General features: G+C 60.8%; 52 protein-coding genes (2 of these 52 only partly in view). 27 read left to right on the plus strand and 25 right to left on the minus strand.

Features of this window, described 5'->3' with window-relative positions:
• Both CKW30_RS25650 and CKW30_RS25655 read right to left on the minus strand, forming a co-directional pair.
• Positions 1-427, minus strand: the beginning of a protein-coding gene (locus CKW30_RS25650) for a homoserine kinase (RefSeq protein WP_095182294.1). It extends 527 nt beyond the left edge of the window; only the first 427 of its 954 coding nucleotides appear in the window; it begins with the start codon at positions 425-427; its stop codon lies beyond the left edge, outside the window.
• Positions 428-485: 58 nt separating this feature from the next.
• On the minus strand, positions 486-773 hold the full coding sequence (locus CKW30_RS25655; RefSeq protein WP_095182295.1) for a DUF2782 domain-containing protein: 288 nt from the start codon (positions 771-773) through the stop codon (positions 486-488).
• Between the two features lie 74 nt (positions 774-847).
• Here CKW30_RS25655 and polA point away from each other — a divergent pair, with 74 nt between their 5' ends.
• Positions 848-3,652, plus strand: a complete 2,805-nt coding sequence (polA, locus tag CKW30_RS25660; protein WP_095182296.1) for a DNA polymerase I — start codon at positions 848-850, stop codon at positions 3,650-3,652.
• A 401-nt stretch (positions 3,653-4,053) separates the two neighbouring features.
• Here the strand turns inward: polA and yihA are convergent, their stop codons facing one another.
• Positions 4,054-4,698, minus strand: a complete 645-nt coding sequence (gene yihA / locus CKW30_RS25665; RefSeq protein WP_056791221.1) for a ribosome biogenesis GTP-binding protein YihA/YsxC — start codon at positions 4,696-4,698, stop codon at positions 4,054-4,056.
• Between the two features lie 191 nt (positions 4,699-4,889).
• Between yihA and CKW30_RS25670 the strand changes: the two genes are divergently transcribed.
• The 7 genes from CKW30_RS25670 (at position 4,890) to CKW30_RS25705 (ending at position 12,156) form a co-directional block, all read left to right on the plus strand.
• Entirely contained in the window at positions 4,890-5,195 is a 306-nt protein-coding gene (locus CKW30_RS25670) for a cytochrome c5 family protein (RefSeq protein WP_016772347.1), read from the plus strand.
• Between the two features lie 30 nt (positions 5,196-5,225).
• A complete protein-coding gene (locus tag CKW30_RS25675) occupies positions 5,226-5,837 on the plus strand; it encodes a cytochrome c (protein ID WP_056791217.1) in 612 nt (203 codons plus the stop codon).
• A gap of 199 nt (positions 5,838-6,036) precedes the next feature.
• Positions 6,037-6,678: a thiol:disulfide interchange protein DsbA/DsbL gene (locus tag CKW30_RS25685; RefSeq protein WP_016772349.1), complete on the plus strand. Its 642-nt coding sequence runs from the start codon at positions 6,037-6,039 to the stop codon at positions 6,676-6,678.
• A gap of 14 nt (positions 6,679-6,692) precedes the next feature.
• Complete coding sequence (locus CKW30_RS25690) at positions 6,693-7,571, plus strand: endonuclease/exonuclease/phosphatase family protein (protein ID WP_024014985.1); 879 nt, start codon at positions 6,693-6,695, stop codon at positions 7,569-7,571.
• Entirely contained in the window at positions 7,568-9,583 is a 2,016-nt protein-coding gene (locus tag CKW30_RS25695; protein WP_095182297.1) for a diguanylate cyclase, read from the plus strand. Before CKW30_RS25690 ends, CKW30_RS25695 begins: the two co-directional genes overlap by 4 nt.
• A 101-nt stretch (positions 9,584-9,684) precedes the next feature.
• On the plus strand, positions 9,685-10,467 hold the full coding sequence (locus CKW30_RS25700; protein ID WP_095182298.1) for an N-acetylmuramoyl-L-alanine amidase: 783 nt from the start codon (positions 9,685-9,687) through the stop codon (positions 10,465-10,467).
• A 75-nt stretch (positions 10,468-10,542) separates the two neighbouring features.
• The gene (locus CKW30_RS25705; RefSeq protein ID WP_095182299.1) at positions 10,543-12,156 is read left to right on the plus strand and encodes an EAL domain-containing protein; all 1,614 of its coding nucleotides are present in this window, start codon (positions 10,543-10,545) and stop codon (positions 12,154-12,156) included.
• On the opposite strand, the gene CKW30_RS25710 is transcribed toward CKW30_RS25705, so the two are convergent.
• Together CKW30_RS25710 and algB are read right to left on the minus strand one after the other, a co-directional pair.
• Entirely contained in the window at positions 12,153-13,943 is a 1,791-nt protein-coding gene (locus CKW30_RS25710) for an ATP-binding protein (RefSeq protein ID WP_095182300.1), read from the minus strand. The genes CKW30_RS25705 and CKW30_RS25710 overlap by 4 nt on opposite strands.
• 10 nt (positions 13,944-13,953) lie before the next feature.
• On the minus strand, positions 13,954-15,300 hold the full coding sequence (gene algB, locus CKW30_RS25715; protein WP_024014980.1) for a sigma-54-dependent response regulator transcription factor AlgB: 1,347 nt from the start codon (positions 15,298-15,300) through the stop codon (positions 13,954-13,956).
• Between the two features lie 428 nt (positions 15,301-15,728).
• On the opposite strand from algB, the gene CKW30_RS25720 reads away from it, so the two are divergent.
• The 5 genes from CKW30_RS25720 (at position 15,729) to CKW30_RS25745 (ending at position 20,213) form a co-directional block, all read left to right on the plus strand.
• Positions 15,729-16,013, plus strand: a complete 285-nt coding sequence (locus tag CKW30_RS25720; RefSeq protein ID WP_024014979.1) for a hypothetical protein — start codon at positions 15,729-15,731, stop codon at positions 16,011-16,013.
• A gap of 74 nt (positions 16,014-16,087) precedes the next feature.
• A complete protein-coding gene (locus CKW30_RS25725; RefSeq protein WP_003177151.1) occupies positions 16,088-16,252 on the plus strand; it encodes a DUF1328 domain-containing protein in 165 nt (54 codons plus the stop codon).
• Positions 16,253-16,254: 2 nt separating this feature from the next.
• On the plus strand, positions 16,255-16,719 hold the full coding sequence (locus CKW30_RS25730) for an inhibitor of vertebrate lysozyme family protein (RefSeq protein ID WP_016772356.1): 465 nt from the start codon (positions 16,255-16,257) through the stop codon (positions 16,717-16,719).
• Between the two features lie 716 nt (positions 16,720-17,435).
• Positions 17,436-18,767, plus strand: a complete 1,332-nt coding sequence (gltP, locus tag CKW30_RS25740; protein ID WP_039757150.1) for a glutamate/aspartate:proton symporter GltP — start codon at positions 17,436-17,438, stop codon at positions 18,765-18,767.
• Between the two features lie 216 nt (positions 18,768-18,983).
• Positions 18,984-20,213, plus strand: coding sequence for a nucleoside recognition domain-containing protein (locus CKW30_RS25745; RefSeq protein ID WP_095182301.1), 1,230 nt, complete (start codon positions 18,984-18,986; stop codon positions 20,211-20,213).
• Between the two features lie 115 nt (positions 20,214-20,328).
• Here CKW30_RS25745 and CKW30_RS25750 read toward each other — a convergent pair whose 3' ends face one another.
• From CKW30_RS25750 to CKW30_RS25800, 10 genes are all read right to left on the minus strand, one after another.
• On the minus strand, positions 20,329-20,955 hold the full coding sequence (locus CKW30_RS25750) for an ABC-type transport auxiliary lipoprotein family protein (RefSeq protein WP_095182302.1): 627 nt from the start codon (positions 20,953-20,955) through the stop codon (positions 20,329-20,331).
• On the minus strand, positions 20,952-21,890 hold the full coding sequence (locus CKW30_RS25755) for an MlaD family protein (RefSeq protein ID WP_016772359.1): 939 nt from the start codon (positions 21,888-21,890) through the stop codon (positions 20,952-20,954). Before CKW30_RS25755 ends, CKW30_RS25750 begins: the two co-directional genes overlap by 4 nt.
• Position 21,891: 1 nt before the next feature.
• Positions 21,892-22,695 (minus strand): ABC transporter ATP-binding protein, encoded by an 804-nt coding sequence (locus CKW30_RS25760; protein ID WP_071173945.1) that lies wholly within the window; start codon positions 22,693-22,695, stop codon positions 21,892-21,894.
• Positions 22,692-23,840, minus strand: coding sequence for an ABC transporter permease (locus CKW30_RS25765; RefSeq protein ID WP_076564805.1), 1,149 nt, complete (start codon positions 23,838-23,840; stop codon positions 22,692-22,694). Before CKW30_RS25765 ends, CKW30_RS25760 begins: the two co-directional genes overlap by 4 nt.
• Before the next feature lie 54 nt (positions 23,841-23,894).
• On the minus strand, positions 23,895-24,923 hold the full coding sequence (locus CKW30_RS25770) for a DUF5924 family protein (RefSeq protein WP_095182303.1): 1,029 nt from the start codon (positions 24,921-24,923) through the stop codon (positions 23,895-23,897).
• 211 nt (positions 24,924-25,134) lie between these two features.
• Complete coding sequence (locus tag CKW30_RS25775; protein WP_095182304.1) at positions 25,135-26,529, minus strand: pitrilysin family protein; 1,395 nt, start codon at positions 26,527-26,529, stop codon at positions 25,135-25,137.
• A 123-nt stretch (positions 26,530-26,652) separates the two neighbouring features.
• Positions 26,653-28,311 carry a Na/Pi cotransporter family protein gene (locus CKW30_RS25780; protein WP_076564797.1) on the minus strand — a complete coding sequence of 553 codons (1,659 nt, stop codon included), beginning with the start codon at positions 28,309-28,311 and terminating at the stop codon, positions 26,653-26,655.
• 432 nt (positions 28,312-28,743) lie between these two features.
• Entirely contained in the window at positions 28,744-29,511 is a 768-nt protein-coding gene (locus CKW30_RS25790) for a TerC family protein (RefSeq protein WP_056791183.1), read from the minus strand.
• Positions 29,512-29,596: 85 nt separating this feature from the next.
• The gene (locus CKW30_RS25795) at positions 29,597-30,904 is read right to left on the minus strand and encodes a CitMHS family transporter (protein WP_095182306.1); all 1,308 of its coding nucleotides are present in this window, start codon (positions 30,902-30,904) and stop codon (positions 29,597-29,599) included.
• Positions 30,905-31,307: 403 nt separating this feature from the next.
• Positions 31,308-31,634: a DOPA 4,5-dioxygenase family protein gene (locus CKW30_RS25800; protein WP_024014969.1), complete on the minus strand. Its 327-nt coding sequence runs from the start codon at positions 31,632-31,634 to the stop codon at positions 31,308-31,310.
• 81 nt (positions 31,635-31,715) lie between these two features.
• Here CKW30_RS25800 and CKW30_RS25805 point away from each other — a divergent pair, with 81 nt between their 5' ends.
• Complete coding sequence (locus CKW30_RS25805; RefSeq protein ID WP_095182307.1) at positions 31,716-32,381, plus strand: NAD(P)-dependent oxidoreductase; 666 nt, start codon at positions 31,716-31,718, stop codon at positions 32,379-32,381.
• 23 nt (positions 32,382-32,404) lie between these two features.
• Here the strand turns inward: CKW30_RS25805 and CKW30_RS25810 are convergent, their stop codons facing one another.
• Positions 32,405-33,355, minus strand: a complete 951-nt coding sequence (locus tag CKW30_RS25810) for a LysR family transcriptional regulator (RefSeq protein ID WP_095182308.1) — start codon at positions 33,353-33,355, stop codon at positions 32,405-32,407.
• 114 nt (positions 33,356-33,469) lie between these two features.
• Between CKW30_RS25810 and betC the strand changes: the two genes are divergently transcribed.
• The 3 genes from betC to CKW30_RS25825 all read left to right on the plus strand — a co-directional run bounded on the left by betC (position 33,470) and on the right by CKW30_RS25825 (position 37,746).
• On the plus strand, positions 33,470-34,984 hold the full coding sequence (gene betC / locus CKW30_RS25815; RefSeq protein WP_095182309.1) for a choline-sulfatase: 1,515 nt from the start codon (positions 33,470-33,472) through the stop codon (positions 34,982-34,984).
• Positions 34,985-35,000: 16 nt separating this feature from the next.
• Positions 35,001-35,921: a choline ABC transporter substrate-binding protein gene (gene choX / locus CKW30_RS25820; protein WP_056791166.1), complete on the plus strand. Its 921-nt coding sequence runs from the start codon at positions 35,001-35,003 to the stop codon at positions 35,919-35,921.
• A 256-nt stretch (positions 35,922-36,177) separates the two neighbouring features.
• Positions 36,178-37,746 (plus strand): SulP family inorganic anion transporter, encoded by a 1,569-nt coding sequence (locus CKW30_RS25825; RefSeq protein WP_095182310.1) that lies wholly within the window; start codon positions 36,178-36,180, stop codon positions 37,744-37,746.
• Positions 37,747-37,823: 77 nt separating this feature from the next.
• On the opposite strand, the gene aroE is transcribed toward CKW30_RS25825, so the two are convergent.
• Positions 37,824-38,645, minus strand: a complete 822-nt coding sequence (aroE, locus tag CKW30_RS25830; protein ID WP_095182311.1) for a shikimate dehydrogenase — start codon at positions 38,643-38,645, stop codon at positions 37,824-37,826.
• A 9-nt stretch (positions 38,646-38,654) separates the two neighbouring features.
• Positions 38,655-39,569: an oxygen-dependent coproporphyrinogen oxidase gene (gene hemF / locus CKW30_RS25835; protein ID WP_024014963.1), complete on the minus strand. Its 915-nt coding sequence runs from the start codon at positions 39,567-39,569 to the stop codon at positions 38,655-38,657.
• A gap of 150 nt (positions 39,570-39,719) precedes the next feature.
• Here hemF and CKW30_RS25840 point away from each other — a divergent pair, with 150 nt between their 5' ends.
• Positions 39,720-40,697 carry a quinone oxidoreductase gene (locus CKW30_RS25840; protein WP_095182312.1) on the plus strand — a complete coding sequence of 326 codons (978 nt, stop codon included), beginning with the start codon at positions 39,720-39,722 and terminating at the stop codon, positions 40,695-40,697.
• A gap of 179 nt (positions 40,698-40,876) precedes the next feature.
• Here the strand turns inward: CKW30_RS25840 and CKW30_RS25845 are convergent, their stop codons facing one another.
• The 4 genes from CKW30_RS25845 to CKW30_RS25860 all read right to left on the minus strand — a co-directional run bounded on the left by CKW30_RS25845 (position 40,877) and on the right by CKW30_RS25860 (position 44,627).
• The gene (locus tag CKW30_RS25845) at positions 40,877-41,545 is read right to left on the minus strand and encodes a hypothetical protein (protein ID WP_056791154.1); all 669 of its coding nucleotides are present in this window, start codon (positions 41,543-41,545) and stop codon (positions 40,877-40,879) included.
• Between the two features lie 261 nt (positions 41,546-41,806).
• Entirely contained in the window at positions 41,807-42,364 is a 558-nt protein-coding gene (locus CKW30_RS25850) for an L-threonylcarbamoyladenylate synthase (RefSeq protein WP_039757175.1), read from the minus strand.
• Positions 42,365-42,419: 55 nt separating this feature from the next.
• Complete coding sequence (gene dprA, locus CKW30_RS25855) at positions 42,420-43,517, minus strand: DNA-processing protein DprA (protein WP_095182313.1); 1,098 nt, start codon at positions 43,515-43,517, stop codon at positions 42,420-42,422.
• An 84-nt stretch (positions 43,518-43,601) separates the two neighbouring features.
• Complete coding sequence (locus CKW30_RS25860) at positions 43,602-44,627, minus strand: LysM peptidoglycan-binding domain-containing protein (RefSeq protein WP_056791148.1); 1,026 nt, start codon at positions 44,625-44,627, stop codon at positions 43,602-43,604.
• 159 nt (positions 44,628-44,786) lie between these two features.
• On the opposite strand from CKW30_RS25860, the gene def reads away from it, so the two are divergent.
• From def to CKW30_RS25885, 5 genes are all read left to right on the plus strand, one after another.
• Positions 44,787-45,293 (plus strand): peptide deformylase, encoded by a 507-nt coding sequence (gene def / locus CKW30_RS25865; RefSeq protein ID WP_095182315.1) that lies wholly within the window; start codon positions 44,787-44,789, stop codon positions 45,291-45,293.
• A 57-nt stretch (positions 45,294-45,350) separates the two neighbouring features.
• Entirely contained in the window at positions 45,351-46,310 is a 960-nt protein-coding gene (fmt, locus tag CKW30_RS25870; RefSeq protein ID WP_095182317.1) for a methionyl-tRNA formyltransferase, read from the plus strand.
• Positions 46,307-47,617 (plus strand): 16S rRNA (cytosine(967)-C(5))-methyltransferase RsmB, encoded by a 1,311-nt coding sequence (rsmB, locus tag CKW30_RS25875; RefSeq protein WP_095182319.1) that lies wholly within the window; start codon positions 46,307-46,309, stop codon positions 47,615-47,617. Before fmt ends, rsmB begins: the two co-directional genes overlap by 4 nt.
• Positions 47,618-47,638: 21 nt before the next feature.
• Positions 47,639-49,015 (plus strand): Trk system potassium transporter TrkA, encoded by a 1,377-nt coding sequence (gene trkA / locus CKW30_RS25880; RefSeq protein ID WP_095182321.1) that lies wholly within the window; start codon positions 47,639-47,641, stop codon positions 49,013-49,015.
• Between the two features lie 149 nt (positions 49,016-49,164).
• Positions 49,165-49,479, plus strand: coding sequence for a tetratricopeptide repeat protein (locus tag CKW30_RS25885; RefSeq protein WP_095182323.1), 315 nt, complete (start codon positions 49,165-49,167; stop codon positions 49,477-49,479).
• Positions 49,480-49,536: 57 nt separating this feature from the next.
• Here CKW30_RS25885 and CKW30_RS25890 read toward each other — a convergent pair whose 3' ends face one another.
• Together CKW30_RS25890 and CKW30_RS25895 are read right to left on the minus strand one after the other, a co-directional pair.
• Positions 49,537-50,424 carry a lysophospholipid acyltransferase gene (locus CKW30_RS25890; protein WP_039757181.1) on the minus strand — a complete coding sequence of 296 codons (888 nt, stop codon included), beginning with the start codon at positions 50,422-50,424 and terminating at the stop codon, positions 49,537-49,539.
• A 41-nt stretch (positions 50,425-50,465) separates the two neighbouring features.
• A complete protein-coding gene (locus CKW30_RS25895; protein WP_095182325.1) occupies positions 50,466-51,023 on the minus strand; it encodes a DNA-3-methyladenine glycosylase I in 558 nt (185 codons plus the stop codon).
• Positions 51,024-51,104: 81 nt separating this feature from the next.
• Between CKW30_RS25895 and glyQ the strand changes: the two genes are divergently transcribed.
• The 4 genes from glyQ to CKW30_RS25915 all read left to right on the plus strand — a co-directional run bounded on the left by glyQ (position 51,105) and on the right by CKW30_RS25915 (position 55,517).
• Complete coding sequence (glyQ, locus tag CKW30_RS25900; protein WP_003187265.1) at positions 51,105-52,058, plus strand: glycine--tRNA ligase subunit alpha; 954 nt, start codon at positions 51,105-51,107, stop codon at positions 52,056-52,058.
• Entirely contained in the window at positions 52,055-54,109 is a 2,055-nt protein-coding gene (gene glyS, locus CKW30_RS25905) for a glycine--tRNA ligase subunit beta (protein WP_095182327.1), read from the plus strand. Before glyQ ends, glyS begins: the two co-directional genes overlap by 4 nt.
• 4 nt (positions 54,110-54,113) lie before the next feature.
• Positions 54,114-54,653 carry a D-glycero-beta-D-manno-heptose 1,7-bisphosphate 7-phosphatase gene (gene gmhB, locus CKW30_RS25910; protein WP_177434238.1) on the plus strand — a complete coding sequence of 180 codons (540 nt, stop codon included), beginning with the start codon at positions 54,114-54,116 and terminating at the stop codon, positions 54,651-54,653.
• A gap of 84 nt (positions 54,654-54,737) precedes the next feature.
• Positions 54,738-55,517, plus strand: coding sequence for a 1-acyl-sn-glycerol-3-phosphate acyltransferase (locus CKW30_RS25915; RefSeq protein ID WP_041476517.1), 780 nt, complete (start codon positions 54,738-54,740; stop codon positions 55,515-55,517).
• A 170-nt stretch (positions 55,518-55,687) separates the two neighbouring features.
• Here CKW30_RS25915 and CKW30_RS25920 read toward each other — a convergent pair whose 3' ends face one another.
• A protein-coding gene (locus CKW30_RS25920) for a HAMP domain-containing sensor histidine kinase (RefSeq protein ID WP_095182331.1) crosses the window boundary here: on the minus strand, positions 55,688-56,777 show its 3' portion. 446 nt of this gene lie beyond the right edge of the window; 1,090 of the gene's 1,536 nt are visible here — the last part of the coding sequence; its start codon lies beyond the right edge, outside the window; the stop codon is at positions 55,688-55,690.

Consider the following 56,777-nt stretch of genomic DNA (forward strand, 5'->3'; position numbering starts at 1 on the left):
GATCGGTCTTGCGCTTGATCATGCGCTCGCCCTGGGTTGCCAGATGCAGATGCGCCTGCAACTCGCCGACCTGCGCGCAATGCTGGGCGTTGGCGACCTTGATGTGCTTGCCCGACAGACGCGGTTGCAGCAGCGCCGGTTTGCCTTTGAGCTCACGCAGGGCCAAGCCGTCGGTGGTGCGCAGGGCGTAAGGCACGGGCAGTTCGGCTTCGTGCAGCACGTCGAGCAGGTCGATGAAGAACGGCATCTCCTGCACCGGGCCGCGTTCGACCAGGGTCAGGACAAACTCGCCCTGCTCCAGGCTGATGAAGAAATTGGTGTTTTCGCTGCCGGCGGCGATCCCCTGGAAATCAAGCAGGCGGCCGAGCCCGTAAGGGGCGAGAAAGGTTTCCAGCTCGGGCCGAGCCAGGGGAGTGAACACAGACATGTCTTGACTGCCAGTACGGGCGCCGCAACGGCGGCGCCACAAGTGAATTAAAAATCTACTACCACTCGAATATCTTCCATTCAGGGATCAGCATATCCGGCTGGTCCGAGCGGATGAAGTTGGCATCCGTTCCGTCGGCGCGCACCAGAAAGTACGGCGGCGCGCCCTTCGGCGTGACCTTGATCGCATACAGGAAACCGTTCTGACGGTACTCCTGAATAGTCTTGTCGCCCTCCGTGCGGATGGTGACCTCGGGGTCGCCGCCCGGCGCATCATCCGCCGCAATCGCGGCCAGTGGTGAGACAGCGATCAACCCGACCAGCAGCAAGCGATTTAACGTACGCATGATAACCTTGTCCCTTTGTCGTCAACGGTCCCGCTATTCTAGCGCCGGACCCGCCGAAAAGGTTGATCCTGCTCATGAGCCAAGCCCCCCTCGTCCTGGTGGACGGTTCGTCTTACCTGTACCGCGCCTTTCATGCACTGCCACCACTGACCACGTCCAAAGGCCTGCCGACCGGTGCGGTCAAAGGCGTGCTGAACATGCTCAAGAGTCTGCGCAAGCAGTACCCGGACAGCCCCTTCGCCGTGGTGTTCGACGCCAAGGGCGGGACATTTCGCGATGAGATGTACGCCGAATACAAGGCCAACCGGCCGAGCATGCCCGATGACATGCGCGTGCAGATCGAGCCGCTGCACCAGAGCGTGATCGCCCTCGGCTTCCCGCTGCTGTGCGTCGACGGCGTCGAGGCCGACGACGTGATCGGCACCCTGGCGCGCAGCAGCGCGGCGGCGGACCGCCCGGTGATCATCTCCACGGGCGACAAGGACATGGCGCAACTGGTCGATGGCCACATTACCTTGGTCAACACCATGTCCGGTAGCTCGATGGATGTGGAGGGCGTTAAGGAGAAATTTGGCGTCGCACCGGAGCAGATCATCGATTATCTGGCACTGATGGGCGATTCCTCCGACAACATTCCGGGCGTGCCGGGCATAGGCCCGAAGACGGCGTCCGGCCTGTTGGTCGGCGTCAACGGCGGTCTGACCGAGCTGTACGCCAACCTCGACATCGTGCCGAACCTGCCGATCCGTGGCGCAAAAACCCTGCCGGCCAAGCTCGAAGAGCACAAGGAAATGGCTTTCCTGTCCTATCAATTGGCGACTATCAAGGTCGACGTGCCGCTGGATATCGGCCTCGATGATCTGCAGATGGGCCAGGAAGATCCGGCCAAACTCTACGAGCTGTACACCCTGCTGGAATTCAAGAGCTGGCTCAATGATCTGGATCGCGATGCCAAGCGTCTGGAACTGAGCGCGGCGGCCGAACCTGCGCCCGCCCATGATCTGTTCAGCGCCCCGCAAGCCGAGGCACCTGCTGCCCCTGCCGAAGCCGCCTACGAAACCATCCTCGATCAGGCTCGCTTCGACGTCTGGCTGGAAAAACTGCGCAACGCCAAGCTGATCGCCTTCGACACCGAAACCACCGGCATCGACGCGCAGCGAGCGCAACTGGTCGGTCTGTCGTTCGCCGTACAGGCCAACGAAGCTGCGTACATCCCGCTGACCCACTCCTACATCGGCGTGCCGGAGCAGCTGGATCGCGACACCGTGCTGCGCGCACTCAAGCCGATTCTGGAAGACCCGAGCAAACTCAAGGTTGGCCAGCACGCCAAGTTCGACATGAACATTCTGGCCAACTGCGCCATTGGCGGCGATCAGAGTGAAGGCATCAGCGTGCGCGGCATCGCCTTCGACACTATGCTCGAGTCCTACGTACTCAATTCCACCGCGACCCGTCACGACATGGACAGCCTCGCGCAGAAGTACCTTGACCACACCACGGTGAGCTTCCAGGACATCGCCGGCAAAGGTGCCAAGCAACTGACCTTCGACCAGATCGCTCTGGAACAGGCCGGGCCGTATGCCGCCGAAGACGCCGACATCACTCTGCGCCTGCACCAGATCCTGTTCGACAAGCTCAGCGCGATTCCGAGCCTGGCCAGCGTCTTGACCGACATCGAAATCCCACTGGTACCGGTACTGGCGCGCATCGAACGCCAGGGCGCGTTCGTCGATGCCGAACTGCTCGGCATTCAGAGCATTGAGCTGGGCAACAAAATGGTCGCGCTGGAGCGTGAAGCCTTCGAAATTGCCGGGGAGGAATTCAACCTCGGCTCGCCGAAGCAGCTGGGCGTGATTCTCTATGAGAAGCTCGGCCTGCCGGTGCTGAAGAAAACCGCCAAGGGCCAGCCGTCCACCGCTGAAGAAGTGCTGGCGAAACTCGCCGAAGACGATCACCGCTTGCCGAAGGTGCTGATGGAGCACCGTTCGATGAGCAAGCTGAAAAGCACCTACACCGATCGCCTGCCCGAACAGATCAACCCGCGCACAGGGCGCATCCACACCTCGTATCATCAGGCCGTGGCTTCGACCGGACGCCTGTCCTCCAGTGATCCGAACCTGCAGAACATCCCGGTGCGCACCGCCGAAGGCCGGCGCATTCGTCAGGCATTCGTCGCGCCGAAGGGCTACAAACTACTCGCGGCGGACTACTCGCAGATCGAATTGCGGATCATGGCGCACCTGTCCCGCGATGAAGGCCTGATGAACGCCTTTCGCAACAATCTCGACGTGCACACTGCAACCGCTGCCGAAGTATTCAAGGTCGAGCTTGATCAAGTGACCTCGGACCAGCGCCGCAGCGCCAAGGCGATCAACTTCGGTCTGATCTACGGCATGGGCGCGCAGAAGCTCGGCAAGGACATCGGCGTCGACACCAAGACCGCCAAGGCTTACATCGACACCTACTTCGCCCGTTATCCAGGCGTGCGCGAATACATGGAGCGCACTCGTGCGCAGGCGGCGGATCAGGGTTACGTCGAAACTTTCTTCGGTCGTCGCCTGTACTTGCCGGAGATCAACTCAAACAAGCCGCAGGAACGCGCCGCTGCAGAACGCACAGCGATCAACGCGCCGATGCAGGGCACGGCAGCGGATATCATCAAGAAAGCCATGGTCGCAGTGGACAACTGGCTGGCGACGTCGGGGCTGGATGCGCGGGTCATCCTGCAGGTGCACGATGAACTGGTGCTGGAGGTTCGCGAGGATCTGGTCGAGCAGGTCAGTGCCGAAATTCGTACGCACATGAGCGAAGCGGCGAAACTGGATGTGCCGCTGCTGGTGGAAGTTGGCGTGGGCAACAACTGGGATGAGGCGCACTGAGTTTCTAGAGGTGCCGCGACGCGACGTCGCGGCAAGCCCCGTAAACCGGCTTAGAACGATAAATGCTTGAGGCTATTCCAAAGCTTTTTGAAAAAAATCTGAACTAATCTGTCGACCGAACACTCAGAGGTACTGAATGGCTGGTGAAGCCCTTCGATGCTCCTATGTTGTGTTAAGTGTTGGCAGATATCTGAACCCCGCCCTAGCGGTTCGGAACTTGAACCCCGGAACTTCTCCCTCCCCAATGAAGTCCGGGGCTTTTTTTGCCCCAAAACTGGCTGTGATGCCGTCATGCTGCGTTAAAAGCACCGCTAAAAATGCTCATTTAGGTACCCTAAACTCCGCTTTTTAGCGGTGCTTTCGCCTTGCCTGACAGCACCACAGTCAGTTTTGAAATTGTCTTACTCGGCTGCCGCCTCGGTGTTTTTGTCTGCCAGTTCCATCCAGTCGGCCAATACGGTGTAGGCCTCTTCCAGGCCCATGCGTTTTGGTGCGGAGAACAGTTGGATGGTGATCGAGTCGCCCCAGCCTTTGCGGATTTCCGACTGTACTTTCAGCAGGGTGTTCTTGGCTGCGCCGTAGGTGAGTTTGTCGGCTTTGGTCAGCAGGATGTGCATCGGCATGCCAGCGGCGACGGCCCAGTCGAGCATCAGCAGGTCGAAGTCGGTCATCGGATGGCGGATGTCCATCATCAGAATCAGACCTTTCAGACTCTCCCGACCACCGAGGTAAGCCTCAAGGTGGCGCTGCCAGTGTTGCTTGAGCGGGATCGGTACTTTTGCATAACCGTAGCCCGGCAGGTCGACCAGACGGCGATCATCGTCTAGCTTGAAGAAGTTCAACAGCTGTGTGCGACCCGGAGTTTTCGAGGTGCGCGCCAGGCTGGCGTGAGTCAGGGTGTTCAGCGCGCTGGATTTGCCGGCGTTGGAACGACCGGCAAACGCCACTTCGAAGCCTTCGTCGTCAGGGCATTGATCGACTTTGGCGGCACTGAGCATGAACGTGGACTGTTGGCACAGGCCGAGGATGGGATTCTTGAGTTGCATGGGATTTCCGATGTGGGCGGCGCCGGGATTGGGCGCGGAACGCGGTGTCGCTTCCGTTTCAGTGACGCCAGTATATAATGCCGCAGATTTTGTGTGTGCTTTGTCCCAGCGAAGGATGAAGTTCACGAGAGCGACAGACTTTGATTGCGCATTAGAACGCAGAACGCTCTCAACCCTGAAAAGGTCGTTTTATGACGAAATGGCTGCTGGCTGCCGGAGTCTTGATGCCGCTTTACAGCGCACAGGCTACACAGGATCCGGAAGCCGTGTACAACCGTGTTTGTGGTGCCTGTCATTCCGGCCAACTACCCATGGCGCCCGCAAGAGGCGATCAGGAAGCTTGGACGCCGAGGTTGGCGAAAGGTATGGGGACGCTGGTGCAACACGTGACCCAGGGTTTCAAGGCGATGCCGCCGCGTGGTTTGTGCATGGACTGCAGTGCCGAGGATTACCAGGCCATCATCCTGTGGATGAGCGAGAGTAAGCCCGGTCCATAACTTAACCCTTAGCCGTAGTTGGATTAGCTGATGAACAAATTGATCGTGAGTCTGCTGTTGACCGTGGGAATTTCAGGTATCGCCCATGCTGCCGGCGATGCCGCAGCAGGCCAGGCCAAAGCTGCCGTTTGCGGGGCCTGCCATGGCCCGGACGGCAACAGCATGGCGCCAAACTTTCCGAAACTGGCAGGTCAGGGTGAACGCTACCTCGACAAGCAATTGCATGACATCAAGTCGGGCAAGCGCGTGGTGCTGGAAATGACCGGCCTGTTGACCAACCTGAATGATCAGGATCTGGCCGACATCGCTGCGTACTTCGCCAGCCAGAAAGGCAGTGTCGGCGCCGCCGATCCGAAGATCGTCGCTCGCGGTGAAGCGCTGTTCCGTGGCGGCAACCTGGAAAAAGGCCTGCCAGCCTGCACCGGCTGCCATTCGCCGAACGGTGCCGGCAATGCTGCAGCAGGCTTCCCGCACCTGGGTGGCCAGCATGCGCAATACATCGCCAAGCAACTGACCGATTTCCGCAAGGAAGACGGCGGTCGCGCCAACGACGGCGACGCGATGACCATGCGCACCATCGCGCGCAAGCTGAGCGACGAAGACATCGCCGCTGTTTCCAGCTACATCCAGGGCCTGCACTGAGACGCTGAATCGAGGGCTGAGCGAGGCGCGCAGCGCCGGCCACGTTAACGCTCGATTAATCCTTCGCAGCAAGTATAAAAAGGGTGGCTTTGGCCGCCCTTTTTTGTGGCCGCTGCCGTTACACTACAGCACTCATGCCCGCCAGGATCTGTGTCGCAACAGGTCGAGCGAGGCGACCCAAATTGTTCAGGAGTAAAGCATGCGTAATCTGATCATCAGCGCCGCCCTCGTCGCTGCCAGCCTGTTCGGCGTCACCGCCCAGGCCGCTGAAGCCCCTGCCGCCCCTTATGTCGAACTGGCCAATCCGGTGCCGGTTGCAAAGCCTGGCAAAATCGAAGTGGTCGAGCTGTTCTGGTACGGCTGCCCGCATTGCTACGCTTTTGAGCCAGTGATCAATCCATGGGTTGAAAAACTGCCGTCCGACGTCAACTTCGTGCGCATTCCCGCCATGTTCGGCGGCCCATGGGACGCTCACGGCCAGATGTTCCTGACTCTGGAAGCCATGGGTGTCGAGCATCAGGTACACAACGCCGTGTTCAACGCGATCCAGAAAGAACACAAGAAGCTCACCGACAAGAACGACATGGCTGACTTCCTCGCCACTCAAGGCGTGGACAAGGACAAGTTCCTCGCCACTTTCGACTCGTTCGCTATCAAAGGCCAGATCGTCAAGGCCCGTGAGCTGGCGAAGAAGTACGAAATTACTGGCGTGCCAACCATGATCGTCAATGGTAAATACCGCTTCGACATCGGCTCTGCCGGTGGTGCCGAGCAAGCATTGAAGCTGGCTGACGATCTGGTCGCCAAAGAGCGAGCGGCGAACAAGGCTGCTGCCAACTAAGCGCGGCATTCGCCATGCGCCGCTGGAAGTCCGAACGCATCGTTGGCCTGCATGATCCGCAGGTCAACGAGCATCACCTGGCGTCTACGGGCCTGCCCGCAGACCAGCGTCTGCGCTTGCTCAGTTTCAACATTCAGGTCGGCATCAGCACCGAGCGCTATCGGCATTACCTGACCCGCAGCTGGCAGCATCTGCTGCCGCACACCGGGCGTTCCGGCAATCTGCAAAAGATCGGTGACCTGCTCGGCGACTTCGATCTGGTCGCGCTGCAGGAAGCCGATGGCGGCAGCCTGCGTTCGGGCTACGTCAATCAGGTCGAACATCTGGCCCACCTCGGCGCCTTTCCCTACTGGTATCAACAACTCAATCGCAACCTCGGTCGACTGGCCCAGCACAGCAATGGCGTGCTCAGTCGCCTGAAGCCGTGGGCGATCGAGGATCATCCGCTGCCCGGCCCGAAAGGTCGCGGCGCGATCCTGCTGCGCTTCGGCGAAGGTCCGGAAGCGTTGGTGGTGGTAATGATGCACCTGGCCCTCGGCGCGCGGACCCGCAGCCTGCAACTGGCCTACATTCGTGATTTGATCAGCGGCTACAAGCATCAGGTGCTGATGGGCGACATGAATACCCATGCCAGCGACCTGCTCGAACACTCGCCATTACGCGATCTCGGCCTGCTGGCCCCGCAGGTGGAAGCGACCTTCCCCAGCTGGCGCCCACAGCGTTGCCTTGATCATATTCTGCTCAGCCCGACCCTGACCCTGGAAAAGGTCGAGGTACTGGCCCAGCCCATTTCCGATCACCTGCCGGTCGCGGTGGAAATTCGTCTGCCGGGTTCGCTCACGGCCGACGCATTGCCCGCGTTGAGCCCTGCCCCTCGCGGAACCTGTGAATGAGCGACGACGCCCAGCGCTGGAAAGAGAAGTACCTCAAGAGCATCGAACAGCAGGACAAGCTCGAACGCCGCTGGGCCGCGCGACTCGACCTGCTGCGGCGCGGTCTGGTGCGCAGCACGCTGGCGGCCGAAGGCACCGACAAGGCTGTCGATCAGTGCATGAAAGAAATGCGCGAAGTGGTGCGCACCGATGACATGGACGCCGGCCTCGCCGCCCTGCTGCCGCGTCTGGAAAAAGCCGTGCTCGACTCCGAGCAGCGCCGTGAGACCCGCATTGATCAGGTCAGCACCGCGCTGACCGCGCTGGTCACCCAGTTGCAGGCTTTGCCATTGCCGCGCGAAGTCGCGCAACCGCTGAAGAAATTCGCCAAACAACTGGACAGCCGCGTCGGTCAGGCGCGGGAAATGCCACTGCTGCTGAGCGAGCTCAGTGGCTTGCAGGGCAAGGCCTTGAGTCAGTTGGAGACGCCTGCCGAGCCGGGTCGGCCGGGGTTGTTGCAGCGTTTGTTTGGTAGTCGCGACAGTGAAGAAACCGTTGCACCGGCGGCCGACATACCAGCAACACCAGTGCCGCAGCTGGTCGAAGCTCAGCAGCCTGAACCGGAGCCTGCGCAATCGGCACCGGTGGCCAACGCGGAGCCAGCGATCGCAGCGCCCGAGACCATCATCGAAACGTCCGCCCAGACGCCGCCTGATGAGCCGCAAGTCGTTGCGTTCGCTGCGCCTGTGGTCGTCGTTGAAGCCGAGCCAGCGCAAGTTGAACCCGCCGCGGACGCCGAGATGACCGTCGCTGCGCCAGCAACCGAGGCGTTCAACCCCGATGAATTGATCCACCCCGGCGATCCCTCGCCGCTGCTCCTCGACAGCCTGCCCTTGCCCGAGCCAATCGCTCAAGCATTGGCCGCTATCGACCCGGAGCAGTCGGAACACGACATCCTCTTCGCTCTGCCGGATTCCCCGGAGCCGTCCTACAGCTCCGTGGCCAGACACATCGAAGACACGCTGATCGGCCTGCTCGACGACCTGACCCTGCCCGAGCGCCACCGGCCGCAAGCCGAAGCCATGCGCGAACGGCTCAAACACGGACTGAACTGGTACGAGCTGCTACCGATCCTCGACGATCTCGCAACCTTGATGCTGGCGATTACCGATAGCGGTCAGCACGAATTCGAAGCCTATCTGCAACAGCTCAACGAACGCCTTGAAGCGTTCCAGAGCAACCTGCAAGCGGCCAGCGAAGGGCATGCCGACAACAGCTCGGCGGCGCGGGCCATGGACACGCAGATTCGCGAGCAGGTCGACGGCTTGCAGAGCAGCGTCCAGCAAGCAGCCGACCTCGATGACCTCAAGCATGTGCTGGAGAATCATCTGGAAGGCCTGCTGGGAACGATGGATCAGCACCAGAAGCAGCGCGACGCCCGCGAGCAGGAAGTCGCCGCCAGGTTGAAGAGCCTGTCGGAGCGCGTGGCGCATATGGAGCAGGAAGCCATGGGCTTCCGTGAACATCTTGAAGAGCAGCGGCAGAAAGCCCTGATCGATCCGTTGACCGGCCTGCCTAACCGCGCGGCGTGGAGTGAACGCCTGGAGCATGAAATCCAGCAATGGCAGCAGCACGGCAACACCCTTAGCCTGGCCATGCTCGACCTCGATCATTTCAAGCGCATCAACGACAGCTACGGCCACCTGGCCGGCGACAAAGTCCTGAAGATCATCGCCACAGTGCTGCGCAAGCGCCTGCGCGGCTCGGATTTCATCGCCCGTTTCGGCGGTGAAGAGTTTGTGCTGTTGCTGCCGGCGACGCCGCCAGCGGTTGGCGCAAAACTGCTGGAAACCCTGCGCGCGGCGATCGAAGCCTGCCCGTTTCATTTCAAGGGCGAGCGAGTGACCATTACGATTTCCATGGGACTGGCATCGTTCAAGGTCGGAGAACACAGCGATCTAGTGTTGAAAAGAGCCGATCAGGCGCTGTATCGGGCAAAAAACGCCGGACGCAACCGAGTGGAGCTCGGCTAAGGCAATTGTTCCATTTTGTTTAATTCCGCCCGCTGGCGGACGCTGGCCAAACCGGTACGTTACACTGTTGCATTACTGTCTTCTGCGTATTGTCCTCTGCCATGAAATTCTTTGCCCTTGTTGCCTCGCTGTTCGTCCTCGCTGGTTGCGCCAGCGGCCCGCGTTACGACACCAGCCATCCTTCGGCCAATTACGACAGCCGCATCCAGTTTGTCGTGGTGCATTACACCTCGGCGTCACTGGAGCGTTCGCTGCAATTGCTGACCCATGGCGACGTCAGCAGCCATTACCTGATCGGCGATGACAAGAACGCCACAATCTACAAGCTGATGGACGAAAACCAACGGGCCTGGCACGCCGGCGAGAGTCAATGGCAAGGCCGCACCTGGTTGAACTCCAGCTCCATCGGCATCGAAATCGTCAATCCCGGCTACAAGGACACCCCGACCGGGCGCCTGTGGTATCCGTACAGCGAAGCGCAGATCGAATCGTTGATCACCCTGCTCAAGGACATCAGCAAGCGCAACGGCATCAGCCCGCGGCACATCATCGGTCACAGCGACATCGCGCCGCTGCGCAAGCTTGATCCGGGGCCATTGTTTCCGTGGAAACGTCTCGCTGATGAAGGCTTGGGACTGTGGCCGAACGAGCAAGCGGTAGCGCGTCAGCAAGCCGTGTTCAACAGCAGTCCGCTGCCGGAACCAGGCTGGTTCCAGGCGCAACTTGCGCGCCTGGGTTACGACACGCCGCAGACCGGCGAGCTGGACGTCGCCACGCGCCACGTCCTCGCCGCGTTCCAGATGCATTACCGCCCTGCTCGCTTCGACGGGACGCCGGATGCGCAAACCGCGGCACTTCTTCTGGTCCTCAATCAGACAAAATAATGACGCCCGCCCGACGGTCAGGGCGAAATCGCAATCAGCAGCTATAACTCATGGTAATTCTTCGGAAAATCCTTGATGGCTGCGACCCGAGAGACGCTGCGTAGCTGGTTTTATCGCCCTGCTTTTTTGGCGATGATCGCGGCTGTCCTCAGCGCCAGTCTGTTGATCGCCGGCGGTATGTTCGCGGCGATACGCCAGATGGAAATGCGCGAGAGCCAGGAAATGAACGCCCAGGGCGAGCGTTTCCTCGCTCGCCTCGAACAATTGTTCGGCCAGTTGCGCGAAAGTCTCGACGACCTTGAAGCCCAGCCCTTGCGCGGCTGCGACGAAGAAATGATCGCGACCCTGCAGCAAGTCACCTTCAACTACCGCTTCGTCTATGAAGCGGCATATATGGACGCTTCGCGATTCTGCTCCAACCGTCCGCGCCAGGAAGGTCTGTCGTTGGTGCGCGCGCCGGACATTCAGGGCCCGACCTACAGCTATTGGCTGAACACCACCACCGAACCCGATGAAAACCGCGCGGCGCTGATGCTTGGCCGCGGCAACTTCCGTGTCGCTACCTCGCGCGGACATTTGACCGACATGGTCGATCTGTCGCCCGGCAGCAGCCTGCTGGTGGTACTCGATCACGGCACTCGCGCGATTCCGGTGCTCGGCACCGCACAGACCTGGCCACCGACCGAACCCTGGCCACCGAAGAGCCGTGATGCGCTGCAAGTCACGCAAACGCGGCTGATCTATCGCATGCCCACCGACAACCCGGAATATCAATTGGTGCTGATCACGCCGCGCACGGGCATGCACGTCCCGGCTGTGTGGTGGTGGCTGTTGCCGGTGTGCCTGATCGCCGGCGCCGTTGTCGGCTTTCTGACCTTGCTGCTGGTGCGTCAGCGCCAGTCACTGGATGCCGAGCTGCACGGAGCGATCCGCCGGGGTGAGTTGCAGGTGCTATATCAGCCGATCTTCGACCTCGACAGCCGTCACTGCGTCGGCGCCGAAGCGCTGCTGCGCTGGCGGCGCCCGGACGGCACCCTGACCAGCCCCGACCTGTTCATTCCCATGGCGGAGAACACCGGGCAGATCCGGCAGATGACCGACTTCGTGTTGCAGCGTCTGCTCGAACAACTGGGCCAGTTACTGCGCGCCAATCCGCAGCTGTATATCTCGGTGAACCTCGCGGCCTGCGACGTCATGGTGCCGCGCATCGGCCAGGTCATGGCGCGGCTGCTTGCCCTGCACCGTGTCGCCGCGCGGCAGATAGCCTTCGAAGTCACCGAGCGCGGCCTGATCGATGTAGTGGTGGCGCGGGAGAACCTGCAAGCCTTGCGCGACGTTGGCCATCAGGTGCTGATCGATGATTTCGGCACCGGCTATTGCAGCCTTGCCTATCTGCAGACCTTGCCGGTGGACTGCCTGAAGATCGACAAGGCGTTCATCGATGCGCTGGGCCATGACGCGGCGAGCAGCGGCGTCGCTCCGCACATCATTCACATGGCGCAGGCGCTGGATCTGAAAGTGATTGCCGAAGGCATCGAGCTGGAATCCCAGGCAGCGCTGCTCAGCAGTGAGGGGGTCAAGTTCGGTCAGGGCTGGCTGTTCGCCCACGCCTTGAGCGCCGTGCAATTCATCGAACTGATCACCCGAGGTCGACGCCTGGCCGGGCGGCGTATGGACGACGAGGCTTAAACGGCCAGCGCCATGTAGAACTGGGTGCCCTGCCCAGGCCGCGAGTAGACGCCCATGCGCCCGCCGTGCAACTGGACGATTTCCTTGCACAGCGCCAGGCCGAGCCCGGCGCCGCCCTTCTTGCGCCCGACCTGCACGAACGGCTCGAAAATCCGCCCCTGCTGGCCGTAGGCAATGCCTTCGCCATTGTCTTCGACGCTGATGATCACCCGCTCGCCATGGCGGCGCGCCTGCAGACGGATCTGCCCGTCGCGGGCGGTATGGCGCAAGGCGTTGTCGATCAGATTGTCGAGGACGCGATCGAGTTGCGCCTGATCAGCCTGCAACCTCGGCAGCGGGCCTTGAATCTCGACGTTCAGCGCAACACCTTTGGCCGCAGCCACGTCGGCAAAGCGCAGTTGCGCCTGCTCCAGCAGGTCCTCAATGGAACATGGCGCCAGGGTGAGTTTCTGTAGACCGTTCTGGTAGCGCGAGAAATTCAGCAAGTCGTTGATCAATTGCATCAGCCGCTGCATTTCTTCGTTGACCGTATCCAGCAGGTCAGCTTCGCGCGATTCAGCCGGGAATTTCGCCCTCTCGCGAAACAGTCCGAAGGCCATGTGCATGCCTGTGACCGGCGTGCGCAGTTCATGGGAAGCGCGCAAAACAAACTCACTGCGCACGCGCTCGAACGCGCGTTGCTCGGTGACGTCGTGCAGCACCATCACCGCACCGAGAATATGCCCTTGGGTATGACTGACCGGCGTCAGGCTGTAAGTCAGCAGGCGCGATTCGCCATCGACTTCGATGCTCAGATCTTCCGGCGCCCGCTCCAGCGTGCCGCCGCGCAGGACCAATTGCAGTTGTGCATCCAGTTCCGGGCGGCCGAGCGCGGTGCCCAAGCCTTGGCCCAGTCGATCGTCTTCCCAGCCCAACTGGCGCTGAGCAACAGGGTTGAGGTGCTCAAGCTGGCCCTGGCGGTCAATCATCAACAAACCGTCGTCGATGCTGTCGAGCACCGCTTGCAAGCGCTGCTGGCCGGCCAACAGTTCGTCGACATTCATCGCCTGGTGTTCGCGCAACGCCTCGGCCATCAGGCCGAAGCGCCGCGACAGCAGATTGACTTCCATGGCCGTGGAAATCGGCAGAGTCACGTCATAGTTACCCTGGCCGATGTTGTCCGCAGCCTTGGCCAGCGCTTCGATCGGTGCGCCGAAGCGCCGAGCAATGCCCTGCGCCGTGACAAAACCGATGATCAGCACTGCCAGCCCGACCAGGCCAAGCAGCCCGGCTATCAGCAGGGCGCGTTCGCGAGCGGCATGCTGCACCTCATTGATACTGTCCAGCGCGTGCTTGTGCTCAGCAATTAACCCATTACGCAGAATATTGAAGCGCTCGCGGAAATCCGCGCTGGTGCTGGCGTTCTTTGCCGCTTCGGCAGTCACGTCGAATGAGGCGAGGAAACTCAGGTAATCGGCCTTGGCCTGGCGGAAACCGTAAGGCTGGTCATCGCCCTCCTGCTGTTGGGCGATGCCTTGGTCGAGCAACTCGAAGTAGTGCTGCTTGGACGCTTCGAACGCGACGGGGTCGGGTTTTTCGGCGAGCATGATGATCAATTGATCACCGAGGGTCTGGCGCAGCTTGAGCCCCAGATCCAGGGTGACAAAGTTGCTGCGCACCAGCGCTTCCTGCGACCCGGCCATCTGCATCACGCTGACCAGCCCGAGCAAGAGTCCGAGCAAGGCCACCGTGATCAACGCAGAAATGCTCAGGAACAGGCGCGTGCGCAGCTTGATCGCCAGTTTCATCGCGCAGTGCTCACAGGTTGTACTGCTTGCGTTTGCGATACAGGGTCGAGGCGTCGATGCCGAGGGTTTTCGCCGCTTGATCCAGGGTGCCGGCGGTGGCCAGAACCGCGCCGATGTGCGCTTTCTCCAGCTCGTCCAGGCTCAGTGCCGCGCCGACCCGTGGCGCGTTGTTGGCCGGTTGTTCGGCCATGCCCAGGTGGCTGATTTCCACGCGTTCCTGCGGGCAGATGATGCTAGCTCGCTCGACCACGTTGCGCAGTTCGCGAATGTTGCCCGGCCAGCGATAACCGAGCAGCGCTTCGCGCGCCTCATCGCTAAAGCCGCGCGCTGGGCGTGCGTACTCTTTGACGAAGCGTGCGAGGAAGCGATCGGCAAGGGTCAGGATGTCTTCGGCGCGCTCGCGCAATGGCGGCAGATGCAGGGTGATGACGTTGAGGCGATAGAGCAGGTCTTCGCGGAAACGGCCGTCACGGACCATGTCTTCGAGGTTGAGGTTGGTGGCGGCGAGGATGCGCACATCGGCGCGGCGAGTGACCGGATCGCCTACCCGCTCGTATTCCTTGTCCTGGATGAAGCGCAGCAATTTTGGTTGCAACGTCAGAGGAAAGTCGCCGATCTCGTCGAGAAACAGCGTGCCGCCATCAGCCTGATTAACACGCCCCAAGGTGCTTTCACTGGCACCGGTAAACGCGCCACGACTATGGCCGAACAGTTCGCTTTCCATCAGCTCGGCAGTCAGCGACGGGCAGTTGATAGTGACGCAGGATTTCTTCTCGCGCTTGCTCCAGCCGTGGATCGCACGGGCCAGTTCACCTTTACCCGTACCGGACTCGCCAAGGATAAGAATGTTGGCGTCGGTGCTTGCGACCTGCCGTGCGGTTTCCAGCACGACTTTCATCGCCGGGCTGTGGGAATCGAGACCGTCTTTCGGTTTGCGGATCTCGCCTTCGAGCGCTTCAAGGCGTGCGGAGAGCTGGCGCACTTCCAACTGCTTGGCGGTGGCCAGGCGCAGTTGATCAGGGCTGCACGGCTTGACCAGATAATCGGCGGCGCCAGCCTGGATGGCATCAACCGCGGTGTCGACCGCCGAGTGGGCAGTGACGATCACTACGCGCATCCACGGCGCCTGAATGCGCATCTGCGCGAGGACGTCGAGACCGTTGTCCTCGCCCAGGCGCAAATCAAGGAAGCACAGATCGAAGACCTGACGTTGCAGCAAAGCATCGGCCTGAGCTGCGCTATTGGCGGTGGCTACCGTATAGCCTTCGTCTTCGAGGCAATAACGAAACGTACGCAGGATGGCGGATTCATCGTCCACCAGCAGAATGCGGCCTTGTTGCTCAGTGGCAGATTCCATTTTTCCTACGCTCCATAGTGATTAGTCTTGGGTTAGTCCCGGAAAAGTCGGGCAAGTTGCATGGTTGATTCTGAACGATACCAGCCATAGGAGGGTAGCTCTCTACTGCCATAACGGCCAATTCATTGATTTCGTTGAGTTTTAAAACATTCGGCGTTTTGCAGGGCAGATCCTGCGTCCTCTTCTGACATCTGCGTACCGGTAGCAATTCCATATCATCGAAATTTCCCACGAAATAATCGTGCATTGCGCACGACCGCAGAAGAGCCATCGTGCAGGATGCGTCGCAGGAAATTTCCGAAGAGTACGTAACTTGTTGTTTTTGTTGATATTTTCTGACATCAAAAAACTGGCATGCAGGCTGCAATACCTCACTCAGCCCGGGCAGAACAGCACTGCCCCAACAGAACAAGCGTGAGGAACACAGGATGACTCGCCCAATCGCCGCCCAAGTACGTATTTCGCCACTGCAGATCCAGCAAGGTCTGTTCGGTGTACTGGCGTTGCTGATCACCCTGATCGTCTGCCAGCAGTACATGAGCTGGGAAAACAGCCGTAAACCCGAGCCATTGATTTCGATGCAGCACAGCACTCAGACGCACTTCAGTGCCGTGAGCAGCAGCCAGGCTGAAAACGCTTCGATGCACATGATCGATGTCGACCAGGCGCAACCGCTGGATCAATTGCCACGGGAAGAGCGCTGGGTTTTCTAAGTCAGTGAATACATTCGGGCGCGTAGCGCCGGAAACCGGAAACACCCCTAAATAGAGAAGTAAGGAGAATCACCATGTTGAGCTGGGCAATTACATTCTTGATCATTGCCATCATCGCCGCCGTTCTGGGCTTCGGTGGTATCGCGGGCACCGCCACGGGTATCGCCAAGATTCTCTTTGTCGTGTTCCTGGTGATGTTCATCGCTTCCTTCTTCTTTGGCCGTCGCGGCCGAGGTTAACGATGATCGGTCTCAAGACATTGGCCGCCGCCCTGCTTCTGGGCGGCAGTGCCATGGCCATGGCGGCCAATGATGGCCAGACTCGGGTCAACGAACTGCTCGCCTCCGACGCGCAGTACCGTGAAACCTGGGAAGGCGTGATCAAAAAGGAAGAGCGCGTACCGGAATGGGTGATCAACCTGTCCGGCACTTCCGAGCAACAGATGCACGCCGTTACGGAAGATGGTGATCAGTATCTGGTCGGCCCGCTCTGCGAGAGTCAGGACAAGTGCCTGAATCACCGGTTGATCGTGGCCTTCAGCTTCGACAAGGATGACGCCTACGCCATGCTGGTCGATGTGCCGGAAGGTCTGCCGCAAGACAAGTCGCCGACGCGACACGCGACTTATCGCTTCTTCGGCAAACCTGATCAGGGCATGCAGGATCTGCTGATGGAAACCCTGAAGAAAGATCCGAAGTGGTACTGACGCAGGACGCGCAAAGGTTTCGAACACGAAAGCAGCGCCCCGCTGCTTTCCATTGCGCCGCCCGATGACGGTCGGTGCATGACCAGGGGGCCGGGACGTTCTGACTGATGCAGAGTCGGAGTGACCTACGGGTACAGGGAGTACCTGCGCAAGGGCCGGGTCAGGGTAAAAGCTGCGCCGCAGGTTCGTCGACCCGATGGTCCGACGAATCTGCGCTGGGCTTTGAATCAGCTAAACCATTGATCCAGCGCGCCAATCCCCTTCTTAGAATCGTCGACACTGTGCGGAAAAACATTTCGCGGTGTTTCCTGACGACCGTATATCGACAAAGATCGCGCTCGATTCGTGTGACTCCTAGTCTTTCGATTTGGAGTTTTTCTGGAAATTTCCGCCAATTCCCGCTGTACAAAATTTGACCACCCTAAGCTGTAATGGCCGGTTCACGGCACTTATGCCGGCCGAAATGTCACAATCGAACCGCTTGGGACGCCAGTTTCAATTGAAAAAGCTCATGCCGATTCGGCATAGGGTAGGCGTTTACGGCATTAGACGGCGCCACCTTGCATCGGAATAGTTGCGCCTTTTTTCGCCTGCCGAAGAGCCGTAAACACGCGCTTCGGGGCACCTTATACGGAGGCAGATGCACAGACTTTTCCGCTGATGAGCGTTCCAGTTTCTGCATGTGCCTGAGTAAAACGCAAGTAAGGGTAAAGATAATGAAGAAGGCAAAAATCAGCCTCGCCTGGCAGATCCTCATCGGTCTGGTTCTGGGGATTGCACTGGGTGCGTTGCTCAACCACTTCAGCGCCGAGAAGGCCTGGTGGATCAGCAACGTCCTGCAACCGGCAGGCGATATCTTTATCCGTCTGATCAAGATGATCGTGATCCCGATCGTCATTTCCTCGCTGATCGTCGGCATCGCTGGCGTGGGCGACGCCAAGAAGCTCGGGCGTATCGGCCTGAAGACCATCATCTACTTCGAGATCGTCACCACCATCGCCATCGTCGTCGGCCTGGTGCTGGCCAACGTGTTCCATCCGGGCACCGGCATCGACATGAGCACCCTGGGCACGGTGGACATCTCCAAGTACCAGGCTACCGCCGCCGAAGTGCAGCATGAACATGCGTTCATCGAGACCATCCTCAACCTGATCCCGTCGAACATCTTCGCGGCCATGGCTCGCGGCGAAATGCTGCCGATCATCTTCTTCTCCGTACTGTTCGGTCTCGGCCTGTCGAGCCTGCAGTCGGACCTGCGCGAGCCGCTGGTAAAGATGTTCCAGGGCGTTTCGGAAAGCATGTTCAAAGTCACCCACATGATCATGAACTACGCTCCGATTGGCGTATTCGCACTGATCGCGGTGACCGTCGCCAACTTCGGCTTCGCTTCGCTGTTGCCGCTGGCAAAACTGGTGATCCTGGTTTATGTCGCCATCGCTTTCTTCGCCTTCGTCGTGCTGGGCCTGATCGCCAAGCTGTTCGGCTTCTCCGTGCTCAAGCTGATGCGCATCTTCAAGGATGAGCTGGTGCTGGCCTACTCCACCGCCTCCTCGGAAACCGTGCTGCCACGTGTCATCGAGAAGATGGAAGCCTACGGCGCGCCGAAAGCCATCTGCAGCTTCGTGGTACCGACCGGTTACTCGTTCAACCTCGACGGCTCGACCCTGTACCAGTCGATCGCGGCGATCTTCATTGCCCAGCTGTACGGCATTGACCTGTCGATCAGCCAGCAACTGCTGCTGGTGTTGACGCTGATGGTCACCTCCAAAGGCATCGCCGGCGTACCGGGCGTGTCCTTCGTGGTGCTGCTGGCCACTCTGGGCAGCGTTGGCATCCCGCTCGAAGGCCTGGCGTTCATCGCTGGTGTCGACCGCATCATGGACATGGCGCGTACTGCACTGAACGTGATCGGTAATGCCTTGGCAGTGCTGGTTATCGCGCGCTGGGAAGGCATGTACGACGACGCCAAGGGCGAGCGTTACTGGAACTCCCTGCCGCACTGGCGCAGCAAGGAAAAACTGCCAGCTGGCGAAATCTCCAAGAACTGACACCCCCCTGTAGGAGCTGCCGCAGGCTGCGATCTTTTGATCTTGCTTTTAAAAAACAAAATCAAAAGATCGCAGCCTTCGGCAGCTCCTACAGTAGATTGAGGCCACCCAGTAAATCGGGGGGCGGCAGATCCATACGAACCCCGGAGAAATCCGGGGTTTGTCGTTTCTGGCGACCCCGCTATCATTCGCCGCATTCTTCGGGGGATTTGACTGATGCTTAATGGCCTGTGGCTTGGCTTCTTCATCGTGGCAGCCGTGTCGGCGCTGGCGCAGTGGCTGATCGGCGGCAACGCCGGGATCTTTGCGGCGATGGTGGAAAGCATTTTCGCCATGGCCAAGCTGTCGGTCGAAGTCATGGTGCTGCTGTTCGGCACCCTCACCCTGTGGCTGGGCTTTCTGCGCATCGCCGAAAAGGCCGGGATCGTCGAGTGGCTGGCCAAGGTCCTCGGCCCGCTGTTTCTGCGGCTGATGCCGGAAGTCCCGGCCGGCCACCCTGCCCTTGGCCTGATCACGCTGAACTTCGCCGCCAACGGCCTGGGCCTGGACAACGCCGCCACGCCGATCGGCCTCAAGGCCATGAAAGCGCTGCAGGAGCTCAACCCCAGCGCCACCATCGCCAGCAACGCTCAGATCCTGTTTCTGGTGCTCAACGCCTCGTCGCTGACCCTGCTGCCCGTGACCATCTTCATGTACCGCGCCCAGCAAGGCGCGCCGGATCCGACGCTGGTGTTCCTGCCGATTCTGCTGGCGACCAGTTGCTCGACCATCGTCGGCTTCCTCTCCGTTGCCTTCATGCAACGCCTGCGCATCTGGGACCCGGTGGTGCTCGCCTATCTGGTGCCCGGCGCGCTGATCCTCGGCGGCTTCATGGCCCTGCTTGGTACGCTTTCTGCGACAGCACTGGCGGGATTGTCGTCGATCCTCGGCAATCTCACGTTGTTCGGCTTGATCATGCTGTTCTTGCTGATCGGCGCGCTGCGCAAGGTCAAGGTTTACGAGGCGTTCGTCGAAGGCGCGAAAGAGGGCTTCGATGTGGCGAAGAACCTCTTGCCGTATCTGGTGGCGATGCTCTGTGCGGTTGGCGTGTTGCGCGCCTCTGGTGCGCTGGATTTCGGCCTGGACGGTATTCGTCATCTGGTCGAGTGGGCCGGCTGGGACACGCGCTTCGTCGATGCGCTGCCGACGGCGATGGTCAAACCGTTTTCCGGCAGCGCCGCGCGGGCGATGCTCATCGAGACCATGCAGACCTCCGGCGTCGACAGCTTCCCGGCGCTGGTCGCGGCGACGGTGCAGGGCAGTACCGAAACCACTTTCTATGTGCTGGCGGTGTACTTCGGCGCGGTGGGGATTCAGCGCGCACGGCATGCAGTGGGTTGTGCGTTGTTGGCCGAGTTGGCCGGTGTACTCGGCGCGATTGGCGTCTGCTACTGGTTCTTTGGTTGATAAAGAACCCTGTGGGAGCTGGCTTGCCAGCGATGAGGGAAGCACATCCGAAATATCTGGTAGCTGACACACCGCCATCGCGGGCAAGCCCGCTCCCACAGGGATTGTGTTGGGCTTAAGGCCTTTGGGGGGCCAGTTTCTGGCCTTGCTCCACGGCCCAGGCCACAACCTTGGCCGTAAGGCGATCACTGGCCTGGCCAAACCCGGCGACCACCGCCGGCACCTGCACATCATTCAGCGCCTGGCGCTCTTCAAAGCGGCGACTGGCCAGAATTCGCTGGTCATAGCCACGCACCAGCAACGCATCGACCCGCACCACAACGCCGGCCTGGGTGCCCTGATATTCCGTCTGAAACGCCTGCAAGCTACCGCCCAGTTCCAGATCTGCCTGAAAGTTGCTGTCGTCGGTGCTCAGCAGCGTCACCCGACCATCACGCTGGAATCCATCGAGCAGACGATTGCGCAGCAATACCGGCGCCGGATCGCTCCAGCGCGAGCCCTTGTAGCTGCTGATCACATCGCCCTGCGGGATCACGGCAATGCTCGGCCGGTTCAGCGCTTCGCTGGCCTGCAATTTATTCAAGCGCAGCGACCACGGCTGAACCGTCGCCGGGCTGGCCGAGGCGGGCGCCGGTGCAGCGGGCAGGCGGTAAACATCCGAAGGTTCCGACTTGGGCAAGATCGAGCACGCGCCGATCAGGGTCAGGCCAGCGCCGAGCAGGGCGATTCGAGTCAGTTTCATGGGGTGAATTCCTTGTTCTTGTCGCTGCCCAGCAGGTAGCCGCTGGGGTTGGCCTCAAGGCGTTGGGAAATGGCGCGCAGCGAGGTCAGCGTCTCGCGCAGTTCGCGAATCGCCGGGGCCAGGCCGTTGAGGCCCTGCATGCCGTTATCCAGCGAATTCTGATTTTTGCTGAGCAAGCCGTTGATGGTCACGCTGCTTTGCTCCAGCGACTTCATCGCCTGTTCGGCGCTGCCAAGGGCCTGTTTGCCCTGATCGTTGAGCAGGCCGTTGGCATTGCGCATCAGCAGTGAGGTCTGCTCGAGCATGCTGCCGGCCTGTTTGCCGACGGTCGCCAGTTGCTGCATGGCTTGTTTGATGTCGCCGCGCTGGTCGTTGATGGTGCCGGTGGTCTGTTCCAGATGGGCGAGGGTCTTGCTCACGCGCTCGACGTTTTCCGCGGAGAACATGTGGTTGGCGTTCTGCAGCAGGGCGCTGATGCCGGTCATCAAATCGCTGCTGTCGTTGAGCAGACGCGAAATAGGCGAGGGCGAGGCGACCAGCGTTGGCAGCTTGCCGTCATGCCCGCGCAATTTCGGGCTCTCTGGCGTACCACCGCTGAGCTGGATGATCGACGTGCCAGTAATGCCGGTCAGTGCCAGCTTGGCCTGGGTGTCTTCCTTGACCGGCGTGTCGCCCGCCAGACGAATCCGCGCCAGCACCCGGCGCGGGTCCTGCGGGTCAAGGCGCAGGCTGACCACGTCACCGACCTTGATCCCGCTGTACTGCACCGAGCTGCCCTTGGACAGACCGCTGACCGCCTCGTTGAATACCACTTCGTAATCCTTGAACTCGGTGTCGACGCTGGACTTTGCCAGAAACAGGCCGAAGAGCAGGGCGCCGGCCACGACGATCACCGTGAACAGGCCGATCAACACATGATGGGCTCGGGTTTCCATATCAGACCTCGTTGAGCAATTTGGCGGCGTCCAGCGCCGAGCGGCCGCGCGGGCCGTGGAAGTATTCGTGAATCCACGCGTCGGCGGTTTCCGAGACGACGTCGATAGGGCCGGCAACCAGCACTTTTTTCTGCGCCAGCACCGCCACGCGATCGGTGATGGTATACAGCGTGTCGAGGTCGTGGGTCACCAGAAACACGCTCAGCCCCAAGGCATCGCGCAAGGTCAGGATCAACTGATCGAACTGCGCCGCGCCAATCGGATCGAGTCCGGCGGTGGGCTCATCGAGAAACAGAATGTCCGGATCCAGCGCCAAAGCCCGCGCCAGCGCCGCGCGCTTGATCATGCCGCCGGACAGCGACGCCGGGTATTTGTCCGCCGCCGACAACGGCAACCCGGCCAGCGCCAGTTTCACCGCCGCCAGATGCTCTGCGTCGTGGCGGCTGAGGCCGGCGTGTTCGATCAGGGGCAGGGCGACGTTCTCGGTCACGGTCAGCGACGAGAACAGCGCGCCCTTCTGGAACAACACACCAAAGCGCCTTTCGATCAGCGAGCGCTCATGCTCGGGCAGATTCGGCAGGTTCTGACCGAAGACCTTGACCATGCCCTCGCTGGGCCGATTCAGCCCGACGATGCTGCGCAGCAGCACAGATTTGCCGGTACCGGAGCCGCCAACCACGGCGAGGATCTCGCCCTTGTACACGTCCAGATCAAGGTTCTCGTGCACGCTCTGCGGGCCGAAGCGATTGCACAGGCCACGGACTTCGATCACCGCCTCCGAGGGCGCGCGGGGTAGACGACTCACCAGCCCATCTCCATGAAAAACAGCGCGGCCACCGCATCAAGCACGATCACCACGAAAATCGACTGCACCACGCTGGAGGTGGTGTGCGCGCCGACCGACTCGGCGCTGCCGCTGACCTTGAAGCCTTCCAGGCAACCGATCGCCGCGATCAGGAAGGCGAAGATCGGCGCCTTCACCAGCCCGACCAGAAAATGCTGAATGCCGATGTCCGATTGCAGTAGCGAAAGGAACATTGCCGGCGAAATGTCAAGCGACACCGCACAGACCACACCGCCGCCGACGATCCCCGAGAGCATCGCCAGAAACGTCAGCATCGGCAGCGCCACCAGCAGCGCCAGCACACGCGGCACCACCAGCAATTCGATCGGGTCGAGGCCAAGGGTGCGGATCGCGTCGATTTCTTCGTTGGCCTTCATCGAGCCGATCTGCGCGGTGAATGCACTGGCGGTGCGCCCGGCCATCAGGATCGCCGTGAGCAACACGCCGAATTCGCGCAGGAACGAGAAGCCGACCAGGTCCACGGTGAAAATCGTCGCGCCGAAACTGGCCAGTACCGTGGCGCCAAGAAACGCCACCACCGCACCGACCAGAAACGTCAGCAAGGCCACGATCGGCGCAGCGTCGAGGCCGGTCTGCTCGATGTGCGCGATCATCGGCGTGATCCGCCAGCGCTTGGGCCGCAACAGACCACGGGCGATGACTTCGAGAATCAGGCCGACGAAGCCGAGCAGTTGCAGCGTGTCGGTCCAGACCTTGTCCACCGCGCGGCCGATGCGCGTCAGCAGTTGCACGCTGACGCTGACTTCCGGCTCCTTGATCGGCACGCAGAAATCACTCAGCGAGCAGTACACGGTTTGCAGCAAGGCGCGGTCGGCAGTTGAAAGGGTGCAATCGGGGTGTTCGGCGGTTTTGCCCAAGCGCTCGGAACCGAGCAGCTCGACCAGCAACGAGGCGCCGGCGGTGTCCAGGGCTCCGAGGCCGTTCAGATCGATGGAAGTGTTGGCGTCGTACTGGCCGCGGAGCTTTTCGCTCAGATGCTTGAGCGCGGTGTAGTGGGCGAGCGTCCAGTCGCCGCTGACCCGCAGACGGGCAGGGCTGAGCGCGGTGTCCAAGTGGGCACTGCCGGGGGTTGGGCTGCTGGTCATAAGCTCCGTGCTTGTACGGCCGTTACGAGATCCTACGTAATAGCACGAACCGGATTACTTTTCTTTGGCCGGTGTGCTGTCGGTAATTGCGAAACGCAGCACGCCGATCAACTGGCCATCCTCGGTCAGCACCCGCACCTGCCACTTGCCCGCCGGGTTGCCGGGGAAATTCTGTTTGTGCGTCCACGCCCGGTAGCCTTCCTTGCGCCCGCCATGGATGTCGAGGGCGATGCGGTCGACCTCTTTGCCGTTGAAGGTCCACACGTGATAAATCCGCTCGTCGAGACCGCGCGGCGCGTTGATCGCAGTGTAGGCGTAGAGCCCGCCGCTGCGGATCTGCTCGGCACTGACGGTGTCGAGGCTGGCGCCGGGGGTGCGATCCTGCAATTGCGTGCTGATCGCTACGTCGGTCATCCACAGCGTTGCCGGCGGCACCCACGAACGCAGCGCCCAACCGACGCCGCCGATGCCGAAGGTAATGAACAGAATCGCCAGGGCATTGCGCACCGTGCGGATCGGGAAGATCGACGCCAGGCTCGGGAACGACAGCAGCACGGCAATCCCCAGCGCCCATTTGAAACTCTGCGCAGTGGTCAGGTGCATGATCACCGGCAACGCAGTGAGCAGGGCGGCGAACAGGGTCAGGGTGTGCAGCGCGAGAAACGCCCAGCGCCGTGGCGCCAGCCATTTGTAGTACAGCGGATCGACGATAGAGATCAGTGCGGCAACGCTGAGCAGTCCCGTGAAGACAAACTGGCCGCTGTTCCACGTGGTGGTGATGAAGAAGAATGGCAGAACGAAAAACAGGCTTTCCTGATGGATCATCTGCGTCGCGTAGCGCAGCAGCGGCTGGGGAATCTCGCGCTTGAAGATCCGTGTGAACAGCCCGGTCAGGGTGTTTTCCAGCATCAGCCAGATCCAGCTGAGCAGCATGATCACCGTGATCCAGCTGGCCAGCCCCTGTTGGCGATCGACGAGGATGAAACTGCCGACCCCGGAAATGAACCCACCCGCCGCAATCACCCCGGGGTAGCGCTTCATCAGCTCGAGAATGCGCTGGATAAGGAGGGTCAGTTTTGGCATTTTGGCGGTTCACGACGATATGGGGAAAATCCCGGAAAGGTTAACGCCGCATGACCCCTGTGGCGAGGGGATTTATCCCCGATCGGCGGCGCAGCCGTCGTAGATCCTGCAAGCGAATTCTGTCTGGATATACCGAGCTGCCCTTATCGGGGCTGCTGCGCAGCCCATCGGAGATAAATCCCCTCGCCACAAGTGCTCACTCACCACAGGATTAATGGCTTCCAGCAATTTTGTGGCGACGATACACACGCCAGCCGATCAACATCAGCAGCACCAGCCCCACCCCACCTGCAGCCAGCCACAACACCTGATCATCACTGATCAACGGCTTCTCGATCCGGATATACCCCGGCTGCAACAGCAGCTCGCGCATCGCCTTGTTCGCCGCTTCCAGCGTCACCCCTTGCAGCTCGCGCGCGGGATTGGCAAAGCGGCCATCCTGATAGTCGGCCAGCGCGCTCCAGTAATAGTCCGCCAGTGCGCTGTTGCCTTGTACGGCCCAAGCTTGATGGGCGATGGCGGCTTGTTTGATGCGGGCGAAGGTGCTCGGGTCGAGGCCGTTTTGCAGCAGGTCGGCCTTGAGGTCTTCAAGCACCTGGATGGCTTCGTCGACGTCATCGCGATCCAGGTCAGCGTTGAGGCTCATGAAGCCGAGACCGCCGAACACTTCGCGCTCGGCCCACGGCCCGTACGACAAGCCATGGTTGAGGCGAATCTGCCGGTACAGCGCCCAGTCGAGGTAATCCTTGAGAATGTCGAACGTCTGATCGTACTGATCGTCGAGCACCGGTTCCGGCACCAGCCAGTGCAGCTTGGCGCTGTCGCCGATAAAGCCACGGGTGAGGGTGCGTTCATGGGCGGCGCTGGTGCGGATGTCCGGCAGCGCCCGATGCTCGCTCGGCTCGACCGGCTCCAGCTCACCCCAGGTACGCTCCAGATAGGCCGGCAGCAGTTTGTCGAGTTCGCCGACGACGATCAGGGTCATGTTGTTCGGCGCATACCAGGCTTTGCGCACCTTCTCCAATTGCTCTTGGGTCAGATGGTCGACTTCGGCACGCTGCGGGCATTTCAGTCCCAGCTCGACAGCCAGTTGATTGCTCGCGGTATGACCGAGGTCCTGACGGTCGAGGAAACGTTGCAGCCTGGTGTAATGCCCGCCGTCCTCACGCTCGACCACCCGCTTCGCCGCGTTGATTGCGTTGTCGTCGATGCGTGTCTGGGTCAGCAGCGCGAGCAGCAGGTCGAGCACCTTGCGCTGGTTTTTCGCCGGGGCCTCGATGACGAACGTGGTGTCAGCGTTGCTGGTGAACGCGTTCCAGTCCCCGCCCAGCGCCTGCATACGCTCTTCCAAGCCGCCTTCGCCGGTAGCGTCGATGCCGCTGAACAGCAGGTGTTCGAGCAAATGCGGCAGCTCTTTTTCGTCGCAGTCGAAGTCATCGAGGCCGACGCCGACCACCAGCCGGATCGCCACATGCCCACGCTCGGTGCCGGGTTTGAGCATCAGCTGCAAACCATTGGGCAACGCATAGCCTTCGACCTGAAACCGATCCAGGGCAAAAGCGGGCAGGGAACCGAGCAACAGACAGGCGAACAACAGGCAACGCATAACAGGCTTCCATACGGCTGATTTGGAGATCCGTGTCGTCAGTCAGGGCCCCATCGCTGGCAAGCCAGCGATGACGGTCTCAAGGCTGAACCACTGTAACTGACTGGCCCCAGCCCCAGACGTTCAAGGCGAATGCGTAATGTCGGCCATGTCATCCACCGCCAGCGCGCCAGTGTCCGCCGTTTCCAGCACCACATAGGCGCTGCTGCAGAACAAAGAATTGAGCCGTTTCATGTCGGCGATCAACTCCAGATGCAGCGAGCTGGTCTCCAGGCTCTGAACGATCTTGCGTTGCAAACGGCTGACATGCGCATGGGCCAGACGCCGTTCCTGCGCACGAAAGCGGCGTTTCTCCCGCAACAACTGCCGCGCGCTTTCGCGGTCGCCGCTGAGAAACACCGACAGGCCCAGGCGCAGGTTGGCGATCAGTTGCTGTTGCAGCCCGGCAAGATCTTCCAGGCCTTCTTCGGAAAACGAACGGCGCTGCGAAGTCTTCTGCTGCTGGATCTTGCGCAGCATGCGCTCGATCAGGTCGGCGGCGAGTTTCAGGTTGATCGCCAGTTCGATGATCTCGGCCCAGCGCCGACTGTCGTGCTCGCCGAGATCCTCGCGGGGCATCTGCGCCAGATACAGCTTGATCGCGCTGTACAGGGCTTCGATGTCGTCGGTCAGTCGGCGCATCTCCTGCGTGACGGCGGTCTGCTTGCCGCGCAACACATCGAGGGAGGCGTCGAGCATGTTGTCGAGCAGATCGCCCATGCGCAGGGTTTCCCGCGCGGCATTGGCCAGCGCCAGGCTCGGCGTGACCAGCGCGGTCGGGTCGAGATGACGCGGCTTGGCGGTGCCGTTGACCTCCGGCCGCTCCGGCAGCAGCCACGCACAGAGCCGCGCCATCGGCCCGACGCTGGGCAGCAGGATCAGGCAGCGCGCGGTGTTGTAGAGCAGGTGGAAGCCGATGACCATTTCCTGCGGGCTGAAATCAAGGCTGTCGATCCAGTGCACCAGCGGGTCGAGCACCGGGATGATCAGCAGCAGGCCGATCAGTTTGTACAACAGACTGCCCAGCGCAACTTGGCGGCCGGCAGCGTTCTGCATGCTGGTGCTCATGAAGGCGAGAATGCCGCTGCCGATGTTGGCGCCGATCACCAGGCCGATTGCCACCGGCAAGCTGATCACCGCAGCCCCGGCCAGCGTGGCGGTGAGCAGCACGGCGGCGAGGCTGGAGTAGGAAATCATCGCAAACAGTGCGCCGACCAGAGCATCGAGGAGGATGTCGCCGGTCAGCGAGGCGAAAATCACTTTCACCCCTTGCGCGTGAGTGATCGGCGCAGCGGCCTCGACGATCAATTGCAGGGCGAGAATGATCAGCCCCAGCCCGATCGACACCCGGCCCATCTGCCCGAGCCGCGTCTGTTTGCGCGACAGAAAGAAAATCACCCCGAGGAAAATCAGCAGCGGCGACAGCCACGACAGATCGAGGGTCAGCACCCGCGCCATCAACGCGGTACCGACATCGGCGCCCAGCATGGTCGCCAGCGCCGGGGTCAGCGCCATCAGGCCCTGACCGACAAACGAAGTGACCAGCATCGCCGTAGCGTTGCTGCTCTGCACCATGGCGGTGACGAGAATACCGGCGATGAACGCCAGCCATTTCTTCGACATGTTCTGGCCGATGACATGTCGCAGATTGGTGCCATAAACCCGCAGGATGCCGGTTCGGACGATGTGCGTGCCCCAGATCAACAGGGCGACGGCGGACAGCAGATTGAGCAGGGTGAGCATGCAGACCCCCTGTAGTAGCAGCGCCCCAGAGGGGCAAGTGAACGGCACCGCGCGGTTTCTACGTTCTTGATACTTAAGCTGTAGTTGGCGAACGGCCTCGGCGCCAGCATTGCACAGCTAAAGCGTGGATTGAAACAAAAGTGTCATGAAAAGCGCTTCATACACTCCCTTTAAATCAACGCCGTCTCCTGTGGGAGCTGGCTTGCCAGCGATGGCGTCAGCACAACCAACATTGATGTCGCCTGACACTCCGCTATCGCTGGCAAGCCAGCTCCCACAAGGTCCGCAGTGACTGAATGTTGCACAAACAAATGTGGGAGCGAGCCTGCTCGCGAAAGCGGTGGGCCAGCCAACATTGTTGTCGACTGGCACTCCGTCTTCGCGAGCAGGCTCGCTCCCACAGGGGTGTAGCGTGCTGCCGGGACTACCGGATTATTGGCCCGGAACATCCTTGCGCAGTTTCACCGGATCCTGCTGTTTCTTTTTCCGGGCCATCGCGCCGCGCAGTTTGATGTTGATCGCTTCCACTGCCAGGGAGAACGCCATGGCGAAGTAGACGTAGCCTTTTGGCACGTGCACGTCGAACGATTCGGCGATCAGCACGGTACCGACCACCAGCAGGAACGACAGCGCGAGCATTTTCAGCGACGGGTGCTTGTCGATGAATTCGCTGATTTTGCCCGACGCCAGCATCATCACCAGCACCGCCACGACGATCGCCGCGACCATGACCGGAACGTGGGAGACCATGCCGACGGCAGTGATCACCGAGTCCAACGAGAAGACGATATCGATGATCGCGATCTGGATGATGGTGTAGAGGAAGTTGCCGCCCTTGCCCGATGGCGCGTCGTCGCTTTCATCTTCACCTTCCAGCGCGTGGTACATCTCCTGCGAACTCTTCCACAACAGGAACAGGCCACCGAAGAACAGAATCAGGTCACGGCCGGAAATGCCCTGACCGAACACTTCGAACAGGTCGGCGGTGAGGCGCATGACCCAGGTGATCGACAGCAGCAACAGGATCCGCGTGACCATGGCCAGGCCAAGACCGAAGATCCGGGTGCGCTGCTGCATGTGTTTCGGCATGCGGCTGACCAGGATCGAAATCATGATGATGTTATCGATGCCGAGGACGATTTCCAGGGCGGTCAGGGTGAAGAAGGCAACCCAGATTTCGGGGTTGGTCAGCCAATCCATGTGTATTCCTTTGAGCGAGTGTTAAACCGAAACAGGTCCGGGCTTCAAACCGCGAAGCCGGGACCCGTAACGGTGAGTCTTGGGCTTATAGAGTGCTGAACAGCGGGAAAGTCCCCAACAGCAGTGCAGCAATCAGAATGCAGATACACACCAGGATCGCCCATTTCAGGGTGAAACGCTGGTGATCACCGAAATCGATGCCGGCCAGCGCCACCAACAGATAGGTCGACGGCACCAACGGGCTCAGCAAGTGGACGGGCTGGCCGACGATCGAGGCACGGGCCATTTCCACCGCAGTGATCCCATAGTGGCTGGCCGCTTCGGTCAGCACCGGCAATACACCGTAATAAAACGCATCGTTGGACATGAAGAAGGTGAAGGGCATGCTCACCAGCGCCGTAATCACCGCCAGGTACGGGCCGAGTAATTCCGGAATCACCGCCAACAGGCTCTTCGACATCGCATCGACCATGCCGGTGCCCGACAGGATACCGGTGAAGATACCGGCCGCAAAGATCAGCCCGACCACTGCCAGCACGCTGCCGGAATGCGCGGCGACGCGATCCTTCTGCATTTGCAGGCATGGGTAGTTGACGATCATGGCAATACTGAACGCCACCATGAACAGCACCGGCAGCGGCAACAGACCGCCGATCAGCGTGCACATCAGGCCGAAAGTCAGTGCGGCGTTGAACCAGATCAGCTTCGGACGGCGTGCGTCGGGGAATTGCGAGACGCTGATTTCACTGTGATCGATCTCGTCGCCGACCAGGTGCAGCTCGCCGAGGCGGGCACGTTCACGCTTGCCGTAGAAGTAGGCAATCACCAGGATCGCCAAGACACCGGCGGCCATGGCCGGGATCATCGGTACGAAAATGTCCGACGGATCGACATGCAGAGCACTCGCCGCGCGGGCGGTCGGGCCGCCCCACGGGGTCATGTTCATCACGCCACCGGCGAGGATGATCAGACCGGCCATGATTCGCGGGCTCATGCCGATGCGGCTGTACAGCGGCAGCATCGCGGCCACGCAGATCATGTAAGTGGTCGCGCCGTCACCATCGAGGGAAACGACGAGCGCCAGAACGGCGGTACCGACCGAAACTTTCAACGGGTCGCCCTTGACCAGTTTGAGGATCTTGCGCACGGCCGGGTCGAACAGACCGGAGTCGATCATCAGGGCGAAATACAGAATGGCGAACATCAACATCACGCCGGTCGGCGCCAGTTTGGTGATGCCTTCAAGCATCATCGGGCCGATCTTCGGCGCGAAACCACCGAACAGGGCGAACAGGATCGGGATGATGATCAGGGCGATCAGCGCGGACAGGCGCTTGGTCATGATCAGGAACATGAACGTGATGACCATGGCGAAGCCAAGGAAAGTCAGCATGGGAATACTCCAGGCGTAGCGCGGCTAGTTGAATGAGCGGATCGGGCGGGATCAGCGCAGAACGGGAGGCGCGAGGCGTACGGGCGGAGTGACCAGCAGGAAGCGGGAGAAACGGCGGGTTGCAGAAGACATCAGAATCACCATTGTTGTTGTTAATTGGGCCGGGCCTGTGGAAAAAACACAGGGCTTGGGCCAACCGGTCTGTTGCCGGGAGTGGGGCGATCCTAATCGGGGAAGCTTTCAGCTACCTTTCGCGACCGAAAGCGATGAATGAATGGTCAACCGGCGGTCGGATGCAGCGACAGCCAATGAATACGGGACGAGAAGCGATACGAGGGAACGGATAGACAACGCTGGCTGGCAGTCTGGACATATTCGTTATCAGTTCAGTCCAAGCACCCGGTTAAAAAATCGACAGGTCCAGCGGCCGCACCGCGCCCATCCAGATCGCGTGTTCGGTGTGGTCGAGCAGGTCGTTGCCAGTGTCCGGATGCAGGAACACCACCAACCCCTTGCGGTTAAGCGCCAGCCACGGCAGCACCTCGCCGATCAGCTCGGGACCGAAAGCCAGTTGGCAGCTCCAGTCGGGGTGCGGCCCCACCGGGCGTTCGTGCACGCGGCCCATTTTCAGCGCAAACAACTGCGCGGCCTGTTCGCACAAGGCCCGCGCCTGGTCGATGGTTTGCGCGTCGAAATAGACATGGGCGTGATAGCCCTTGATCCCTTGCATCGTTTCGCCTCTCAATCGGTTCGAACCCTTGGCTGTTTCCACCGTCACAGGTCATATAGGACAACTATAAGGAAAACAGCCATGAAAAATGCCGAGACCCCAGTGGTCAAAGTGGTGCTTTATGGTGCCATGGCCAGCCTGGGCGGTGCATTGATGGCTGAATTGCTGCGTCGCCAACACGAAGTCATCGCCATTCTCGACGATCTCACTGCACTCGCGCCGCGTCCGGGATTGCGCACCAAGACCGGCGATCTGTTCGATGCCGAGCGGGTCAATCAGAGCGTCGCCGGCAGCTCGGCGGTGATCTGTCTGCTGGACGCGCCGGGGTTGCCGTTCAGCAGCGACCACGTTGAGCGCTCGGTGACGCTCGGCCCAGTGGAGCAGGTGCTGGCAGTCGACGCCTTGGTCGAAGGTTTGCAACTGGCCAGCGTGCCGCGCCTGTTTCTGGTCGGCAACTTCGGTGTGCTCGACGAGCCTGACAATGACGAGCGTTTGCAACGTCACGCTGCCGAAGAAATCCTCGAGGCGGTACAAAGCAGCTCACTGCGCTGGACCTTAGTCAATGCGCCCCATGGCGTGGCCGGATTGACCATCGAGCACTTCAGTCAGGTCGGCGGCAATCTCGAACCGGGATTGGCTGAACCGCTGGAGCGTTTGAACCGTGTAGCGGTGGGTGTCGCCGATGAGCTGCGATTGAATCTGCATGTGGGGCAGCATGTGAATTTTGTGGCGGCTTCTGATTCGTAAAAGATCGGACGATCTTTTGCTCTTCACACCGCAATCGAGGGCAGGGCCAGACCGTTAAGCGATTCGGCACTGCTGGCCTGTTCCGCCATTAACCAATCAACAAAATCCTGAATCAACGCACCCCGACGCTTGCGTTGCGGCAACACCACGTAATACCCCAGCCGCGACAGCGTGGTTTCCGCCAGCGGCCGGCACAGCAAACCCTGCACCAGCAAGTTATCCACAAGGTGCCGCCAGCCAATCGCCACGCCTTGTCCGCCGATCGCCGCCTGAATCAGCAAGGTGTAATTGTCGAAGCGCAATTGCCCCGGCGCTGGCGGCGTAGTCAGGCCCAACTGACGAAACAAGCCACTCCAGTCGAACCAGTTGCTGCTGTTTTCCCCACGCAGATGCAGCAGCGGCAATTCCAGCAGGGCCTGCGCGGGCAACGGCAATGAACGCTCCTTGAGCAGCAGCGGGCTGCACACCGGGAACACTTCTTCGCTGAACAGCCAGTGGCTCTCACCCTGCTTGAATCGACCATCGCCAAACAGGATCGCCACGTCGATGTCGGTGCGCAGCATGTTGTGGTTGCGCTCGCTGGTGACCAGGCTGACATCAATGTGCGGATTGGCCTCATGGAAGCGATGCAGGCGCGGCATCAGCCAATAAGCGGCGAAAGCGAAATCCGTGGCCACTTGCAGCACTTCATGTTGCTGCTGAGTGCTGATTGCGCTTAATCCTGCGTCGATATTCTGCAAACCGAGGGCAACTTGCTGGAAAAGCAGGCTGCCCACCTCAGTCAATTCGATGCCCCGGTAGATCCGATCGAACAGGCGCGTACCGAGCTGCTCTTCCAGACGTTTCATTTGCTGGCTGATCGCCGGCTGCGTGGTGCCAAGCTCCACCGCAGCAGCGGTAAAACTGCGATGGCGGGCCGCCGCTTCAAAAGCGCGCAGCAGATCGAGGGAGAGGTCACCGAGGGCGTCATACATAAGCTGTACTTATCCTAGTCATTGTCCGGCGCGGGCTTTACCGGAACAGGCATGGAATCCATGCTCGATCGCAGCACTCTCGCATAAATATTCAACATGGAATGCCGCGATCACATGAAGCGCAAGAACATTCTTTTCATCATGGCCGATCAAATGGCCGCGCCAATGTTGCCGTTCTACGGCCCATCGCCAATCAAACTGCCGAATTTGTCCCGCCTCGCCGCCCAAGGCGTGGTGTTCGATGCTGCCTATTGCAACAGCCCGCTGTGCGCGCCGTCGCGCTTCACCCTGGTCAGTGGGCAGTTGCCGAGCAAGATCGGCGCCTACGACAACGCCGCTGATTTCCCCGCCGACATTCCGACTTACGCGCATTACCTGCGGCGTCTCGGCTACCGCACCGCGCTGTCGGGCAAGATGCATTTCTGCGGGCCGGACCAGCTGCACGGTTATGAAGAACGCCTGACCAGCGATATCTACCCGGCCGATTACGGTTGGGCGGTGAACTGGGACGAGCCGGACGTGCGGCCGAGCTGGTATCACAACATGTCTTCGGTACTGCAGGCCGGGCCGTGCGTGCGCACCAATCAGCTGGATTTCGACGAAGAGGTGGTGTTCAAGGCGCAGCAATATCTGTTCGATCACATCCGCGAGGACAGCGACCAGCCGTTCTGCCTGACTGTGTCGATGACCCACCCGCACGACCCGTACACGATTCCCAAGGCTTTCTGGGATCTGTATGACGATGCTGATATTCCGTTGCCTACAGCCTTGAACCAGGACGAACTCGATCCGCACTCGCAACGTCTGCTCAAGGTTTACGACCTGTGGGACAAGCCGCTGCCTGTGGATAAAATCCGCGATGCCCGTCGCGCCTACTTCGGTGCTTGCAGCTATATCGACGCCAATGTCGGCAAACTGCTGCAAACCCTCGAGGAAACCGGGTTGATCGACGACACCGTCATCGTCTTCTCCGGTGACCATGGCGACATGCTCGGCGAGAAGGGCCTCTGGTACAAAATGCACTGGTTCGAGATGGCCGCGCGGGTGCCGCTGCTGATCAGCGCACCGGGACAATTCGAGGCGGGCCGGGTCAGCGCCGCCGTATCCACCGCCGACCTGCTGCCGACGTTCGTGGATCTGGCCGGTGGCACGCTTGAACCAGGCTTGCCACTGGATGGTCGTTCGTTGCTGCCGCACCTGCAAGGGCAGGGCGGGCATGACGAGGTGTTCGGCGAATACATGGCCGAAGGCACTGTGAGCCCGCTGATGATGATTCGCCGGGGCGCCTACAAATTTATCTACAGCGAAAGCGACCCGTGCCTACTCTTCGATGTGGATAACGATCCGCGCGAAGAAGAGGAACTGAGCCAATCGCCGCAACATCGTCCGCTGTTCGAAGACTTTCTCGCCGAAGCGCGGGCCAAGTGGGACATTCCGGCAATCCATCGGGACGTGCTGGCCAGCCAGCGCCGACGCCGTTTCGTCGCCGATGCGTTAACCATCGGCAAGCTGAAGAGCTGGGACCACCAGCCGCTGGTCGATGCCAGTCAGCAGTACATGCGCAACCACATCGACCTTGATGATCTGGAGCGCAAGGCCCGTTATCCACAACCCTGCCAAAACCAATAACGTTAAGGGGAAGTCCATGCGCAAGTTATCCACAGCTGTCACTGTCGGCCTGATCGCATTGAGCAGCGCCTCGGCGTTCGCCGAGCAAAGCTGCGAAACCGTGAAGATGGCCGATCCGGGCTGGAGCGACATCGCCGCGACCAATGCCATCACCGGGTTTCTGCTGGACGGCATGGGCTATAAGGCCAAAGTCGACACCCTTGCGGTGCCGATCACCTTCGGCGGCTTGAAGGATGGCCAGGTTGACGTGTTCCTCGGCAACTGGATGCCGGCGCAGCAGGGCTTCTATGACAAGTTCGTCGCCACCGGTGATGTGACGCAATTGGCCAAGAACCTGGAAGGCACCGAATTCACCCTCGCCGTCCCCGACTATGTCTGGGAAGCGGGTGTGCATGATTTTGCCGACCTGAACAAATTCGCCGACAAGTTCGACAAGAAGATCTACGGCATCGGCTCAGGCGCGCCGGCGAACATTTCGCTGCAGGAGATCATCAAGAAGAACGACTTCAACATGGGCCAGTGGAAGCTGATCGAGTCCAGCGAACAGGCGATGCTCGCCGAAGTGTCGCGGGCGGTGAAGAAACAGAAATTCGTCACCTTCCTCGGCTGGACCCCGCACCCGATGAACGTGCAGCTGAAAATGCGTTACCTCAAGGGCGGCGAAAAATACTTCGGCGACACCGGCAGCGTATTCACCCTGACCCGTAAGGGCTACGCCGAGGCCTGCCCTAATGTGGGTAAATTGCTGACCAATCTGGCGTTCACCCAGGACATGGAGAACAGCATCATGGCCGAGGTGGTGAACAAGAAGGTCAGCAATGCCGAAGCGGCGAAGGCGTGGATCAAGGCCAATCCGGCGGTGCTGGACAAGTGGCTGGACGGGGTGAAGACCGTGGATGGCAAGGATGCGTTGGTGGCGGTGAAGGCCAAGCTTTGATCTCAGGGTTGCTGGAATAGCGTTCGGCTGGAGATTTTTTCCCCCTCACCCCAGCCCTCTCCCCCAAGGGGGCGAGGGGGAAAGGGAGCCGATCGCTGTTGAATCGAAACTTGCGTTCAACGCCGAAATCGCAGGTCGGTGAATCTTCAACAAACAGCTCGGTCAGTCCCCTCTCCCTCAGGGAGAGGGCTAGGGTGAGGGGCTTTTACACCTGACACCCTGATAACCTTGAACAAAACCCCAACCGCGAGGACCCATGGCCTTCCCCAGCCGCCATTCACTTTTTCCTTTCCTGAGCTGGTTGCCACGGCAAACCCGCGCCAGCGTCGGGCGGGACCTGATCGTCGGCCTCAGCGGTGCGATTCTCGCCTTGCCCCAGTCGATTGCCTACGCGCTGATTGCCGGACTGCCACCGGAATACGGCCTGTATGCGGCGATCATCCCGGTGTTGATCGCCTGCCTGTGGGGGTCGTCATGGCATCTGATCTGCGGCCCGACGGCGGCGATTTCGATTGTCCTGTACGCCAGCGTCAGCCCGCTCGCGGTGCCGGCGTCCGAGGACTACATCACTCTGATCCTGCTGCTGACGTTCCTTGCGGGGATTTTCCAGTGGTTGCTCGGCTTGCTGCGCTTTGGCGCACTGGTGAATTTCGTTTCGCATTCGGTGGTGCTCGGCTTCACCCTCGGCGCCGCCGTGGTGATCGCCATCGGGCAATTGCCCAATCTGCTCGGGCTGGAATTGCCGGCCAACACCACGGCGCTCGCCAGCCTGATGGATCTGCTGCGACATCTGGGGGCTGTGGATAAGCCCTCGCTGATGCTCGGCGTCGCTACAGTGATCGTCGGCGTGGCCCTGAAAAAACTCCTGCCGCGCTGGCCGACGCTGTTGATCACGCTGGTGCTGGCCAGTCTGCTGGTGTGGATCTGGCCAGCGATGTTCGGCCATGTGCATCTGGTCAGCGCTTTCGTCGGACGCCTGCCGCCGCTGAGCGCCTTGCCGCTGGATCTGGAGGTGATCCTGCGCCTGCTGCCAAGCGCGGTGGCAGTGGGCATGCTCGGGCTGGTCACCAGCCTGTCGATTGCCCGCTCGATTTCGGCGCGGTCGCAGCAGTTGCTCGATGCCAATCAGGAAGTCCGCGCACAAGGTTTGTCGAACATCGTCGGTGCGTTCTTTTCCGGGTCGCTCTCAGCCGGATCGTTTACCCGTTCGGGATTGAGTTATGAGGCGGGTGCCTGCTCGCCGCTGGCCGGGGTGTTCTCGGCGATCTGGGTGGCGCTGTTCGCGGTGTTCGGCGCCGGGCTGATCGCACACATTCCGATCCCGGCCATGGCCGGCAGCATCCTGTTGATTGCCTGGGGTCTGGTCGATCACCGGGGCATTCGCGCTTTGCTACGGGTCAGCCGCGCCGAGTTCGTGGTGATGGCCCTGACTTGCCTGGCGACTCTGCTGCTGGAGTTGCAGACGGCAATTTACGCCGGGGTGCTGGCGTCGTTGTTTTTCTACCTCAAGCGCACCTCGCAACCACGGGTGCAGCATTGGCGCGATGGTGACGACGATGTGTTGCGCGTGGGTGGTTCGATCTTCTTCGGCGCCAGCCATTACCTGCAAGTGCGCCTGCAACGCCTGCATGGCGCACGGGTGGTGATCGAGGCGCAGCAGATCAACTTCATCGATTATTCGGGGGTGGAAATGCTGCACCAGGAAGCGCGACGCCTGCTGAGCCAGGGTCGCAGCCTGACCCTGCGCCGGGCGCGGCCGCCGGTGGTGGAGGAGTTGAGGAAGCTGGAGGGGGCGGAGAAGTGCCCAATCAGGTTTGAGGATTGATCTGATATCGCGGTGGTGATGCGATTCGCGAGCACGCTCGCTCCCACATTGATCGTATTTCAATGTGGGAGCAAAGCTTAAAGGGCCAGTTGGCGGCGCAGCTCGGCGAGTACCGGCGCGGTATCCGGGCGCACGCCACGCCACAGCCAGAATGCCTCTGCCGCCTGTTCGGCGAGCATGCCCAGACCATCCATCGCCAGCGCCGCGCCGTGCTCAGTGGCCCAGCGGCAAAACGCGGTCGGTTCCTTGCCGTACATCATGTCGTAGCACAGCGTCTGGCCTGGCTCGATCAGGCTTGGCGCAATCGGCGGCACGTCACCGGTCAGGCTGGCGGAGGTGGCGTTGATGATCACGTCCACCGGTTCGCGCAGCCAGTCGAAACCACTGGCCGACACCGGCCCGAGGTCGCAGAACAACTCGGCCAGCAGTTCAGCCTTGTCCACGGTGCGATTGGCGATGATCACCGAGGCCGGCTTCTCCGCCAGCAATGGCTCCAGCGCACCGCGCACCGCGCCGCCAGCGCCGAGCAAAAGGATGCGCTTACCGGTCAGGCTGAACCCGGCATTCACCGTCAGATCGCGGACCAGGCCTGCGCCATCGGTGTTGTCGCCGAGCAGTGAGCCATCGTCCATTTTGCTCAAGGTGTTCACCGCACCGGCGCGCTGCGCGCGGGCGGTCAGGCTGTTAGCCAGACGGTAGGCGTCTTCCTTGAACGGCACCGTCACATTGGCGCCGCGCCCTTCGCGAAAGAACGCCTTGGCGCAGCCGACAAAATCATCCAGCGGCGCCAGCAGCGTGCTGTAGTCGAGGCGCTGGCCGGTCTGTTCGGCGAACAACTGGTGAATCATCGGCGACTTGCTGTGGCCGATCGGATTACCGAAAACGACGTAACGATCCATCACCCGTCCTCAGGCCTCGGCCAGCCAGTCGCGATCCTGCAGGAAATAATCGGTCAGGCGCGCTTCTGCGCTGCCCGGCTCGGCCTTCCAGTCATAGCCCCAGCGCACTTGCGGTGGCAGCGACATCAGAATCGATTCAGTGCGGCCACCCGATTGCAGACCGAACAGCGTGCCACGGTCGTAAACCAGGTTGAATTCGACGTAGCGGCCTCGGCGGAATTCCTGGAATTCGCGCTGCTGGGCAGTGAAGGCGTCGTTCTTGCGCCGTTGCACGATCGGCAGGTAGGCCTCGATATAGGCATCGCCGATGGCGCGCATGAAGGCGAAACTGGTGTCGAAATCCCACTCGTTCAGATCGTCGAAGAACAGACCGCCAATGCCACGTGGCTCATGACGATGCTTGATATGGAAATAGGTGTCGCACCAGGCCTTGTAACGCGGATAGACGTCCGCACCGAACGGCGCACAGGCTTGCTCGGCGACGCGGTGCCAATGAATGCAATCTTCCTCAACGCCGTAATACGGGGTCAGGTCGAAACCGCCGCCAAACCACCAGACCGGTTCTTCGCCTTCTTTTTCAGCAATGAAAAAACGCACGTTGGCGTGGGAGGTCGGCACATGCGGATTGTGCGGGTGGATCACCAGCGACACGCCGAGCGCCTCGAAACCACGCCCGGCCAGTTCCGGCCGATGGGCGCTGGCCGAGGGCGGCAGGCCGCTGCCGAATACGTGGGAAAAATTGACGCCGCCCTTTTCGATCAGCGTACCGTTTTCCAGCACGCGGGTGCGCCCGCCACCGCCCGCCGGCCGGGTCCAGGCGTCTTCGACGAAGCATTTGCCGCCGTCTTCGGTTTCCAGTGCAGCGCAGATGCGGTCTTGCAGATCGAGCAGATAGGCCTTTACGGCGTCGGTGCGGGTCGTCATGGCTTCACCTTGAATCGAGCGGCGCCCCGGCAGGCGGGCGGCGCAAATGGGCGCGTAGCATACCATCGCAGACCGGCGCGCCGCAGTTGACGAAGATCAAGCAGGGGAGTTGGATAGAGGGCTTAGCAACGACCCAAGGAGAGCAGGCAGATGGCAAAGCGTATCCAGTTCCGCGCCCACGGCGGTCCCGAAGTGCTCGAATATGTTGACTACGAACCCGCTGCGCCCGGGCCGAATCAGGTGCGCGTGGCCAACCAGGCGATCGGCCTGAACTTCATCGACACCTATTACCGCAGCGGCCTCTATGCGCCACCTGCCATGCCGTCCGGCCTGGGTTCGGAAGGCGCCGGCACGGTCGAAGCGGTGGGCAGCGACGTCACCCGGTTCAAGGTCGGCGATCGCGTGGCATACGGCAGCGGCCCGCTCGGCGCCTACAGCCAGTTGCATGTGCTGCCGCAGGACAATCTGGTGCACCTGCCCGATGAAATCAGTTTCGAAACCGCCGCCGGGGTCATGCTCAAGGGTCTGACCGTGCAATACCTGCTGCGCCAGACCTACCAACTGCAGGGCGGCGAAACCATTCTGTTCCACGCCGCAGCCGGTGGCGTCGGCTCTCTGGCCTGCCAATGGGCCAAAGCGCTGGGCGTGAAGCTGATCGGCACCGTCAGCTCGAAGGAGAAAGCCGAACTGGCCAAGGCCAACGGCGCCTGGGCCACCATCGACTACAGCCATGAAAACGTTGCCGAGCGCGTGCTGGCGCTGACTGACGGCAAGAAAGTCCCGGTGGTGTATGACGGCGTCGGCAAGGACACCTGGCTCACGTCCCTGGACAGCGTGGCACCACGTGGCCTTGTAGTGAGTTTCGGCAATGCTTCGGGCGCAGTCGACGGCGTCAACCTGGGCATTCTTGCCGCGAAGGGCTCGTTGTACGTCACCCGGCCTACGCTGGCGACCTACGCCAACAACGCCGAGAACCTGCAGCGCATGGCCGACGAGCTGTTCGAGATGATCATCAGCGGCAAGCTGAAGGTCGACATCAGCCAGCGCCATGCATTGGCCGATGCGGCAAAAGCACAAACCGAACTGTCGGCACGGCGCACTACCGGTTCCACGATTCTGTTGCCATAACGCTTCAAGTTGACACTCGGTGAACTCTTCCATGAGTTCGCCGAGTATCTTTCAGCTATATCAAGTACATCTTCCGGTGAAGTTTCTTCGCCGCTGGCCTACGACCGGAAAACTTCCTGCGTAACTTCTTCGACTCGTATACAAGCCATTTCTCTGCCCACTCTTCGATTATTGGCGGATCAATACTGACGGTTGTGAACATCACGATACTCCGGCTGATGCACGTTCATGTTCACTGGCTGATCCAGGGCCATCAGGATTTGCCGCCATTCGGCGGACAACAGCCAATAATCGCCCCGGGCACGCTGCTCGATGTGCATGGCGTGCGAAGCGATCGGTGTCAGGCCGAAGCGCTGAAACAGTTGCCGCTGTGGCGATCTGCACAAGGCCGTCACCCCCTGATATCCGCGATCGATCGCCCATTCGGCGGCGGTGGCGAGCAGGCCATTGATCGACACCGGCCGGTGCTGCTGGGAATGGGTGATCAAGCGACTGAATTCGACATGCCGCGCCAATGCCACAGTGGGAGACACATGATGCTGCGCCAGTGAGGCCCATTCGAACGGCGCCGGGGTTGCCCGCAGCACTGCAATGAGTTGATCTCGCTGGTAGAGCAAGAAGTGCGTACTGCGCGAGGTGATCGCCAAGCGGGTTTCCAGCGCCCGGGCTCTGGAGGTGAGCATGTAATGCTGCAATCGCAGGCGAAACTGCCGACCAATGAAACGCTCGAATTCTCCGGCGTCCGACCCCGCCTCAAGAATGGCCACACGATAGTCGGCCTGTTGATTCTTGAGTGCCTCTTGAAAGCCCTGCAGATAATCCTTGAGGTGTAAATCCGTAATATCCATTACTTCTCCGCAGCCATTAACATTTCGAAGTTGTATCAAGCACATTGAAAGAATGGATGCTTTTGAAAATCTCGCCACTGCACGCGTTCTGATAATCGCGTGGGAAAACTTACAGATATTCCAGAGTCGAAGAACCGTCTGACGCATGCAAGAACAATGGCAACGGATAAGTTTTAAACGAGTGCAGGAACAAACTGCGGGCATGCGCAAAACTCCTCGTCGATAGCGCCGAGGAGTCCGCAAAAAATAAAAAGAAAGGCGTCAGTCAGGACGAACGACGTTACCGGTGGCCAGGTCGCGGATCACGCTGGGATTCTTGCGCCCGCCAAGGCTGCCGCCGAGCACCAGATCGACCTGCCCACGGAAATACTGCTCGATGCGCAAACGCGTGCGCGCGGGCGGTCGCCCCTGTGGATTGGCTGATGTCGAGATCAGCGGCCCGACCAGCGAGCACAAGTCGCGCACCTGCGGGTGATCGCTGACTCGCAGCGCCACGGTGTCATGCACGCCTGTGACCCATTCCGGCAACAGGTTCTGGTGCGGCACCAGCCAGGTGTTCGGCCCCGGCCAGGTGCTGGCCATGCGGTCGATCCAGTCCTGCGGGAAGTCCTCGAAGAGGAAATCGAACTGGCGGATATTGTCGGCGACCAGGATCAGCCCTTTGCTCACCGAGCGATTCTTGATCGCCAGCAAGCGGTCCACTGCGTCTTCGTTCCACGGGTCGCAACCCAGCCCCCAGACGGCTTCGGTTGGATAGGCAATCACCGCGCCGGCGCGAACTTCACGCGCGGCTTGTTGCACACGCCAACTGTTGACCATGAAAAAACTCTCCACAAACAGGTTTCGCGCAGTTTACCGATCTTCATCGTAAAACCTAGCTCGACAGCGCCAGCCAGCGACCGTTTTCGCATACCGCACGGCCTTCGATTTCCAGCTCGGTCAACGTTGCCAGCACTTTCGGCAACGCCCAGCCACAGCTCGCGGCCAACGCCTCGCTGGTGTGCGGCGCGGCGTGAAGCAGCGCCAGCAACGGGTGATCAGCCTGCGGCGGCGCTGTGGATAACAACGGTTGCTGCCAGCCGCGCAGCGCTTCGAGGATATGTTCGATAGTCTCCACCAACACCGCCCCGTCGCGAATCAACTGGTGACAACCGCGCGCGCCGGGGTGATGGATAGAGCCCGGAATGGCATAAACCTCGCGCCCTTGCTCTGCCGCCAGCCGCGCGGTAATCAACGAACCGCTGGCAACACTGGCCTCGACCACCAGCACGCCAAGGGATAACCCGCTGATGATGCGATTGCGCCGGGGGAAGTTGCTCGCGGTTGGCCCGGCGTCCAGCGGAAACTCCGAGAGCACCGCGCTGCCCGACGCAATCATCGCCTCAGCCAAGCGTTTATTGCGCTGTGGATAAAAATTTTCCAGGCCGGTGCCAAGCACCCCCACGGTCAAGCCGCCAACGTCCAGAGCAGCCTGATGGGCAGCGGCATCGATGCCCAGCGCCAGACCACTGGTGATGACAAAACCGGCCCCGGCCAGACTGCGAGAAAACGCCGCCGCCGTGTCCATGCCCGGGCGCGAAGCGCGGCGGCTGCCGACCATCGCCAGTTGCGGTTTTTCCAGAATCGACGGATCGCCGGCGGCGAATAACAGTGGCGGCGGGTCAGGAATCTGCGCCAGCAACGCTGGATAGTCCGCCTGGTCCCACATCAGCAAATGTTGACCGGGGCGCTCTAGCCAGCGCATTGCGTGGCTGGCGCCGTCGCGCACCGTCGGACAACGCCGTGCTTCGGCACACGCCGCCGGCAACCCGAGCGAGCGCCAGGCACTGGCCGGCGCGCTGAGGGCTTTGGACGCCGAGCCGAAGGCTTCGAGCAATTTGGCAAAACGCTTGGGACCGATATCCGGCATGCGGTGCAGGCGCAGACGCGCCTCCAGTTCCGCCGGGGAAATGGCTGTACTGACAGACAACATGAATGGATCATCCTTGATCGTTCTATGCTCCGAACCATTCGGAACAAGTTGTGGATAACTCTGTTGGTAACTTGTTAAGCAAGCTTACGGATTTCGCACCTTGTCGAGCACCGCCAGCGAGCGCGAAGCATTCAGGACCAGGCCGTAACTGAGTTTGTCGTAGGTGCGGAACACCATTAGCAGGCCGGCGCGTTCATCGGGAATTTTCAGCGGCTGGCCGGTGATCCGGTCACGCACCGTTTCGCCGGTTTTCATCACCGCCAGAACATTGCCTTCGGCCAGACCGTCACGTTTGCCCTTGTTCAGGGTGACCACGTCCATCACGCCGATCTGCGTGACGCCGCGTGGCACATCGATGATCAGCCCGTCGATGGAACGCTTCGGCGCGCTGGGCATGAAAGTCGAATTGATCGAGCGTTCTTCACCGCCGAACAAGCGGTCACCGAGGCGCACTTCCTGGGTGGTGCGTTGCAAGGCGAGAGTGGCAACGTCGCCTTCGGTGGCAACAACCTCGCCGCCGCCGATATCGTCGGCGTTGATGCCGAGGAATTCCTTGGTCTGCGGGTCAGTGTAGACCTTGCCCTGGCGGAAGATGCCGTACACCGGTTGCTCCGGATCGAAATGGCCGCGCGCGAAGATGCGATCGCCTGTACCGCTGAGCACCCGTTCGGCATCGCCGGCGACGATGTACGGCGCCTTGTCGAAGTCTTCGGCCTTGTCGACGATGCGGTTGCTCAGCAGAAAGCTGTTGATCGATTTCAGCGGAATGCTCGGAATCGCCTCGGCAACCGGGCTGGTGCGAATTCGTGGCGAGAGCTTGATGGTGCCGCGCGACTCGCCACGATGGACGGTCAGTTGCGGTTGGCCGTTGACGTAGCTGAGGGTCAGCGTGTCGCCGGGATAGATCAGGTTGGGGTTTTCGATCTGCGGATTGGCCCGCCACAGTTGTGGCCACTGCCACGGCTCGCGCAGGTATTTGCCGGAAATGTCCCAGAGCGTGTCTCCGGAAACCACCGTGTATTGCTGTGGAAAACCATCCTTGAGTTGCACTTGCCCTTGCGCGGCGCCGGCCGAAGCCAGAAGCAGCAGGGCGAGTAGTGTTTTCCTCATGCAGTGAATCCCTTTATCATGTGCATTCGCGTGAATCGTCAGAGCCCCCGTGGCTCGCTTCTGTTTTTCAGAAGCTACGCTTCACAACGGTAGCCTGCATCTTCGGACCCGCCAGGCCATCGACCCGACTTTACTCAACGTGTGCAGCAATCGAAGCCTATGGCCATTTTAAACATCCTCGAATTTCCGGACCCGCGTCTGCGCACTATCGCCAAACCAGTGGCTGTAGTGGACGACGAAGTGCGTCAGTTGGTCGACGACATGTTTGAAACAATGTATGAAGCGCCGGGCATCGGCCTCGCCGCGACCCAGGTCAACGTGCACAAACGTATCGTCGTGATGGACCTGTCCGAAGACCGTACCGAGCCACGGGTGTTCATCAACCCCGAGTTCGAATCGCTGACCGACGAGATGGACCAGTATCAGGAAGGCTGCCTTTCGGTACCGGGCTTCTACGAAAACGTCGACCGCCCGCAAAAGGTCAAGATCAAGGCGCTGGACCGCGACGGCAAGCCCTATGAACTGATCGCCGAAGGCCTGCTCGCCGTGTGCATCCAGCACGAATGCGACCACCTCAACGGCAAATTGTTCGTCGATTACCTGTCCACGCTCAAACGCGACCGGATCAAGAAGAAACTGGAAAAGCTGCACCGCCAGAACGCTTGATGCCCCTCTTCAAAGGCTTGCTGCGGCAAGCCTTTTTCTTTTTATGAGACGCCTTTCATGACTGAGCCACTGCGCATTGTTTTTGCCGGTACCCCGGAATTCGCCGCCGAACACCTCAAGGCCCTGCTGAGCAGCCCGTACGAGATAGTTGCGGTCTACACCCAGCCGGATCGCCCGGCCGGCCGTGGGCAAAAACTGATGCCAAGCCCGGTCAAACAACTCGCCCTGGAAAATAATATCCAGGTGTTGCAGCCGCCGACCTTGCGCAATGCCGAGGCCCAGGCGGAGCTGGCCGCGCTGAAGCCGGACTTGATGGTGGTGGTCGCCTACGGTTTGATCCTGCCGCAAGCGGTGCTGGATATTCCGCGTCTGGGTTGCATCAACAGCCATGCGTCGCTGCTGCCGCGCTGGCGCGGTGCGGCGCCGATCCAGCGCGCGGTTGAACACGGCGATGCCGAAAGCGGTGTAACGGTGATGCGCATGGAGGCCGGGCTGGATACCGGGCCGATGTTGCTCAAGGTCGTCACGCCGATCAGCGCTGAAGATACTGGCGGCACCCTGCATGATCGCCTCGCCGAGATGGGTCCGCCCGCTGTGGTGCAGGCGATTGCCGGTCTGGCTGCCGGCACCCTGCAAGGTGAGGTGCAGAACGACGAGCTCGCCACTTACGCGCACAAACTGAACAAAGACGAAGCACGCATCGACTGGAGCCGTCCGGCGGTGGAGCTGGAACGTCTGGTCCGCGCCTTCAATCCATGGCCGATCACCCACAGCACGCTCAATGGCGAAGCGTTGAAAGTGCTTGCCGCATCCGTGGCCGAAGGCACTGGCGCCCCGGGTGAAATCCTCAGCGCCAGCAAAGACGGGCTGATCGTCGCCTGTGGTGCACAAGCGCTGTGCCTGACCCGCCTGCAATTGCCTGGCGGCAAGGCGCTGAACTTCAGCGACCTGTTCAACAGCCGCCGCGAGAAATTCGCCGTCGGCAGCGTCCTCGGCGCTGCGGTGGAAGCGCAATGAACCCGCGTCTGGCCGCCGCCAAGGCGCTCGCCGCCGTACTCAGCGGCAAGGCTTCGCTGAACAGCTCCCTGCCGACGCAACTGGACAAGGTCGAGGATCGTGATCGCGGTTTCACTCAGGATCTGGCCTTCGGCACCGCACGCTGGCAGCCACGCCTGTCGGCATTGGCGGAAAAACTCCTGCAGAAACCGTTTAAAGCCGCTGACGCTGATGTCGAGGCGTTGCTGCTGGTCGGTCTGTATCAACTGCTATACACCCGGGTACCGGCCCATGCCGCGATCGGCGAAACCGTCGGTTGTGCCGACAAGCTGAAAAAGCCTTGGGCCAAAGGCCTGCTCAACGCCGTGCTGCGCAATGCCCAGCGCGAAAGCGAGACGATCTTCGCCGAACTGGAACGCGACCCGGTGGTGCGCACGGCCCACCCGCGCTGGCTGCAAAAATCCCTGAAGGCATTTTGGCCCGAGCAGTGGGAAGCGATCTCCGCAGCGAACAACGCGCATCCGCCAATGATCCTGCGGGTCAACCGCCGTCATCACAGCCGCGATGCTTATCTTGCGTTGCTGGGCGAAACCGGGATCGCCGCGACACCGTGCGTTTACAGCCGCGACGGCATCGTCCTCGAAGCCGCTGCCGACGTGCGCAGCCTGCCGGGTTTCGCCGAAGGCTGGATCAGCGTGCAGGACGAAGCCGCGCAACTGGCCGCCGACCTGCTCGATCTGGCCCCGGGCCAGCGCGTACTCGACGCCTGTTGCGCCCCTGGCGGCAAGACCTGCCACATCCTTGAAGCCGAACCGGCGTTGGCCGGGGTGGTGGCGGTGGATCTGGAGGCCAAGCGTCTAGTGCGGGTGAAGGAAAACCTCGAGCGCCTCGGCCTCAACGCTGAACTGATCGCCGCCGACGGTCGCGATATCGACAAATGGTGGGACGGCAAACCGTTCCAGCGCATCCTCCTCGACGCGCCATGCTCGGCCACCGGGGTGATCCGCCGTCATCCGGACATCAAACTGACCCGTCAGCCGGACGACATCGTTGCCCTCGCGCAACTGCAAGGCGAACTGCTCGACGCCATGTGGAAAACCCTCGAAGTCGGCGGCATCCTGCTCTACGCCACCTGCTCGACGCTGCCGACCGAGAACACCGAAGTCATCGCTGCGTTTCTCGAACGCACCCCCGGTGCCCGTGAACTGGATCTGGCCACAGCGGCCGGCATCAAGCAGCCCCATGGTCGCCAGTTGCTGGCCCAGCAGGGCGGGCATGACGGGTTTTACTACGCCAAGCTGATCAAGATCGCCGCCGCGCGCGGCTAAACGGATTCATGGAGTGACTGGATGAAAATCATCATCCTCGGTGCGGGACAGGTCGGCGGTTCGCTGGCCGAACATCTGGCCAGCGAGGCCAACGACATCACTGTGGTCGACACCGATGGCGAGCGCCTGCGCGACCTCGGCGACCGCCTCGATATCCGCACCGTGCAGGGCCGGGGCTCGCTGCCCTCGGTGCTGCGTCAGGCCGGTGCCGACGACGCCGACATGCTGGTAGCGGTGACCAACAGCGACGAAACCAACATGGTTGCCTGCCAGGTCGCGCACACGCTGTTCCACACGCCGACCAAAATCGCCCGGGTGCGCGAAGCGTCATACCTCAATCGCGAGGAACAGCTGTTCCAGAACGAAGCGATTCCGGTCGACGTGCTGATCAGCCCCGAGCAGGTCGTGACCAACTACATCAAGCGCCTGATCCAGCATCCCGGCGCCTTGCAGGTGATCGACTTCGCCGAAGGCGCGGCGCAACTGGTGGCGGTGCGCGCCTATTACGGCGGGCCGCTGGTGGGCCAGCACCTGCGCCAGTTGCGTGAGCACATGCCGAACGTCGAAACCCGCGTAGCGGCGATCTTCCGCCGTGACCGGCCGATTTTGCCGCAGGGCGACACTGTGATCGAGGCCGATGACGAGGTGTTCTTCATCGCTGCCCGTGAGGACATTCGCGCAGTGATGAGCGAAATGCGTCGCCTCGACGAAACCTACAAACGCATCGTTATCGCCGGGGGCGGGCAGATCGGCGAGCGCCTGGCCGAGGCGATCGAAAGCCGTTATCAGGTGAAGATCATCGAGATGAGCCCGGCGCGCTGCCGCTACCTCTCCGATACCCTCGACAGCACCGTGGTCTTGCAGGGCAGTGCGTCGGATCGCGATCTGCTGCTGGAAGAGAACATCGCCGACGCCGATATCTTCCTCGCCCTGACCAACGACGATGAAGCCAACATCATGTCGTCGCTGCTGGCCAAACGGCTGGGGGCGAAGAAGGTCATGACGATCATCAACAATCCGGCCTACGTCGACCTGATCCAGGGCGGCGACATTGATATCGCCATCAGCCCGCAACTGGCGACCATCGGCACCTTGCTCGCCCACGTGCGCCGAGGCGATATCGTCAGCGTGCACTCACTACGGCGCGGCGCGGCGGAAGCGATCGAGGCGATTGCCCACGGTGATGCGAAGTCCAGCAAGGTCATCGGCAAACCGATCGAGAAGATCGGCCTGCCACCAGGCACCACCATCGGCGCGGTGATCCGCAACGAGAACGTGATCATCGCCCACGACGACACGGTGATCGAAGCGGGTGACCATGTGATTCTGTTCCTTGTGGATAAAAAGCATATTCGCGATGTGGAAAAGCTGTTTCATGTGGGGTTGAGCTTTTTCTGACCTGAAGACAACGTTGCCCGTGATGGCCCCTTCGCGAGCAGGCTCGCTCCCACAGTGGAATGCATTCCAAATGTGGGAGCGAGCCTGCTCGCGAAAGCGGTTTGACAGACTCGCAGGTTCTCTGACGAACAATAGAAAGGAATCCGCCAATGCTCGAATCCCTGGAAAAAATGCTCGCCAAGGGTGTGGATAACGCGCTGTTGCGCTTCGGTCTGGGCAAGGGTTATCTGGACCTGGGTGAAAACGCCAAGGCTGCCGAGCATTTTCAGCGTTGTGTCGCTTTCGATCCGAAATACTCGGCAGCGTGGAAACTGCTGGGCAAGGTGCAGCTGGCGCTAGGCGATCACGCCGCTGCGCGTCAGGCCTGGGAGCAAGGCCTGGAAGCGGCCCGCGCCCACGGTGACAAACAGGCCGAGAAGGAGATGACGGTATTCCTGAAAAAGCTTGAGCGGCAGGCGCCTTGAGCTACCGATTGAGCAAGGCGAGCCCGTCTGCATCAACCGTCACCCCATCGAAGTTGCTCAGTACCAGCGCGCCTCGCCCGGTGGACGCTTCTTGAAGCGTTTCATGCTCCACATGTACTGGCTCGGATACGCCGCAACATAACGTTCCACTACCTTGCTCATCGCCGCGCAGGACTCTGCGGTATCGGTGCTGTACATCGCTTCGGGCGCGGCTTCGAGAATGACTTTGTAGCCCGAGCCGTCAGGCAGGCGCAGGGCGTGCAGGAACACACCGACCGCTTTGCCGCCGGCCAACATGTTCGGCACGAATTTGCTGGTCAGCGCCTGAGTTGCGAAGAACGGCACGAAAATCCCGGCGGATTCGGCCGGTTCCGGGTCGGCGGGAATGCCCACGGCACCACCCTTGCGCACTTCCTTGATGACGCTGAGAATGCCTTCCTTGGTCGACGCCGCGACCTTGTTGCCCAGCTGCACGCGCTGTTTGCGCAGCAATTCATCCACTGCCTTGAGCTTCGGCGGACGATAGAAAATGATCGGTTTGCACTGGCTGCAATAGAAGTGGTTGAGCACTTCCCAGTTGCCGAGGTGGCTGGTGATGCCAACCACGCCTTTGCCCGAGGCCAGCGCGTCTTTCAACACATCGAGGCCTTCGACTTCGCGGACCAGATCGATCGAGCGCTGCGCCGGCCAGATCCACGCGCAGGCGCTTTCGGTCAGCGACTTGCCGATGTCCTTCAGACTCTGCCCGACCAGACGCTCACGTTCGGCCGCATCCATCTGCGGAAAACACTTGGACAGGTTGATCCGCACCACGTCGCGGGAACGATTGGGGGTTTTCCACATGATCCAGCCGATCGCCGAACCCACGGCCTGCACGGCCCGCCATGGCAGCAGGGCAAACAGCCGCAGAGCGCCTACCAGCAAGGCGCCTTTAAACTTTTCCACAGGTCACTCCTGATCTTTGTGCTGTGCGCGAGGCGGGCATTCTAACCGGCGTTGGCGAGCTGCGCGTAGCGGTCGCAATCCTGGGTGTGGTCCATGACCATGCCCGAGGCCTGCATCAGCGCGTAGCAAATGGTCGGACCGACGAAGGTGAAGCCGGCTTTTTTCAGCGCCTTGCTCATCGCCAGCGCTTCGGGGGTGATCGCCGGGACTTCGCTGCGATCCTTGAAATGATTGATGATCGGTTGGTCGCCAACAAACGACCACAGAAATGCCACCGGATCCTCCAGCGCCAGCCACGCCTGGGCATTGCGCCGGGCGGCGTTGAGTTTCAGGCGATTGCGGATGATGCCCGGGTCGAGCATCAGTTCGTCGATCTCGGCGTCACTCATCTGCGCCACGCGCTGCACATCGAAGCCGAACAGCACCTGACGGTAACGCTCGCGTTTGCGCAGCACAGTGATCCACGACAACCCGGCCTGGAACCCTTCGAGCAAAAGCAACTCGAACAAACCCTGCGCATCGCGCAGCGGCGTGCCCCACTCCTGATCGTGATAAGCCATGTACAACGGATCTTCGGTACACCAAAAGCAGCGTGGCATAAGGCTCCAGGGGGCGTGCGCAGCAACGAATCGGGTATACTCCCGCTCTTTAAATCGCAGCCCAAGAAACAGGTGAATTTCGTGAGCCAGCCTACGCCAGCCGTGCGTACCTTCCAAGACTTGATCCTCGCGCTCCAGCAATACTGGGCCGAGCAAGGTTGTGTGGTACTTCAGCCCTACGATATGGAAGTAGGCGCCGGCACTTTCCACACCGCGACCTTCCTGCGCGCCATCGGCCCGGAAACCTGGAACGCCGCGTACGTGCAGCCAAGCCGCCGTCCGACTGACGGCCGTTACGGCGAAAACCCGAACCGTCTGCAGCACTACTACCAGTTCCAGGTAGTCCTGAAGCCGAACCCGGACAACTTCCAGGAACTGTACCTGGGCTCGCTCAAGCATGTCGGCCTCGACCCGCTGGTGCACGACATCCGCTTCGTCGAAGACAACTGGGAATCGCCGACCCTCGGCGCCTGGGGTCTGGGCTGGGAAGTCTGGCTCAATGGCATGGAAGTCACCCAGTTCACCTACTTCCAGCAAGCGGGCGGCATCGAGTGCTACCCGGTGACCGGCGAGATCACCTACGGTCTCGAGCGCCTGGCGATGTACCTGCAAGGCGTCGATTCGGTCTACGACCTGGTCTGGGCTGACGGCCCGTTCGGCAAAGTCACCTACGGCGATGTGTTCCACCAGAACGAAGTGGAGCAATCCACCTACAACTTCGAACACGCCAATGTCGACAAACTGTTCGAGCTGTTCGACTTCTATGAAAGCGAAGCCAAGCGCCTGATCGAACTCGACCAGCCGCTACCGTTGCCGAGCTACGAAATGGTGCTGAAGGCGTCGCACACCTTCAACCTGCTGGATGCGCGCCGGGCAATCTCGGTGACCGCGCGTCAGCAATACATTCTGCGCGTGCGCACCCTGGCGCGTTCCGTTGCGCAAGCCTACCTGCTGGCCCGCGCCAAGCTGGGCTTCCCGATGGCGACCCCGGACCTGCGTGACGAAGTACTGGCCAAGCTGGAGGCTGCACAATGAGTGCGCAAGATTTTCTGGTTGAACTGGGCACCGAAGAACTGCCACCCAAAGCTCTGAACACTTTGGCTGATGCGTTCCTCGCCGGTATCGACAAGGGCCTGCAAGCCGCTGGCCTGAGCTACGAAAGCAAAACCGTTTATGCCGCGCCACGTCGTCTGGCTGTGCTGATCACTGCGCTGGCCACTCAGCAGCCGGATCGCAGCATCAACCTCGATGGCCCGCCACGTCAGGCCGCGTTCGACGCTGACGGCAATCCGACTCAGGCCGCCCTGGGCTTTGCCAAGAAGTGCGGCGTCGAGCTGAGCGAAATCGACCAGAGCGGTCCGAAACTGCGTTATAGCCAGAACATCGCCGGCAAGCCGACCGCGAGCCTGCTGCCGACCATCGTCGAAGATTCGCTGAACGACCTGCCGATCCCGAAACGCATGCGTTGGGGTGCGCGCAAGGAAGAATTCGTGCGTCCGACCCAGTGGCTGGTGATGCTGCTCGGTGACCAGGTCATCGACTGCACGATCCTCGCGCAGAAGGCTGGCCGTGAATCCCGTGGTCACCGTTTTCATCATCCGGAGAGCGTGCGCATCGGTTCGCCGTCGAGCTACCTCGCCGACCTGCGTGCCGCGTATGTATTGGCCGATGCCAACGAGCGTCGCGAGATCATCAGCAAGCGCACCGAAGAGCTGGCCACCCGTCAGGAAGGCACGGCGATCGTGCCGCCGGCACTGCTCGACGAAGTGACTGCGCTGGTCGAATGGCCGGTGCCGCTGGTGTGCTCGTTCGAAGAACGCTTCCTCGACGTGCCGCAGGAAGCGCTGATCACCACCATGCAGGACAACCAGAAGTATTTCTGCCTGCTGGATGCCGACGGCAAGTTGCTGCCACGTTTCATTACCGTGGCCAACATCGAAAGCAAAGACCCGCAGCAGATCATTGCCGGTAACGAGAAAGTGGTTCGCCCACGCCTGACCGACGCCGAGTTCTTCTTCAAGCAGGACAAGAAGCAGAAACTCGAAGACTTCAACCTGCGCCTGCAAAACGTGGTGTTCCAGGAAAAACTCGGCAGCGTCTACGACAAGGCCGAGCGCGTTTCCAAACTGGCCGCGTACATCGCCGCGCGCATCGGCGGCAACGCCTCGTGGGCTGCCCGTGCGGGCCTGCTGTCGAAGTGCGACCTGGCCACCGAAATGGTTGGCGAGTTCCCGGAGATGCAAGGTGTCGCCGGTTACTACTACGCCCTCAATGACGGCGAGCCGCAGGACGTCGCGCTGGCGCTGAACGAGCAATACATGCCACGCGGTGCCGGTGCCGAATTGCCGGCGACCCTGACCGGTGCAGCCGTCGCCATCGCCGACAAGCTCGACACTCTGGTCGGCATCTTCGGTATCGGCATGCTGCCAACCGGCAGCAAAGACCCTTATGCCCTGCGCCGTGCGGCACTGGGCGTGCTGCGTATCCTGATCGAAAAGAAACTCGATCTCGACCTGAACGACGCCGTGGCGTTCGCCGTGACTGCATTCGGCGGCAAGGTCAAGGCGGCCGGTCTCAACGAAGCCGTGCTGGAATTCATCTTCGACCGTCTGCGTGCGCGTTATGAAGACGAAGGCGTCGACGTCGCCACCTACCTGTCGGTACGTGCACTGAAGCCGGGTTCGGCGCTGGACTTCGACCAGCGTGTGCAGGCGGTGCAGGCCTTCCGCAAACTGCCGGAAGCGGCAGCGCTGGCGGCGGTGAACAAGCGGGTGTCGAACCTGTTGAGCAAAGTCGAAGGCTCGGTACCGACCGTGGTCGAGGCGAAGTATTTCGACAATGCCAACGAGTTCTCGCTTTATTCGGCGATCCAGCAAGCGGATCAGGCGGTGCAGCCAATGGCCGCGGCGCGTCAGTACAACGAATCGCTGGCACGCCTGGCGGCACTGCGCGAGCCGGTCGACGCGTTCTTCGACGCGGTGATGGTCAATGCCGACGATGCCAATGTGCGAGCTAACCGCTACGCGCTGCTGGCGCGCCTGCGTGGCCTGTTCCTCGGTGTTGCCGACATTTCGCTGCTGGGTTGAGGGATTGCTGTTGAAACTGCTGATTCTCGATCGTGACGGCGTGATCAATTACGACTCCGATGCCTACATCAAGTCGGTGGAGGAGTGGATTCCGCTGCCCGGCTCGATCGAAGCGATTGCGCAGTTGAGCAAGGCCGGCTGGACGGTGGCGGTAGCCACCAACCAGTCGGGCATTGCTCGCGGCTATTACGACCTCGCCACCCTCGAGGCCATGCACGCGCGCCTGCGCGAGCTGGTCGCGGAGCAGGGCGGTGAAGTCGGTTTGATCGTGTATTGCCCGCATGGCCCGGATGAAGGTTGCGAGTGTCGCAAACCGAAACCGGGAATGCTCAAAACCATTGCCGAGCATTACACGGTGCCGTTGACCAACGTCTGGTTCGTCGGCGACAGCCTTGGTGACCTGGAGGCCGCCAAAGCCGTCGATTCACAGCCAGTTTTGGTGAAGACCGGGAAAGGCGAAAAGACTCAGGGTAAAACCCTGCCGGTTGGCACCCTGATTTTTGACGATCTGGCGGCGATTGCCGCAGAACTTATCCACAACTAGAGTACTTCTGAATTTCCTGGCCAGGGATTGCTCGGGAGTGCGCTTGAACAGTCGGGGCATTGCCCCGTAACGGTAACCGTCGCCATGTCGATACTGCGGGCCTTCAGAATCTTTGTTTTTTACCTGCTGCTGGGCACAACAGCGTTGCTGTGGTGCAGTCTGAGCTTTTTCATCGCGCCGTTTCTGTCCTTCAAGGCGCGCTATCGTTTCATCAACGTGTACTGGTGCCGTTGCGCCCTGTGGCTGACCAAGGTTTTCCTTGGCATCCGCTACGAAATCAAAGGCGCGGAAAACGTGCCTGACCGGCCCTGCGTGATTCAATCGAACCATCAGAGCACTTGGGAGACCTTCTTTCTCTCCGCTTATTTCTCGCCATTGAGCCAAGTGCTCAAGCGCGAATTGCTCTACGTGCCGTTCTTCGGCTGGGCCATGGCAATGCTGCGCCCGATCGCCATCGACCGCGACAACCCGAAGGCCGCGCTCAAACAAGTTGCGGCCAAAGGCGACGAGCTGCTCAAGGATAACGTCTGGGTGCTGATCTTCCCCGAAGGCACACGAGTCCCCTACGGCACTGTCGGAAAATTCTCCCGCAGTGGCAGCGCATTGGCGGTGAATGCGGCGCTTCCGGTGCTGCCGATTGCACACAATGCCGGCAAATTCTGGCCAAAAATCGGCTGGGGCAAACAGGCCGGAGTGATCACCGTGGTCATTGGCGAACCGATGTATGCCGAAGGCAGCGGGCCGCGCGCCATCGCTGATCTGAATGACCGTGTGCAGGCGTGGAACGAAAAGACCCAGCGCGAAATGGGTTCGCTGCCACCGGCGCCACAGGCACCGGCCGCGAGTGACCAGCTGGCTGTCTGAATTTTGTGGATAACCTGTGTACGCTTTTGCTAAAAAAGACCGCAATTGTTTTCTAACTTATTGATTTTCATAGATATTTATAAATTTATGAATTGAACAAAATCCGTGCATAAGTTTTATTCGGATGTAAAAAAACCGGCCGTTATAGCCGGTTTTTTTGTGCCCCTTTTTCATTCAGCAAGCAGCGGCAACTCAATAAGGAAAGTGGTTCCCGCATCGACCACACTACGACACTCGATCGTACCGCCATGATGATCAATCACGGCTTTGACCATCGATAGACCCAAGCCCACGCCGTCGATGCCCTGGGCCGAAGAGAAACGCCGATACTGGCTGAACAGGTCAGGCAATTCATCGGCGGCAATGCCCTTGCCCTGATCGGTCAATTCGCAGCGCAGCCACTGTCCATCACAGCTGACCTTCAGTTGCACAGTGCTGTCTGCGGGGCTGTACTTGATCGCGTTTTCCAGCAGGTTGAACAGGGCGCGCGTCAGCAATCCCTGATCGGCCAGAATCAGCCGCTCCTGGCATTGCTCATCGACCTCGTTGAGCAGCTCGATGCGTTTCTGCTGAGCGATCGGCAGGGCCTGATCCAGCACGTCCAGTACCAGCATGGCGAACAATGTCGGGCGGAACTGGTAGGTCTCGGATTCAGCCCGCGCCAACAAGACAAAACCATCGGTCAGATCCAGCGCGCGGCGCACCTGGCGCTCAATCTGCTCGAACAGCGGCGCATCAGCACCCGCCTGATGACGATGCACATCCAGCAGGGCGAGGATCGCCGAATGGGGGGCTCGCAGGTCGTGGGAAAGAAAACGCAGCAGGACGCCGCGCTGCTCCTCAGCCGCACGCTCGGCACTCAAGTCCGTCAGGCTGAGCAGCCAACCGATCGGCGTATCGCCGTCGACCGGCAGCAGCGCCGCTCTTTCCAGGCGCAGACTGCGTTCCTTGTGATCGCGAAATTCCAGCAGCGGCAGGGTGGCCAGCGGCGGCCGCGGCGCTGTGGATAATTCCGGATAGCCGAGCCGTGCCAGTTGATCGAGTACGTCATCGCCCACCAGCGGAACCTCGAACAACTCTCGAGCTTTGCGATTACCCAGCAGGATCTTGCCCTGCGGATCACTGATCAGCGTCGCCACCGGCAGGTATTCCAGGCCATCGGCAATGAAGCGCCGGGTGTCGCGGGTGCGGCTCATGGCTTGTTCGAGCGCCATGATCTGGCCCTGCAAACGGTCGGCACCGGTGAAGCGGGTCCGCCGA

Origin of the sequence: Pseudomonas sp. Irchel 3F6 (assembly GCF_900187595.1) — a bacterium.
In the GTDB taxonomy this organism is placed as follows: Bacteria; Pseudomonadota; Gammaproteobacteria; order Pseudomonadales; family Pseudomonadaceae; genus Aquipseudomonas; species Aquipseudomonas siliginis.

Excerpts from the sequence above, each read along its gene's own strand:
- CKW30_RS25705 (WP_095182299.1), top strand. The coding sequence starts at position 10,543 with ATGGCTGCGACCCGAGAGACGCTGCGTAGCTGGTTTTATCGCCCTGCT.
- CKW30_RS25690 (WP_024014985.1), top strand. The coding sequence starts at position 6,693 with ATGCGCCGCTGGAAGTCCGAACGCATCGTTGGCCTGCATGATCCGCAG.
- CKW30_RS25780 (WP_076564797.1), bottom strand. The coding sequence starts at position 28,311 with ATGCTCACCCTGCTCAATCTGCTGTCCGCCGTCGCCCTGTTGATCTGG.
- algB (WP_024014980.1), bottom strand. The coding sequence starts at position 15,300 with ATGGAATCTGCCACTGAGCAACAAGGCCGCATTCTGCTGGTGGACGAT.
- CKW30_RS25800 (WP_024014969.1), bottom strand. The coding sequence starts at position 31,634 with ATGCAAGGGATCAAGGGCTATCACGCCCATGTCTATTTCGACGCGCAA.
- CKW30_RS25730 (WP_016772356.1), top strand. The coding sequence starts at position 16,255 with ATGATCGGTCTCAAGACATTGGCCGCCGCCCTGCTTCTGGGCGGCAGT.
- rsmB (WP_095182319.1), top strand. The coding sequence starts at position 46,307 with ATGAACCCGCGTCTGGCCGCCGCCAAGGCGCTCGCCGCCGTACTCAGC.
- trkA (WP_095182321.1), top strand. The coding sequence starts at position 47,639 with ATGAAAATCATCATCCTCGGTGCGGGACAGGTCGGCGGTTCGCTGGCC.
- CKW30_RS25885 (WP_095182323.1), top strand. The coding sequence starts at position 49,165 with ATGCTCGAATCCCTGGAAAAAATGCTCGCCAAGGGTGTGGATAACGCG.
- CKW30_RS25825 (WP_095182310.1), top strand. The coding sequence starts at position 36,178 with ATGGCCTTCCCCAGCCGCCATTCACTTTTTCCTTTCCTGAGCTGGTTG.
- CKW30_RS25750 (WP_095182302.1), bottom strand. The coding sequence starts at position 20,955 with ATGAAACTGACTCGAATCGCCCTGCTCGGCGCTGGCCTGACCCTGATC.
- CKW30_RS25805 (WP_095182307.1), top strand. The coding sequence starts at position 31,716 with ATGAAAAATGCCGAGACCCCAGTGGTCAAAGTGGTGCTTTATGGTGCC.
- CKW30_RS25745 (WP_095182301.1), top strand. The coding sequence starts at position 18,984 with ATGCTTAATGGCCTGTGGCTTGGCTTCTTCATCGTGGCAGCCGTGTCG.
- CKW30_RS25795 (WP_095182306.1), bottom strand. The coding sequence starts at position 30,904 with ATGCTGACTTTCCTTGGCTTCGCCATGGTCATCACGTTCATGTTCCTG.
- CKW30_RS25710 (WP_095182300.1), bottom strand. The coding sequence starts at position 13,943 with ATGAAACTGGCGATCAAGCTGCGCACGCGCCTGTTCCTGAGCATTTCT.
- CKW30_RS25695 (WP_095182297.1), top strand. The coding sequence starts at position 7,568 with ATGAGCGACGACGCCCAGCGCTGGAAAGAGAAGTACCTCAAGAGCATC.
- CKW30_RS25895 (WP_095182325.1), bottom strand. The coding sequence starts at position 51,023 with ATGCCACGCTGCTTTTGGTGTACCGAAGATCCGTTGTACATGGCTTAT.
- CKW30_RS25655 (WP_095182295.1), bottom strand. The coding sequence starts at position 773 with ATGCGTACGTTAAATCGCTTGCTGCTGGTCGGGTTGATCGCTGTCTCA.
- CKW30_RS25755 (WP_016772359.1), bottom strand. The coding sequence starts at position 21,890 with ATGGAAACCCGAGCCCATCATGTGTTGATCGGCCTGTTCACGGTGATC.
- choX (WP_056791166.1), top strand. The coding sequence starts at position 35,001 with ATGCGCAAGTTATCCACAGCTGTCACTGTCGGCCTGATCGCATTGAGC.
- hemF (WP_024014963.1), bottom strand. The coding sequence starts at position 39,569 with ATGACGACCCGCACCGACGCCGTAAAGGCCTATCTGCTCGATCTGCAA.
- betC (WP_095182309.1), top strand. The coding sequence starts at position 33,470 with ATGAAGCGCAAGAACATTCTTTTCATCATGGCCGATCAAATGGCCGCG.
- CKW30_RS25845 (WP_056791154.1), bottom strand. The coding sequence starts at position 41,545 with ATGGATATTACGGATTTACACCTCAAGGATTATCTGCAGGGCTTTCAA.
- glyS (WP_095182327.1), top strand. The coding sequence starts at position 52,055 with ATGAGTGCGCAAGATTTTCTGGTTGAACTGGGCACCGAAGAACTGCCA.
- CKW30_RS25790 (WP_056791183.1), bottom strand. The coding sequence starts at position 29,511 with ATGGATTGGCTGACCAACCCCGAAATCTGGGTTGCCTTCTTCACCCTG.
- CKW30_RS25850 (WP_039757175.1), bottom strand. The coding sequence starts at position 42,364 with ATGGTCAACAGTTGGCGTGTGCAACAAGCCGCGCGTGAAGTTCGCGCC.
- gltP (WP_039757150.1), top strand. The coding sequence starts at position 17,436 with ATGAAGAAGGCAAAAATCAGCCTCGCCTGGCAGATCCTCATCGGTCTG.
- def (WP_095182315.1), top strand. The coding sequence starts at position 44,787 with ATGGCCATTTTAAACATCCTCGAATTTCCGGACCCGCGTCTGCGCACT.
- CKW30_RS25770 (WP_095182303.1), bottom strand. The coding sequence starts at position 24,923 with ATGCCAAAACTGACCCTCCTTATCCAGCGCATTCTCGAGCTGATGAAG.
- CKW30_RS25810 (WP_095182308.1), bottom strand. The coding sequence starts at position 33,355 with ATGTATGACGCCCTCGGTGACCTCTCCCTCGATCTGCTGCGCGCTTTT.
- CKW30_RS25860 (WP_056791148.1), bottom strand. The coding sequence starts at position 44,627 with ATGAGGAAAACACTACTCGCCCTGCTGCTTCTGGCTTCGGCCGGCGCC.
- CKW30_RS25765 (WP_076564805.1), bottom strand. The coding sequence starts at position 23,840 with ATGACCAGCAGCCCAACCCCCGGCAGTGCCCACTTGGACACCGCGCTC.
- CKW30_RS25700 (WP_095182298.1), top strand. The coding sequence starts at position 9,685 with ATGAAATTCTTTGCCCTTGTTGCCTCGCTGTTCGTCCTCGCTGGTTGC.
- polA (WP_095182296.1), top strand. The coding sequence starts at position 848 with ATGAGCCAAGCCCCCCTCGTCCTGGTGGACGGTTCGTCTTACCTGTAC.
- aroE (WP_095182311.1), bottom strand. The coding sequence starts at position 38,645 with ATGGATCGTTACGTCGTTTTCGGTAATCCGATCGGCCACAGCAAGTCG.
- fmt (WP_095182317.1), top strand. The coding sequence starts at position 45,351 with ATGACTGAGCCACTGCGCATTGTTTTTGCCGGTACCCCGGAATTCGCC.
- CKW30_RS25670 (WP_016772347.1), top strand. The coding sequence starts at position 4,890 with ATGACGAAATGGCTGCTGGCTGCCGGAGTCTTGATGCCGCTTTACAGC.
- CKW30_RS25725 (WP_003177151.1), top strand. The coding sequence starts at position 16,088 with ATGTTGAGCTGGGCAATTACATTCTTGATCATTGCCATCATCGCCGCC.
- dprA (WP_095182313.1), bottom strand. The coding sequence starts at position 43,517 with ATGTTGTCTGTCAGTACAGCCATTTCCCCGGCGGAACTGGAGGCGCGT.
- CKW30_RS25775 (WP_095182304.1), bottom strand. The coding sequence starts at position 26,529 with ATGCGTTGCCTGTTGTTCGCCTGTCTGTTGCTCGGTTCCCTGCCCGCT.
- CKW30_RS25720 (WP_024014979.1), top strand. The coding sequence starts at position 15,729 with ATGACTCGCCCAATCGCCGCCCAAGTACGTATTTCGCCACTGCAGATC.
- CKW30_RS25840 (WP_095182312.1), top strand. The coding sequence starts at position 39,720 with ATGGCAAAGCGTATCCAGTTCCGCGCCCACGGCGGTCCCGAAGTGCTC.
- CKW30_RS25675 (WP_056791217.1), top strand. The coding sequence starts at position 5,226 with ATGAACAAATTGATCGTGAGTCTGCTGTTGACCGTGGGAATTTCAGGT.
- CKW30_RS25915 (WP_041476517.1), top strand. The coding sequence starts at position 54,738 with ATGTCGATACTGCGGGCCTTCAGAATCTTTGTTTTTTACCTGCTGCTG.
- yihA (WP_056791221.1), bottom strand. The coding sequence starts at position 4,698 with ATGCAACTCAAGAATCCCATCCTCGGCCTGTGCCAACAGTCCACGTTC.
- CKW30_RS25685 (WP_016772349.1), top strand. The coding sequence starts at position 6,037 with ATGCGTAATCTGATCATCAGCGCCGCCCTCGTCGCTGCCAGCCTGTTC.